This window comes from Streptomyces venezuelae (assembly GCF_008642275.1).
Classification (GTDB): domain Bacteria; phylum Actinomycetota; class Actinomycetes; order Streptomycetales; family Streptomycetaceae; genus Streptomyces; species Streptomyces venezuelae_E.
Window position 1 is genome coordinate 3,425,089 of the sequence record NZ_CP029189.1, and the last position, 52,775, is coordinate 3,477,863.

56 protein-coding genes (2 of these 56 only partly in view) are annotated in these 52,775 nt (G+C 72.0%); 24 read left to right on the top strand and 32 right to left on the bottom strand.

All coding sequences use genetic code 11. From position 1 onward, the window contains the following. On the bottom strand, positions 1 to 26 hold the beginning of the coding sequence (locus DEJ51_RS14925; RefSeq protein ID WP_030009598.1) for a response regulator transcription factor. The gene continues 655 nt to the left of window position 1, outside the view; the window shows 26 of its 681 coding nt (coding positions 1-26); the start codon lies at positions 24 to 26; the stop codon falls past the left edge of the window. Positions 27 to 67: 41 nt separating this feature from the next. After that, positions 68 to 1,267 carry a sensor histidine kinase gene (locus DEJ51_RS14930; RefSeq protein WP_150258027.1) on the bottom strand — a complete coding sequence of 400 codons (1,200 nt, stop codon included), beginning with the start codon at positions 1,265 to 1,267 and terminating at the stop codon, positions 68 to 70. 216 nt (positions 1,268 to 1,483) lie between these two features. On the opposite strand from DEJ51_RS14930, the gene phoU reads away from it, so the two are divergent. Then, positions 1,484 to 2,161, top strand: coding sequence for a phosphate signaling complex protein PhoU (gene phoU, locus DEJ51_RS14935; RefSeq protein WP_030009600.1), 678 nt, complete (start codon positions 1,484 to 1,486; stop codon positions 2,159 to 2,161). A 170-nt stretch (positions 2,162 to 2,331) separates the two neighbouring features. Then, positions 2,332 to 2,481 (top strand): hypothetical protein, encoded by a 150-nt coding sequence (locus DEJ51_RS34515; RefSeq protein ID WP_167344738.1) that lies wholly within the window; start codon positions 2,332 to 2,334, stop codon positions 2,479 to 2,481. A gap of 76 nt (positions 2,482 to 2,557) precedes the next feature. On the opposite strand, the gene DEJ51_RS14940 is transcribed toward DEJ51_RS34515, so the two are convergent. Next, positions 2,558 to 3,115 (bottom strand): TetR/AcrR family transcriptional regulator, encoded by a 558-nt coding sequence (locus tag DEJ51_RS14940; protein WP_150258028.1) that lies wholly within the window; start codon positions 3,113 to 3,115, stop codon positions 2,558 to 2,560. Between the two features lie 96 nt (positions 3,116 to 3,211). Between DEJ51_RS14940 and DEJ51_RS14945 the strand changes: the two genes are divergently transcribed. Both DEJ51_RS14945 and DEJ51_RS14950 read left to right on the top strand, forming a co-directional pair. After that, entirely contained in the window at positions 3,212 to 3,805 is a 594-nt protein-coding gene (locus tag DEJ51_RS14945; RefSeq protein ID WP_150258029.1) for a DUF2867 domain-containing protein, read from the top strand. 190 nt (positions 3,806 to 3,995) lie between these two features. Further along, positions 3,996 to 4,448, top strand: coding sequence for a hypothetical protein (locus tag DEJ51_RS14950; protein ID WP_150258030.1), 453 nt, complete (start codon positions 3,996 to 3,998; stop codon positions 4,446 to 4,448). A 70-nt stretch (positions 4,449 to 4,518) separates the two neighbouring features. Here DEJ51_RS14950 and DEJ51_RS14955 read toward each other — a convergent pair whose 3' ends face one another. Further along, complete coding sequence (locus tag DEJ51_RS14955) at positions 4,519 to 5,280, bottom strand: phosphoglyceromutase (RefSeq protein ID WP_150258031.1); 762 nt, start codon at positions 5,278 to 5,280, stop codon at positions 4,519 to 4,521. 154 nt (positions 5,281 to 5,434) lie between these two features. Between DEJ51_RS14955 and DEJ51_RS14960 the strand changes: the two genes are divergently transcribed. Next, positions 5,435 to 6,778, top strand: a complete 1,344-nt coding sequence (locus DEJ51_RS14960; RefSeq protein ID WP_150258032.1) for an MDR family MFS transporter — start codon at positions 5,435 to 5,437, stop codon at positions 6,776 to 6,778. Between the two features lie 27 nt (positions 6,779 to 6,805). Here the strand turns inward: DEJ51_RS14960 and DEJ51_RS14965 are convergent, their stop codons facing one another. The 3 genes from DEJ51_RS14965 to mshA form a co-directional block, all read right to left on the bottom strand. Next, on the bottom strand, positions 6,806 to 7,654 hold the full coding sequence (locus DEJ51_RS14965; RefSeq protein ID WP_150258033.1) for a DUF4396 domain-containing protein: 849 nt from the start codon (positions 7,652 to 7,654) through the stop codon (positions 6,806 to 6,808). A 73-nt stretch (positions 7,655 to 7,727) separates the two neighbouring features. Beyond that, entirely contained in the window at positions 7,728 to 8,246 is a 519-nt protein-coding gene (locus tag DEJ51_RS14970; RefSeq protein WP_150258034.1) for a YbjN domain-containing protein, read from the bottom strand. Next, positions 8,239 to 9,609: a D-inositol-3-phosphate glycosyltransferase gene (gene mshA / locus DEJ51_RS14975; RefSeq protein WP_190620395.1), complete on the bottom strand. Its 1,371-nt coding sequence runs from the start codon at positions 9,607 to 9,609 to the stop codon at positions 8,239 to 8,241. Before mshA ends, DEJ51_RS14970 begins: the two co-directional genes overlap by 8 nt. 230 nt (positions 9,610 to 9,839) lie before the next feature. Between mshA and DEJ51_RS14980 the strand changes: the two genes are divergently transcribed. The 3 genes from DEJ51_RS14980 to DEJ51_RS14990 all read left to right on the top strand — a co-directional run bounded on the left by DEJ51_RS14980 (position 9,840) and on the right by DEJ51_RS14990 (position 14,360). Continuing rightward, positions 9,840 to 10,661, top strand: a complete 822-nt coding sequence (locus DEJ51_RS14980) for a class I SAM-dependent methyltransferase (protein ID WP_190620396.1) — start codon at positions 9,840 to 9,842, stop codon at positions 10,659 to 10,661. A 263-nt stretch (positions 10,662 to 10,924) separates the two neighbouring features. Continuing rightward, positions 10,925 to 11,983 (top strand): C40 family peptidase, encoded by a 1,059-nt coding sequence (locus tag DEJ51_RS14985; RefSeq protein WP_223835814.1) that lies wholly within the window; start codon positions 10,925 to 10,927, stop codon positions 11,981 to 11,983. A gap of 1,000 nt (positions 11,984 to 12,983) precedes the next feature. Next, the gene (locus tag DEJ51_RS14990) at positions 12,984 to 14,360 is read left to right on the top strand and encodes a PP2C family protein-serine/threonine phosphatase (protein WP_150258036.1); all 1,377 of its coding nucleotides are present in this window, start codon (positions 12,984 to 12,986) and stop codon (positions 14,358 to 14,360) included. Positions 14,361 to 14,386: 26 nt separating this feature from the next. On the opposite strand, the gene DEJ51_RS14995 is transcribed toward DEJ51_RS14990, so the two are convergent. The 3 genes from DEJ51_RS14995 to DEJ51_RS15005 form a co-directional block, all read right to left on the bottom strand. Next, positions 14,387 to 14,728 (bottom strand): DUF2516 family protein, encoded by a 342-nt coding sequence (locus DEJ51_RS14995; protein WP_150258037.1) that lies wholly within the window; start codon positions 14,726 to 14,728, stop codon positions 14,387 to 14,389. 141 nt (positions 14,729 to 14,869) lie between these two features. Continuing rightward, the gene (locus DEJ51_RS15000; RefSeq protein WP_150258038.1) at positions 14,870 to 15,424 is read right to left on the bottom strand and encodes a hypothetical protein; all 555 of its coding nucleotides are present in this window, start codon (positions 15,422 to 15,424) and stop codon (positions 14,870 to 14,872) included. Positions 15,425 to 15,447: 23 nt separating this feature from the next. Further along, positions 15,448 to 15,831 carry a helix-turn-helix domain-containing protein gene (locus tag DEJ51_RS15005; RefSeq protein WP_150258039.1) on the bottom strand — a complete coding sequence of 128 codons (384 nt, stop codon included), beginning with the start codon at positions 15,829 to 15,831 and terminating at the stop codon, positions 15,448 to 15,450. A 219-nt stretch (positions 15,832 to 16,050) separates the two neighbouring features. Here DEJ51_RS15005 and DEJ51_RS15010 point away from each other — a divergent pair, with 219 nt between their 5' ends. Then, entirely contained in the window at positions 16,051 to 16,572 is a 522-nt protein-coding gene (locus DEJ51_RS15010; protein WP_150258040.1) for a hypothetical protein, read from the top strand. A gap of 97 nt (positions 16,573 to 16,669) precedes the next feature. On the opposite strand, the gene DEJ51_RS15015 is transcribed toward DEJ51_RS15010, so the two are convergent. After that, positions 16,670 to 17,263: a hypothetical protein gene (locus DEJ51_RS15015; protein ID WP_150258041.1), complete on the bottom strand. Its 594-nt coding sequence runs from the start codon at positions 17,261 to 17,263 to the stop codon at positions 16,670 to 16,672. 242 nt (positions 17,264 to 17,505) lie between these two features. Between DEJ51_RS15015 and DEJ51_RS15020 the strand changes: the two genes are divergently transcribed. Further along, positions 17,506 to 18,099, top strand: a complete 594-nt coding sequence (locus DEJ51_RS15020; protein WP_223835815.1) for a hypothetical protein — start codon at positions 17,506 to 17,508, stop codon at positions 18,097 to 18,099. A gap of 23 nt (positions 18,100 to 18,122) precedes the next feature. Here DEJ51_RS15020 and DEJ51_RS15025 read toward each other — a convergent pair whose 3' ends face one another. The 3 genes from DEJ51_RS15025 to DEJ51_RS15035 are packed head-to-tail and all read right to left on the bottom strand — an operon-like array spanning position 18,123 to position 20,775. Further along, positions 18,123 to 18,887: a putative protein N(5)-glutamine methyltransferase gene (locus tag DEJ51_RS15025; RefSeq protein WP_150258042.1), complete on the bottom strand. Its 765-nt coding sequence runs from the start codon at positions 18,885 to 18,887 to the stop codon at positions 18,123 to 18,125. A gap of 22 nt (positions 18,888 to 18,909) precedes the next feature. After that, positions 18,910 to 20,154 (bottom strand): GNAT family N-acetyltransferase, encoded by a 1,245-nt coding sequence (locus tag DEJ51_RS15030; RefSeq protein ID WP_150258043.1) that lies wholly within the window; start codon positions 20,152 to 20,154, stop codon positions 18,910 to 18,912. Positions 20,155 to 20,199: 45 nt separating this feature from the next. Continuing rightward, positions 20,200 to 20,775 (bottom strand): AmfC protein, encoded by a 576-nt coding sequence (locus DEJ51_RS15035; protein WP_150258044.1) that lies wholly within the window; start codon positions 20,773 to 20,775, stop codon positions 20,200 to 20,202. A gap of 136 nt (positions 20,776 to 20,911) precedes the next feature. On the opposite strand from DEJ51_RS15035, the gene dtd reads away from it, so the two are divergent. Continuing rightward, a complete protein-coding gene (gene dtd / locus DEJ51_RS15040) occupies positions 20,912 to 21,337 on the top strand; it encodes a D-aminoacyl-tRNA deacylase (RefSeq protein WP_150258045.1) in 426 nt (141 codons plus the stop codon). Between the two features lie 18 nt (positions 21,338 to 21,355). On the opposite strand, the gene DEJ51_RS15045 is transcribed toward dtd, so the two are convergent. From DEJ51_RS15045 to DEJ51_RS15100, 13 genes are all read right to left on the bottom strand, one after another. Continuing rightward, a complete protein-coding gene (locus DEJ51_RS15045; RefSeq protein ID WP_150258046.1) occupies positions 21,356 to 22,330 on the bottom strand; it encodes a YgfZ/GcvT domain-containing protein in 975 nt (324 codons plus the stop codon). Between the two features lie 21 nt (positions 22,331 to 22,351). Continuing rightward, positions 22,352 to 22,807, bottom strand: coding sequence for a Fur family transcriptional regulator (locus tag DEJ51_RS15050; protein ID WP_223835816.1), 456 nt, complete (start codon positions 22,805 to 22,807; stop codon positions 22,352 to 22,354). A gap of 104 nt (positions 22,808 to 22,911) precedes the next feature. Then, positions 22,912 to 23,484, bottom strand: coding sequence for an FABP family protein (locus DEJ51_RS15055; protein ID WP_150258047.1), 573 nt, complete (start codon positions 23,482 to 23,484; stop codon positions 22,912 to 22,914). A 282-nt stretch (positions 23,485 to 23,766) separates the two neighbouring features. After that, positions 23,767 to 24,861, bottom strand: coding sequence for a hypothetical protein (locus DEJ51_RS15060; RefSeq protein WP_223835817.1), 1,095 nt, complete (start codon positions 24,859 to 24,861; stop codon positions 23,767 to 23,769). Further along, a complete protein-coding gene (locus DEJ51_RS15065) occupies positions 24,858 to 25,769 on the bottom strand; it encodes a hypothetical protein (RefSeq protein WP_223835818.1) in 912 nt (303 codons plus the stop codon). The genes DEJ51_RS15060 and DEJ51_RS15065 overlap by 4 nt, the downstream gene beginning before the upstream one ends. Next, entirely contained in the window at positions 25,766 to 26,557 is a 792-nt protein-coding gene (locus DEJ51_RS15070) for a hypothetical protein (RefSeq protein WP_223835819.1), read from the bottom strand. Before DEJ51_RS15070 ends, DEJ51_RS15065 begins: the two co-directional genes overlap by 4 nt. Positions 26,558 to 26,670: 113 nt before the next feature. Next, the gene (locus DEJ51_RS15075) at positions 26,671 to 26,934 is read right to left on the bottom strand and encodes a DUF3099 domain-containing protein (protein ID WP_052875676.1); all 264 of its coding nucleotides are present in this window, start codon (positions 26,932 to 26,934) and stop codon (positions 26,671 to 26,673) included. Between the two features lie 135 nt (positions 26,935 to 27,069). Further along, entirely contained in the window at positions 27,070 to 27,360 is a 291-nt protein-coding gene (locus tag DEJ51_RS15080) for a DUF1416 domain-containing protein (RefSeq protein ID WP_030030422.1), read from the bottom strand. A 61-nt stretch (positions 27,361 to 27,421) separates the two neighbouring features. Further along, the gene (locus DEJ51_RS15085) at positions 27,422 to 28,267 is read right to left on the bottom strand and encodes a sulfurtransferase (protein WP_150258049.1); all 846 of its coding nucleotides are present in this window, start codon (positions 28,265 to 28,267) and stop codon (positions 27,422 to 27,424) included. Between the two features lie 177 nt (positions 28,268 to 28,444). After that, positions 28,445 to 28,534 (bottom strand): Ms5788A family Cys-rich leader peptide, encoded by a 90-nt coding sequence (locus DEJ51_RS35835; RefSeq protein ID WP_350875872.1) that lies wholly within the window; start codon positions 28,532 to 28,534, stop codon positions 28,445 to 28,447. Positions 28,535 to 28,689: 155 nt separating this feature from the next. Beyond that, a complete protein-coding gene (locus DEJ51_RS15090; protein ID WP_150258050.1) occupies positions 28,690 to 29,406 on the bottom strand; it encodes a DUF2993 domain-containing protein in 717 nt (238 codons plus the stop codon). A gap of 63 nt (positions 29,407 to 29,469) precedes the next feature. Next, positions 29,470 to 30,981, bottom strand: a complete 1,512-nt coding sequence (locus tag DEJ51_RS35045; RefSeq protein WP_223835820.1) for a hypothetical protein — start codon at positions 30,979 to 30,981, stop codon at positions 29,470 to 29,472. 10 nt (positions 30,982 to 30,991) lie between these two features. After that, entirely contained in the window at positions 30,992 to 31,246 is a 255-nt protein-coding gene (locus DEJ51_RS15100) for a MoaD/ThiS family protein (RefSeq protein ID WP_030011762.1), read from the bottom strand. Between the two features lie 461 nt (positions 31,247 to 31,707). On the opposite strand from DEJ51_RS15100, the gene DEJ51_RS15105 reads away from it, so the two are divergent. Both DEJ51_RS15105 and DEJ51_RS15110 read left to right on the top strand, forming a co-directional pair. Then, a complete protein-coding gene (locus DEJ51_RS15105; protein WP_150258051.1) occupies positions 31,708 to 32,481 on the top strand; it encodes a response regulator transcription factor in 774 nt (257 codons plus the stop codon). Between the two features lie 78 nt (positions 32,482 to 32,559). Continuing rightward, positions 32,560 to 33,582, top strand: a complete 1,023-nt coding sequence (locus DEJ51_RS15110) for a LacI family DNA-binding transcriptional regulator (protein WP_150258052.1) — start codon at positions 32,560 to 32,562, stop codon at positions 33,580 to 33,582. 7 nt (positions 33,583 to 33,589) lie between these two features. Here DEJ51_RS15110 and DEJ51_RS15115 read toward each other — a convergent pair whose 3' ends face one another. After that, complete coding sequence (locus DEJ51_RS15115) at positions 33,590 to 34,651, bottom strand: MerR family transcriptional regulator (RefSeq protein ID WP_223835821.1); 1,062 nt, start codon at positions 34,649 to 34,651, stop codon at positions 33,590 to 33,592. Positions 34,652 to 34,792: 141 nt separating this feature from the next. On the opposite strand from DEJ51_RS15115, the gene DEJ51_RS15120 reads away from it, so the two are divergent. The 3 genes from DEJ51_RS15120 (at position 34,793) to DEJ51_RS15130 (ending at position 38,265) form a co-directional block, all read left to right on the top strand. Further along, complete coding sequence (locus DEJ51_RS15120; RefSeq protein WP_150258053.1) at positions 34,793 to 36,019, top strand: S1C family serine protease; 1,227 nt, start codon at positions 34,793 to 34,795, stop codon at positions 36,017 to 36,019. Between the two features lie 75 nt (positions 36,020 to 36,094). Next, a complete protein-coding gene (locus DEJ51_RS15125) occupies positions 36,095 to 36,826 on the top strand; it encodes a response regulator transcription factor (RefSeq protein WP_150258054.1) in 732 nt (243 codons plus the stop codon). Then, a complete protein-coding gene (locus tag DEJ51_RS15130; protein WP_150258055.1) occupies positions 36,823 to 38,265 on the top strand; it encodes a sensor histidine kinase in 1,443 nt (480 codons plus the stop codon). The genes DEJ51_RS15125 and DEJ51_RS15130 overlap by 4 nt, the downstream gene beginning before the upstream one ends. Here DEJ51_RS15130 and DEJ51_RS15135 read toward each other — a convergent pair. Both DEJ51_RS15135 and DEJ51_RS15140 read right to left on the bottom strand, forming a co-directional pair. Further along, positions 38,245 to 39,111 carry a phosphatidylinositol-specific phospholipase C gene (locus DEJ51_RS15135; protein ID WP_150261940.1) on the bottom strand — a complete coding sequence of 289 codons (867 nt, stop codon included), beginning with the start codon at positions 39,109 to 39,111 and terminating at the stop codon, positions 38,245 to 38,247. The genes DEJ51_RS15130 and DEJ51_RS15135 overlap by 21 nt on opposite strands. A 183-nt stretch (positions 39,112 to 39,294) precedes the next feature. Continuing rightward, positions 39,295 to 39,864: a TetR/AcrR family transcriptional regulator gene (locus DEJ51_RS15140; protein WP_150258056.1), complete on the bottom strand. Its 570-nt coding sequence runs from the start codon at positions 39,862 to 39,864 to the stop codon at positions 39,295 to 39,297. 121 nt (positions 39,865 to 39,985) lie between these two features. Between DEJ51_RS15140 and DEJ51_RS15145 the strand changes: the two genes are divergently transcribed. Further along, positions 39,986 to 40,768, top strand: coding sequence for an alpha/beta fold hydrolase (locus tag DEJ51_RS15145; protein ID WP_150258057.1), 783 nt, complete (start codon positions 39,986 to 39,988; stop codon positions 40,766 to 40,768). 100 nt (positions 40,769 to 40,868) lie between these two features. On the opposite strand, the gene DEJ51_RS15150 is transcribed toward DEJ51_RS15145, so the two are convergent. Beyond that, positions 40,869 to 42,686 carry a bifunctional metallophosphatase/5'-nucleotidase gene (locus DEJ51_RS15150; RefSeq protein ID WP_150258058.1) on the bottom strand — a complete coding sequence of 606 codons (1,818 nt, stop codon included), beginning with the start codon at positions 42,684 to 42,686 and terminating at the stop codon, positions 40,869 to 40,871. Positions 42,687 to 42,855: 169 nt separating this feature from the next. Here DEJ51_RS15150 and mshD point away from each other — a divergent pair, with 169 nt between their 5' ends. From mshD to pstB, 7 genes are all read left to right on the top strand, one after another. After that, positions 42,856 to 43,782, top strand: coding sequence for a mycothiol synthase (gene mshD / locus DEJ51_RS15155; RefSeq protein ID WP_150258059.1), 927 nt, complete (start codon positions 42,856 to 42,858; stop codon positions 43,780 to 43,782). Between the two features lie 432 nt (positions 43,783 to 44,214). Beyond that, positions 44,215 to 46,524 carry an RNA degradosome polyphosphate kinase gene (locus DEJ51_RS15160; RefSeq protein ID WP_190620398.1) on the top strand — a complete coding sequence of 770 codons (2,310 nt, stop codon included), beginning with the start codon at positions 44,215 to 44,217 and terminating at the stop codon, positions 46,522 to 46,524. Then, positions 46,505 to 47,461, top strand: coding sequence for a CHAD domain-containing protein (locus DEJ51_RS15165; protein WP_150258060.1), 957 nt, complete (start codon positions 46,505 to 46,507; stop codon positions 47,459 to 47,461). Before DEJ51_RS15160 ends, DEJ51_RS15165 begins: the two co-directional genes overlap by 20 nt. 247 nt (positions 47,462 to 47,708) lie before the next feature. Beyond that, positions 47,709 to 48,845, top strand: a complete 1,137-nt coding sequence (gene pstS, locus DEJ51_RS15170; RefSeq protein ID WP_150258061.1) for a phosphate ABC transporter substrate-binding protein PstS — start codon at positions 47,709 to 47,711, stop codon at positions 48,843 to 48,845. Positions 48,846 to 48,975: 130 nt separating this feature from the next. Continuing rightward, a complete protein-coding gene (pstC, locus tag DEJ51_RS15175; protein WP_150258062.1) occupies positions 48,976 to 49,968 on the top strand; it encodes a phosphate ABC transporter permease subunit PstC in 993 nt (330 codons plus the stop codon). Next, on the top strand, positions 49,968 to 51,050 hold the full coding sequence (gene pstA / locus DEJ51_RS15180) for a phosphate ABC transporter permease PstA (protein WP_150258063.1): 1,083 nt from the start codon (positions 49,968 to 49,970) through the stop codon (positions 51,048 to 51,050). Before pstC ends, pstA begins: the two co-directional genes overlap by 1 nt. Before the next feature lie 28 nt (positions 51,051 to 51,078). Further along, positions 51,079 to 51,855: a phosphate ABC transporter ATP-binding protein PstB gene (pstB, locus tag DEJ51_RS15185; RefSeq protein ID WP_150258064.1), complete on the top strand. Its 777-nt coding sequence runs from the start codon at positions 51,079 to 51,081 to the stop codon at positions 51,853 to 51,855. 135 nt (positions 51,856 to 51,990) lie between these two features. Here pstB and DEJ51_RS15190 read toward each other — a convergent pair whose 3' ends face one another. Further along, on the bottom strand, positions 51,991 to 52,775 hold the 3' portion of the coding sequence (locus tag DEJ51_RS15190) for an inorganic phosphate transporter (RefSeq protein ID WP_150258065.1). Its footprint extends 214 nt past the window's final position; the window shows 785 of its 999 coding nt (coding positions 215-999); its start codon lies beyond the right edge, outside the window; it ends in the stop codon at positions 51,991 to 51,993.

Consider the following 52,775-nt stretch of genomic DNA (forward strand, 5'->3'; position numbering starts at 1 on the left):
TCCTCGACGACGAGCACTCGGGTCACGGAAGGACCTCCGGGGCAGGAATGGCTGGGGCGGTTCTGGGTCAGGCAGGGGTCGGGTGGGTGGCGTGGGCCGCCGCCGGGGCCGGGGCGGCTGCTTCAGGGAGTCGCAGGGTGAACGTGGAACCCTGGCCCTCCGAGCTCCATACCGACACCTCCCCGCCGTGCGAGGCAGCCACGTGCTTCACGATCGCAAGGCCGAGGCCGGTTCCTCCCGTGGCTCGGGAGCGGGCCGGGTCCACGCGGTAGAAGCGCTCGAAGATGCGCTCGCGGTCCTTTTCCGGGATGCCGATGCCCTGGTCGGTCACGGCGATCTCGATCAAGTCTCCCCCAGGAGCCGACACCCTGCGTCCGGCGATGCCGACGCGGGTGCGGGCGGGGCTGTAGTTGACGGCGTTCTCGACGAGGTTCCCGAGGGCGGCCGCGAGCTGTCCGCGGTTGCCCCACACCCGCAGGTCGGCGGTGCCGCCAGCGGCCATGGTGATCTGCTTCGAGGACGCGGTGTGGCGGCAGCGGTCGATGGCCTCGGCGACCAGCGTGTCCACCCGTACGGGCTCGGCGTCCTCCAGCGGGTCGTCGTTCTGTACCCGGGAGAGGTCGATGAGCTCCTGCACGAGGTTGATCAGCCGGGTGGACTCGATCTGCATGCGGCCCGCGAAGCGGCTGACCGCCTCGGGGTCGTCCGCGGCGTCCATGACGGCCTCGGACAGCAGGGAGATCGCTCCGACCGGGGTCTTCAGCTCGTGGGACACGTTGGCCACGAAGTCGCGGCGTACGGCCTCGATGCGGCGGGCCTCGGTGAGGTCCTCGACCAGGAGGAGCACCAGCCGGGAGCCGAGCGGGGCGACGCGCGCCGAGACGGCGAGGGCCTCTCCCCGGCCGGTACCGCGCCGGGGCAGGTCCAGCTCCACCTGGCGTATCTCCCCGTCGCGGCGGGTGTCGCGGGCCATGTGGAGCATGGGCTCCACGGCGAGCTTGCCGCCGCGGACCAGGCCGAGGGCGTAGGCGGCCGAGCTGGCCTTGACCACGGCGTCGCCCTCGTCCAGTACGACCGCCGAGGAGCGCAGCACGGAGAGGACGGTGTCCACGCCGGGCGGCAGCACCGCGTTGAGGTCGGGGCGCATGGAGCTCCGGGTGGGGCGGGCCTGGTCGCGCTCGCTCCAGCGGAACGCCAGCATCGCGATCACACCGGTGCAAAGACCGGCGATCGCTGCAGCTGCGGCGACCGCCGCGTTCACGTCCATGGATCCAGGTTAAGCAGGCACGACGACACTTCCACAGCCGTTCGGGTGGCACCTCGAACAGTCGTCGCCCAGAGTTCACCCTGGGGACGGGGTTGATTCACTTGTGGTGCCGGAGTCGGACGCGTTTGCGGCTCACCGTGTCAACGTGGGGCCGCTGGCCGCCCCGGCCCGCCCACGGGCAGTACCGCAGTAGTAGGCGAGAGAGGGACACGAGACATGCGCGACGCGTACCACGAGGAACTGGACTCGATCGGAGAAGGCCTGGTCGAGATGGCCCGGCTCGTCGGCTCCGCGATCGGGCGGGCCACGACGTCCATGCTCGACGCCGACCTGAAGCTCGCCGAGAGCGTCATCGCCGCCGACCAGAAGGTCGACGACCTCCAGCACGACCTGGAGGCCCGCGCCATCGCCCTGCTGGCCCGCCAGCAGCCGGTCGCCACCGACCTGCGCATCGTCGTGACCTCCCTGCGGATGAGCGCCGACCTGGAGCGCAGCGGCGACCTCGCCCAGCACGTGGCGAAGCTCGCCCGGCTGCGCTTCCCGGACCGGGCGGTGCCGCGGGACCTGCACGCCACCATCCTGGAGATGGGGCAGCTGGCGCAGCGCCTGATGGCGAAGGCCGCCGAAGTCATCATCACGAAGGACGTCGACCTCGCCCTCCAGCTGGAGCAGGACGACGACGAGATGGACCAGCTGCACCGCACGCTGTTCCAGCACCTGATGGACGACCGCTGGAAGCACGGCATCGAGACGGCCGTGGACGTGACCCTTCTGGGCCGCTACTACGAGCGCTTCGCGGACCACGCGGTGTCGGTGGCCAAGCGCGTGGTCTACCTGGTGACGGGTGAGCACGCGGACGACCTCCAGCAGCCGACGCAGGTCGAGGGCGTCTGACCCGCCGGCATCGGAAGCGGGGAGTCCGGACGAGGGTGCCGGACCGGGGGGCGGGGCCGAGCCCCAATGCGCCGTTGACGCGCCGGTACCGCTGGGCATGAATGAGGGCGAGGGCGGTCGTCGTACGAAGTCCCGTATGCCGCGGGGCACCGCCCCTGCGAGGAGGAACCATGCCCGATTCCCCCGTCCCGATCACCCCGGAGCAGGAGCAGCCGCCGAGGCCGGAGCCGCTGCGGCTACCGCTGCTCGCGGCCTGCGGCTGCGGCTCGGGCTGCGGCTGCGGCTGCCAGTCCGGCGCCCCCTGCCAGTGCGGCGGCTGACCGCCTCCGCCGGCTGCACGCGCGACGGGCCCCGGCCGAGTTCCCTCGGCCGGGGCCCTTCGCGTGCGTCCGCCGGCTATCTCAGGAGCCAGTTCCGGGTGAGCTCCATGACCTCCGCGCGGGTGCGGCCGCCGTGGTCGACGTGGATGAAGTGCTCGCCGATGCGGAGCGAGTAGGCCAGCAGGCAGCGGACCTCGACGTCGTCCTCGTCGGTGCAGATGGCGCGGAACAGCGAGCGCAGGTACTCCATGCGCCGGTTGTCGGTACGCCGCACCCGCTGCGCGACGTCCTCGTCCCGCCGGGCCCAGTCGCGGATGGCGAGGTCGGCGGTGGTGCCCCTGACCGGCCCGTCGGCCGACGAGGCGATCGCGAACAGCCGCTCCAGCCTGGCCCGCGCGTCTCCGCCGCCGCTCTCGACCTGCTCGATGACGGCGTCGGCGACCTCGTGCTCCCAGGTGTCGAGCATCTCGGTCAGCAGTGCGCCCCGGCTGCCGAAGTAGCCGTAGAAGCCGCCCTTGCTGACCCCGAGCGCCTGCGCCAGGGCCTCGACGCGGACGGCGTCGGGGCCTCCGGCGGCGAGGGCCCGCAGCCCTTCCTCGATCCACTTTCCGCGCGGTGTGCGGGTCGCGCCCATGGTGTGCTCCTCCTCACGCGGCCCCTGTCTATACGGTGGCGTATAGATGAGTGCTAGCCTCGATCTATACGCCATCGTATAGACAGGGGTTGACCGATGAGACTCCCCAAGACCGCGTTCACCTCCCGCCCCTGGCGGATCCACGAGATCGCGGGCGACTTCCGGGTCGAGGACGTGTGGGCGCTGCCGACCCCGGGCGGGCCCGACGACCTCGACCGCCTGGTGCGCCAGTTCGCGGAGGGCACCGGGGATCCGGTCCCCTCCCCCGTGGCGCGCGTCCTCTTCGCGGTCCGCCGCGGGCTGGGCAGGCTGTTCGGCTGGGACAAGCCCGACGGCGGCCTCGGCACCCGGGTCCCCACCCTGCGCGACCGCCTGCCGGCCGACCTCCGCACGGGCGAGCGCGGCCCGGACCTGCGGTCGGCCCCGTTCACCTCGGTCTTCCAGACCCACGACGAGTGGGCGGCGGAATCCGCCAACCGGACCGTGCACGGGGTGCTCCACATCGGCTGGGTCCCGGACGGCAACGGCGGCCACCACGGCCAGATGACCGTCCTGGTGAAGCCGAACGGCCGCCTGGGAGCCCTCTACATGCTGGGCATCAAGCCGTTCCGGTACCTGGGGGTCTACCCGGCCCTGATCCGCTCGATCGGCCGCGAATGGCGCGAGAACACCCCGAACGCCACCTCCTGAGCCCCGCCACGAGCCGGCCCGGGGACCGAAAATGCCTCCCGCCCGCGCCGTACGCGCAGGCGGGAGGCATGATCACGAAGCCTACTCCTTCTCCACGCCCCCCGCCGAGCGGCGGGGGCGCGTGTGTGAGACTCCCCTCCTGACCGACCGGGGTGGGAGTCTTGCCTTGCACATACGCATCAAGCCGTCGATGACGTCCAGGATCACGACGAGATCCGTCGCGGCCGCCGCGATCCTGCTGGCATCCGTTCCGCTGGCCGGCTGCACGGCCGGCGACGCCCCGTCCCAAGCCAAGGCCGTCACCCGGGACACGGTGGACCGCGACGTGCGGGCGGCCGTCCGCAAGGCGGGCCTCGACCCTGCGAAGGGGAGGACCACCAGCACTCCGAACGGGAACGCGCATCCGAGCGCGGTCGACTGGTTCGCGGTCCTCGACACCCCACAGGCGGAGCAGGCCCTGCCGAAGATCGGGGCGGAGCTGGAGCGCCTGGGATGGCGCGCGGAGCCCGTCGACACCTTTCCCCTCAGCTACGAGAAGTCCGACTGGAGCCTCGTGGGCCGCAGCGTGACCGAAGCCGACGCGGTCACCCTCGCCCCGGGCGAAAGCCTCCTCACCTTGTCGGTCACGGACTTCGGTCCCTAGGAGGTGTCCAGGACGGACGAAAGCCCCTGACCCGCACCGTCGATGCGGGTCAGGGGCTCGATCGTGCTGCTTACTTCTTCTTGCCCTGGTTCTTGACGGCCTCGATGGCGGCCGCGGCCGCGTCCGGGTCGAGGTAGGTGCCGCCCGGCTTCAGGGGCTTGAAGTCGGCGTCCAGTTCGTAGACGAGCGGGATGCCGGTCGGGATGTTCAGGCCCGTGATGTCGGCGTCGGAGATGCCGTCCAGGTGCTTGACCAGGCCGCGCAGCGAGTTGCCGTGCGCGGCGACCAGGACCGTGCGGCCGGCCAGCAGGTCCGGGACGATGCCGTCGTACCAGTACGGCAGCATGCGCTCGACGACGTCCTTGAGGCACTCCGTACGCGGACGCAGCTCGTTCGGGATCGACGCGTAGCGCGGGTCCGCGGACTGCGAGAACTCCGTGCCGTCCTCCAGGACCGGCGGCGGGGTGTCGTACGAGCGGCGCCACAGCATGAACTGCTCCTCGCCGAACTCCGCGAGGGTCTGCGCCTTGTCCTTGCCCTGGAGCGCACCGTAGTGGCGCTCGTTCAGGCGCCAGGAGCGGTGCACCGGGATCCAGTGGCGGTCCGCGGCCTCCAGCGCGAGCTGCGCCGTGCGGATGGCGCGCTTCTGCAGCGAGGTGTGCAGCACGTCGGGCAGCAGGCCGGCGTCCTTGAGCAGCTCACCGCCCCGGACCGCCTCCTTCTCGCCCTTCTCGGTGAGGTTGACGTCCACCCAGCCGGTGAACAGGTTCTTCGCGTTCCAGTCGCTCTCGCCGTGGCGGAGGAGGATCAGCTTGTACGGTGCGTCGGCCATGCGTACGAGCCTAGTGGACGCCCGGGGGCGCTCGCGCGCGGTGCGGGGTCCCGTCCGATTGACGGTGCGCGTCAATCCGGTGGCGCCCGGAGGCCTGCCACTCGTAATGTGCACGCCGTACGAGTGATGCTTACACCTCCGGGGGGAATCCGTTATGTCCGCTGCCCGTTTCGGACAGGCCGCCCGGGAGAGCGTCGCCGGGCTGCCCCGGGCCTTCTGGTGGCTCTGGACGAGCACCCTGGTGAACCGGCTCGGAGCCTTCGTCGCCACCTTCATGACCCTCTACCTGACCCTGGAGCGGGGCTACTCGGCCTCCTTCGCCGGGCTCGTCGTCGCCCTCCACGGGCTCGGCGGCGTCGTCTCCTCGCTCGTCGCGGGAGTGATGACCGACCGGCTCGGGCGGCGCCCCACCCTGCTGGCGGCCCAGGCCTCGACCGCGTTCTCGGTGGCGCTGCTCGGCTTCATGGAGCACCCGGCGGCGATCGCGGCCGTGGCCCTCCTGGTCGGCGTGACCTCGAACGCCTCCCGGCCGGCGGTCGCCGCGATGATGGCGGACATCGTCCGCCCCGAGGACCGGGTACGGGCCTTCGCCCTCAACTACTGGGCCATCAACCTCGGCTTCGCCGTCAGCGCGACGGCGGCGGGCGTGATCGCGGAGTACAGCTACCTGGCCGGTTTCCTGGGCGAGGCCGCCCTGACACTGGCCTGCGCGGTGCTGGTCTTCGTCAAGCTGCCCGAGTCCCGGCCGGAGCGGCCTACGAGCGGGTCGGACGCCGCCGGCGAGGAGCCCGCGATCGGGCTCGGGACGGTGCTGCGGGACGGCCGGTTCATGGGTGTGGTCGGGCTGTCCTTCCTGATCTCGCTGATCTTCACGCAGGGCTCGGTCGGCCTGCCGGTCGCGATGGGCGCCGCCGGGTTCTCCCCCGGGGACTACGGGCTGGTCGTCGCCGTCAACGGCGTGCTGATCGTGCTGCTCCAGATCCCGGTCACCTCGTTCATCGAGCGGCGCGACCCGCAGAAGCTGCTGGTGATCTCGGCGCTGCTGGCCGGGTACGGGTTCGCGCTGACGGCCTTCGCCGGACCGGTGTGGGCGTACGCGCTGACGGTGTGCGTGTGGACGCTGGCCGAGATCGTGAACTCGCCGACCCAGATGGGCCTGGTCGTACGGCTCTCGCCGGTGCACGGGCGCGGGCGCTACCAGGGGGTCTACAACCTGTCCTGGGCGGTGGCCTCGCTGGTCGCGCCGCTGATGGCGGGCCTGCTGATCGACCGGTACGGGGCCGACTGGCTCTGGGCGGCCACGGGCGTGCTGGGCACGGTGGCGGCGGCCGGCTACTGGCTGCTGATGCGCGGGCTCTCCGAGGGCGACGCGGGTGTCGCCGTCGTCGCCGGGTCCCCGGGCACGGAAGCGACCGAGGCCGAATCCGGGTCCGTGGCCGAGGTGGCGGGTGAGGCCCAGGGGGATGCGAAGCCCGCGGCGGCGGCCGGGGTGGCGTAGTACCCGGCCGGGGACACGACGGTCACGTCAGGCCAGGTGGCCGAAGATCGCGGCCAGCAGGACCCCGGCCGCGAGGAAGAGGACCGTCAGCACGGCCATGGCCGTCTTCTGCTCCGCCGTCACCTCCGCCTCCGGCATCGCCATGCCGGAGGCGCCTGCGTGGGTGGCGGCCGCGTGGGTGGCGGCCGGGAGCGGCTCGCCGCCCTCGCCCAGCGCCCGTACCGTCCCCATCCCGTGCTTGAGGTGGTTGGCGACCAGCCACACGTTGACCGGGTACGCGAAGGCCAGTCCGGCCAGCACGGCCAGCGAGAACGTCGCCCAGAAGCGCACGTCGCCGACGTCCCGCGCCCCCGGCACCTGGCTGCGCACGATCACGTTCACCGCGACCATGGCGCCCATCACGCAGTTCATCGAGAGCCACTCCGCGTACACCGTCGACCGGACGGCCCGCACGTAGCTGCCGCCGAGCATGTCGCGCATGAACAGGGCCTGGAAGACCAGCAGCCCGAAGCCGAAGCCCACCGCGTACTCGAACAGGGCGTCGGCCCACGGCGGGAGTCCGAGCAGCGAGGCGACGACGGCCGCGACCATGATGCCGGTCGCGTCGCCGGCCACGCAGTGGATGGTCGAGCCGAGCGCCTGCTTCCACAGCGGCGCCACGAACCGCTCGTGGGTCCCGGGCCGCGGCTCCTTGCAGGACAGGACGTAGAGCGCGGCGCCCACCGGGCCGATGTAGAGGGTCACCAGCACCCAGCCCCACTTCATCACCGTGAGTTCCGGGTTCTCGGTGAACGCGTCGTGGGCGACGTAGCCGGTGGACAGGAGGGCCAGGGCGAACCAGGCGTACATGAGTGCTTCGGCTGTGGTCCCGCTCATCCCGTCACGGTGCGGTCGTACGGGCCCGGCCGGGCGGGCCGACACGCCTTCGCGTGCCGTTCGGTGCCGCGTGTCAGCCGATCGGAGTGCCGGGGCCGGCCGGTTCGCCCTGCGGGCGCGTCAGGTGCTTGAACGCGTCGAGGTTGAAGGTCGGCTCGCCGCGCGAGACCCGCCACTCGTACTCGCGCCGGATCGCGCTCGCGAAGCCCAGCTCCAGCAGCGTGTTGAAGGAACCGTCCGCCGCCTCCAGGACCGTGCCGAGCAGCCGGTCCAGCTCCTCCGGGTCGACGACCGACAGCGGGAGCCGGGCCGTCAGGTAGATGTCGCCGAGGCGGTCCACCGCGTACGCCATGCCGTACAGCTTGAGGTTGCGCTCCAGCAGCCAGCGGTGGACGCCCGCCTCGTTCTCGTCGGGGTGCCGGATCACGAAGGCGTTGACCGACAGCGAGTGCCGGCCGACCTTGATCGAGCAGGTGGTGCTCAGCTTGCGGGTGCCGGGGAGCTGGACGACGTAGGTGCCCGGCTCGGGGCTCTCCCAGCTCAGCTCCGCGCCGGTGAGTGCGCTCTCGATGATCTCGGCGGTGTCAGCCATGGTGGGAGCGTACGCGACGGCGATGATCATGCATGGCCGCGGTGTAGACGTCGGCCGTGCCGCCGGCCGCGGTGTCCCAGCCGAAGAACTGCGCGTGCCGCGCCGCCTCGGCGCCCATCCGGTCCGCGAGCGCCGGTTCGTCCACGAAGCGCTGCAGCTCCCGCGCGTAGTCCACCGGGTCGTGCCCGGGTACGAGGATCCCCGTGACCCCGTCGTTGACGGCGACGGGCAGCCCGCCGACCTCGGCGGCGAGCACCGGCGTGCCGGCGGCCTGCGCCTCTATGGCGACCAGCCCGAAGGACTCGCTGTAGGAGGGCATGACCAGCACGGACGCCGCCCGGAACCAGTCCGCGAGGCCGTCCTGCGCGACCGGCGGGTGGAAGTGCACGAGGTCGGCGATGCCGAGCTTCGCGGCCAGCTTGTGCAGGCCTTCCGGCTTGGCCAGACCGCTGCCGCTGGGCCCGCCGACGACGGGTACGAACAGGCGGCGGCGCAGCGAGGGGTCCCGGTCGACCATCACGGCGACGGCGCGCAGCAGGATGTCGGGGGCCTTCAGGGGCTGGATCCGCCCGGCGAAGAGGGGGATGACGGCGTCCTGCGGGAGGCCGAGGCGGGCGCGGGCGGCGGCCCGGCCGTCGCCGACGGTGAACCGGTCGAGATTCACCCCGGGGTGGACGACGGCCACCTTGCCGGGGTCGGCCTCGTAGTGCCGGACGAGCTCGCCGGCCTCCTCGGCGGTGTTCGCGATGAGCCGGTCGGCGGCGGCCACGATCTGGGTCTCGCCTATGACCCGGGCGGCGGGCTCGGGCGTGTCCCCCGCGGCCAGCGCCGCGTTCTTGACCTTCGCCATGGTGTGCATGGCGTGCACGAGCGGGACGCCCCAGCGTTCGGCGGCGAGCCAGCCCACATGGCCGGAAAGCCAGTAGTGGGAGTGGACGAGGTCGTAGTAGCCGGGACGGTGTCCGGCCCAGGCCTGCATGACGCCGTGGGTGAAGGCGCACAGCTGGGCCGGGAGCTCCTCCTTGGCGAGGCCCTCGTAGGGGCCCGCGTCCACGTGCCGTACGAGGACGCCGGGGGCCAGCTCGACGACGGGCGGCAGCCCTCCGGTGGTGGCCCGGGTGAAGATCTCGACCTCGATGTTGATCGCGGCGAGCCGCTTGGCCAGCTCGACGATGTAGACGTTCATGCCGCCGGCGTCGCCGGTGCCGGGCTGGTGCAGCGGAGACGTGTGCACGCTGAGCATGGCCACGCGGCGCGGCCTGCGGTGGTGGCCGACGGCCGGAAGGCGCAGGCGGGGAGGCTCGTGGCGGGTGGCACGGGCGGCGGCGAGGCGGCCACTGAGGCGGGACACGTACTGGCTCAAAGAAGCAGTCCTCTCGGCTCGGACGGCGCCCGCACGACGCTCGGACGGCATGACGGACCGCATGCCGGACGGCATGACGGCGAGGGCGCGGAGGACGCCCTGCAAGGAGTGCAACCCGGATGGTCGTCCCGCGCATTCCGGGGTGCCCGGTTTTCCTGGAGGTTTCCTCGTGCCCGGTGCCCCGTCGGGGGGTTTTCATGCTGTGCGGGCCCTCCGCTTACCCTCGGCCCATGGCCTCCCGCAGTACCCCGCCCTCCAGCCGCGCGCCCGGCCGCCCCGTGGGCTCGGTGACGCGCGGGACGACCAATCCGAACCGGTTGCGCCGGATGGACCGCTGGATCGCGGCCACGCACGGGGCGGCGCTGCGGCGCGCGGAGGATCCCGTCGCGGTGGACCTGGGCTACGGGGCCGCGCCCTGGACGGCCGTCGAGCTGCTGTCCCGGCTGCGGGAGGCGGCACCGCGGGTGCGGGTGGTCGGCATCGAGATCGAGCCGGCGCGGGTGGCGGGGGCGAAGCCGTACGAACGGGACGGGCTGAGCTTCCGGCACGGCGGTTTCGAGGTGCCGCTGGACGGCGGGGCCCGCCCGGCGCTGATCCGCGCGGCGAACGTTCTGCGCCAGTACGACGAGGAGCAGGTCGCCGAGGTCTGGGCGCGGCTGTGCGGGCGGCTGGCGCCGGACGGGCTGCTGGTGGAGGGGACCTGCGACGAGATCGGGCGGCGGCACGTGTGGGTGGCGCTGGGTCCGGAGGGGGCGCGCACGGTGACGTTCGCGACCCGGCTGGGCTCCCTGGAGCGCCCGTCGGACCTGGCGGAACGGCTGCCGAAGGCACTGATCCACCGGAACGTTCCGGGCGAACCGGTGCACGCGTTCCTGCGCGACTTCGACCGGGCCTGGGCGGCCGCGGCCCCGTACGCCGCGTACGGGGCCCGGCAGCGCTGGATCCGGACGGCACGGGCGCTGGCCGGCGACTGGCCGCTGGCGGACGGGCCGCGGCGGTGGCGGCAGGGGGAACTGACGCTGCCCTGGGAGGCGTTGCGCCCGGTGGGGTGAATGCGGGGGTGCGGGGGAACCGGGGGTGGGGGTGCCCCGTTGAACCGCGCGGGGCCGGTTATGGCGTCCGTTGGGTGGGACAAGATCGCATCGCCATCCACAAGGGTGTTGCAATTCATCTACTCGTGGCACCATCCCGATGACGGTGCCAAGTTACTGATGAATAGTCAGATCTGATACGGGGTCTGGCTGGGGTGTCTGGGGGGACCATGGGAGCCGCAAGGCAACGGCGAGGCGCAAGCTCTCTCGTGCTGGTGTGCACGATGGCGATACTGGCGGCGCCGGGCTTCGCCACGGGCGTCGCGCACGCCGCTCCGGTGGCGCCGGCGGCCCCTGCGGCACCCGCGGCACCTGCGGCTCCGGCGGCGCCCCTCCCCGAACCGGGCGGCAAGTCCCTGGAACAGGTCCGCAAGGAGATCGAGGAGCTGTACCGGCAGGCGGCCACCGCCACCGAGGCCTACAACCTCGCCGAGGCCGAGACGAAGGCCCAGTCGGACAAGATCGTCCAGATCGCCAATCTCGTCGTCGCCGGCAAGGAGCGGATCACCGCCCTGAAGAACCGGGCGGGCGCCGCCGCCCGCGCCCAGTACCGCTCGGGCGGGATGCCGCCGGGCGCGCAGCTGGCGTTGAGCGACGACCCGAACCACTACCTCGACGGCGCGGGCCGGCTGCGCCAGGGCGAGAAGGCCACCTCGGGCCTGCTCTCCGAACTGGACCGGACCCAGGCCGACTTGCAGCGCTACGCCCAGGAGGCGAACGAGCGCTGGAGCATCCTGGAGACGAACCGGGTCAAGTCGGAGGAGTCCAAGAAGCAGATCGAGGAGAAGATCAAGGCCGCCGAGGAGCTGGAGAGCAAGCTGGAGGCCGAGGAGAAGGCCCGGCTGATCCAGCTGGAGCAGGAGGCCCAGTACAAGGCACAGACGGCGTGGCTGTCGACGGGCGCGATGAAGGACGTCAACGGCGCGGCCACGGAAGCGGGCAAGCGGGCCGTGCAGTTCGCCACCGCGCAGATCGGCAAGCCGTACAAATGGGGTGCCGTGGGCCCCGGGTCCTTCGACTGCTCCGGGCTGACCTCGCAGGCCTGGCTGGCGGCGGGCCGGGGTATCCCGCGCACCTCGCAGGAGCAGCTGCGGCTGCTGCCGAAGATCGCGCTGAAGGACATGCGCCCCGGCGACCTGATCATCTACTTCGACGACGCCACCCACGTCGGCATGTACGTCGGCGACGGCGCGATGGTCCACGCCCCGCGCCCGGGGCGGAACATCACGCTGGCGGGAGCGGGCTCGATGCCGATCAAGGCAGTGGTCCGCCCCGACGCGTAGCCCCTGCGGGGTTGCTCGGCAGGGTGCTCCGGGCCGGAGCCCGGGCCCGGGGTACCGGCCCGGACCCCAGCCTCGGAGCCGGCCCTGGCCCCGGCCTGGCTGCCGGGTGCGCCGAGACCCGGGCCCGGCCCCGGCCTGGCTGCCGCGCGCGCCGAAACCCCCGGCCCGGGGCCCGGGTGCCGCGGGAAACCGGCGCCCGGGCGCTCATGGGCCCGGGGCCGCATGGCTCGGGAATCCGCCACCGACCCGGGGGGCGCGCACGGCGGCAGGGGGCGGGAGGTACCCCGGAGCCCGGCCTGGTTGCCGGGTGCGCCGAGACCCAGGCCCGGAGAGCCCGAGTGCCGCAGGAAGCCCGGCGCCCCGGCGTTCAGGGACCCGGGGATACAGGGCTCGGGAATCCGACACCGGGCGGCGACCTGAGCCGGAGTGCTCGGCGCCCCGGCCTGGGTGCCGGGTGCGCCGAGACCCGGGCCCGCAGTCCGGATGCCCCGGGAAACCCGGCGCCCAGGCGTTCAGGGACCCGGGGATACAGGGCTCCGGAACCCGACACCGGGCGGCGACCTGAGCCGGAGTGCTCGGCGCCCCGGCCTGGGTGCCGGGTGCGCCGAGACCCGGGCCCGGGGACCGGAAGCCCGGGTGCCGCGGAGAACCCGGCGCTCGGGCCGAGTGGCTCGGGGACCGGAGCTGGAGTGCTCGGCCCCGGGGCGCTCGGCTCGGGAATCCGGTATCGGGGTTCGGGGGTCCGAGGGGCGGAGGGTTCGCTGGGGTGGGGGCTCGGGCGGGGTGACGTAGGCAACCCGGCGGGGGTCGGACACGTCTCGCTGGACGGGACGGAACGCGGCCCCGCCGTGACCTTTGTCATCCAGTGGGCCGATTTTCCCCCGCGATAGCCGCATATGCCGGAGGCCCTCACCAAGAACGGCATTCCGTTCGTCGGGCCGGGACCGCTAGGGTCTGCCGGACGAGCGCACCCTCGGGGGGAGGGAAGGAACCGGAGACGATGCCCGTACCCGTACCGCGGCAGAGGGACACCTCGGCCACGGAGAGCGGTCAGGCCGTTCTGCAGACCGCCGCCCCGGCCATGGCCGCCACGGGCGTCGCGCAAGCGACCCCTCAGGCGACCCCGCACACCACCCCGCTGACGCTCCTGGTCATCGAGGACGACCCGGCCGGCGGCCTCACCGTCCCCGAGATCCTCGACGCGGACGGCCACCGCATCCGGGTCCGCACCGCCCGCAACCTCACCGAGGCCGAGCGGCTGCTCACGCCCGACGTGCACTGCATCCTCCTCGACCTGTCCCTCCCGGACGCCAGCGCCCGTACCCCGGGAGCCGCGGCCACCGGCACGGCCACCGCCACCGGCACTGCCACCGCAACCGCAACCGCCACCGCGCCCGCCGTGGACCAGCTGGTCGCCCTCCGCCAGGTGCTGCGCATAGCCCCGCGCCACGCCGTCCTCGTCCTCACCGACGAGGACGACGCCGAGCGCGCCGCCGAGGCCGTCCGGGTCGGCGCCCAGGACTTCCTCTTCCGGGACGAGCTGGACGGCCGGCTGCTCAGCCGCGCCATCCGCTACGCCGTGGAGAGAAAACGGGCGGACATCGCCCAGTACAAGCTCGCAGAATCGAAACTGCGCGCCCAGGAGAACGCCCGGCTGGAACGCGGCCTGCTCCCCACACCCCTGCTGGAGGGCTCGGACCTCCGCTTCGCCGCCCGCTACCGGCCCGGCCGCAGCCGGGCCCTGCTCGGCGGTGACTTCTACGACACCGTCCGCACCCCCGACGGCACCGTCCACGCCATGATCGGCGACGTCTGCGGACACGGCCCGGACGAGGCCGCGCTCGGCGTCGAGCTCCGCATCGCCTGGCGCGCCCTGACACTCGCCGGCCTGTGCGGCGACGACCTGCTGGCCACCCTCCAGCAGGTCCTGGAGGTGGAGCGGCCGTGCGAGGAGATATTCGCGACGCTGTGCACGGTCGACATCGCCCCGGACGGGCGCCGCGCCGGCCTGTGCCTGGCCGGCCATCCGGCCCCGCTGATCTCCCGGCCGGGCCGCCGCGCGCGGCTGCTCCCGTACGAGAACAGCGGCCCGGCCCTCGGACTGCTGCCCCGGGCCCGCTGGCCGCGCCGCCAGGTGGAGCTCGGCGGCACCTGGAGCCTGATGCTCTACACGGACGGCCTGATCGAGGGCCACATCGGCGAGGGCAAGGAACGCCTGGGACAGGACGGCATGGTCGACATGATCAACCGGCACCTGGACCGCGGTCTGAGCGGTGAGGGCCTGCTGGAGGCCTCCGTCACCGAGGCCCGCCGGCTCAACGGCGGCGAGCTGACCGACGACGTGGCCGTGGTCCTGCTCTCCCGCGCCGAGGGCTGAGCCCCCGCCGCGCGCCGGTCACGGGACTAGCGTCCGCCGTTGTAGGGCCCGTACGGCCCGTCGCTGCTGCTGCCGCCGCCACGCCGGCCGCCACCGCCCGAGACCTGCTTGAGGGCCGGCCGCACGTCGACGAAGAACACGATGGTCGCGACGAGACCGGCGATCTGCAGGAACATCATCCCGGGGACGAAGCCCACGGCCACGGTGACGCCGAGCAGGACCAGCCAGAACGTCTTGCTCTGCTTCTCGGCCGCCCGGTACGCGTCCTCTCGTGCCACCAGGGCGAACACGAAGGCCACGAGGGCGAGCACCCGCATGGCGAGCAGGAGCAACGGGATCACGCCGAGATCGAACCCGTTCATCAACATCGCTTCGACCGCCTTCTCAGCTGCTGCTTCGCACTTCGGTTGCCGCCCGACTCCACGCTACCGGCACGGGCCCCTTCATGAACCACAACGGGCCGGGCCCCTGAAGGGTGCCCGGCCCGCCGTCGCTCATGCGGCCGTGCTTCAGCTCGCGTCGTCCGCCGTGACCACGGCCTTCTTGGCCGTGCTCTTGCGCGCGGTGGTCTTCTTCGCGACCGGCTTCTCCTCGCCGGCGGCCTCGGCGACCGGCTCCGACTCCGGCTCCGGCTCGGTCACCGGCTCCGCCCCGGGCTCGACGGCCACGGCGATGTCGACGATCTCGGCGGAGACGTCGCCGCGCCAGTTCCGCACGGCCTGCTCGCCGTGCACGGCGACCTTGTCGTACGTCTCCTTGGCGCGCACCGCGTACTCGGCGGCCACGCCGACTCCGCGCAGCGCGAGGTCCTGGGCGGTCTCCCCGAGCTTCTTCGGGTCGATCGCGCCGAGCACCTCGGCGAACTTGGCGGTGACGGCGTCCTGCACGGCCTTCGGGTCCGTGTTCTTCACGGCCTCGATGCGCGCGGGGGCCTCGGCGCGCAGCTGCTCGATCAGGTCGGGCACCTTCTTGGCCTGCTGCACGGCCAGGTCGGCGGTCCCGGCTGCGAAGTAGAGGGGAGTGGGGTCGGTGAGGGTCTTCTTCAGGTCATCGGCGATGGCCATGTGCTGGTCCTCCCGGATCAACTTCAGTTCGTCTTCGGCGGCATCTCGTCGGCGGGCGCGTCGAGCGCGTTCTCCTTGCGGAACGACTCGTAGATCTGGAGCAGCACCTGCTTCTGCCGCTCGTTGATCGACGGGTCGGCGAGTATGACGGCTCGCGTCTCCACCTCGTCCGGGTCCCGCTCGTCCAGGATCCCGGCCTGCACGTACAGCGTCTCCGCGGAGATCCGCAGCGCCTTGGCCAGCTGCTGCAGGATGTCCGCGCTCGGCTTGCGCAGCCCGCGCTCGATCTGGCTCAGGTACGGATTCGACACCCCCGCCTGCTCGGCCAGCTGCCGCAGCGAGAGCTGGGCCTGCCGGCGCTGCTCACGGAGGTACTCGCCGAGATTTCCGACGTTGAGCGATGCCATGCTCAGATCCTGCCCGACCTTGCTAACTATTGCAAGCGCCTCGCTTGCAGCATCTCCCACCCGGTGCCGGCGCCGGCACCGGGCCGTCGCGGATTTCGTGGCCGGGGGTGAATCCTTTCCGGCGCTGCCCGCCTCTTGTGTGCGTACCGGCCGAACGGGCCGGCAGAGGCTGGGAGCTCCGCCCACCGACCAGGGCGGAGCATCAGGAGGGGAAACAGCATGGGCACCTACGTGCGCAAGTTCGTCACGGCCGCCACCGCGTCGGCCGTGCTCACCGGCGGGCTGATCGGACTGTCGGCGGCGCCCGCGTCCGCGGCCGAGGTCTGTGACGACGTCTACAAGCGCAAGTACACGGAGATCTCGTCCACCTGGCACAAGGTGGTCGCGTCGGGAGTCATCGACAACCGCCGCGGCGACGCCTCCGTGCGCGAGAGCGTCTCCGCGGGCATCAGCGCCAGCCTGAAGGGCAGCGTCGAGGGCGAGATCGGAGGCAAGATCGATCTGGCGGCGGCGGAGATCAGCTCCAAGCTCGGGGTGAGCGTCGAGGGAAGCGTCACCATCACCAGGGGCAAGACCACGATGATCGTGGCGCCCGCCCGCAAGCGGATCAACTACAAGATCGGCATCAAGAAGCGCGTGTACCAGGTCTACGTCACGCATCAGTCCCGGAACTGCCGTGTCTCCAACCACTGGGCGAAGGTCACGGTGGCCGACTCGTACACCGAGACCTGGAACAGCTGAGGCCCCGGCCGAGCGCAGGCCCTGAACGCGCCCTGACCTGCCCGACACCTCCGCGCGGTCCGGCGGAGGTGTCGAGGTCGTCGTCCCGGCGCCCGGCTCAGTCGTCGAAGCGGAGCTCGGGCCGGGTCCACAGGGTGAGGTCGCTGCTGGTGGCGACCGCCAGGGTCAGTCCGGAGGGAGAGAACCCGACCGCGCGCAGTTCCGAGTAGCAGGAGTGGAAGACGTGCCACCACGTCCCTCCTGCCGGGCCCTGGTGGGACCCGCCGTCGGCGGAAAGGACGACGCGGTCACGCGGCCACTCCGGGCGGACGACGTCCAGGACCCAGCCGTCCGGTGTGGTGGTGTGCAGGCCGCCGCCGAAGAGCCCGGCGATCCGCACCGGCACGCCCTCGACCGGGCCGAGCCCGGGGCAGGTGAGCTCCGCAGACGCGTCCGGGGTGCTCGTTTCGGGGTCGGGATCCCGGTCGCGGGCGATCTTCTCGCCGGTCACCGCGTCGAAGAGCCCGTGGCCGTCCTGGGACACCACCATGACGAGGTCGTGCCCGCTGCCCGGATGGACGGCGAAGCCGATGCCGAGCAGACCCCCGATGGGGGTCCTGTTGTCCAGCACCTGCTGCCAGGGCTCCGGGGCCGGCATGACGGGGGCGGCGATGTAGCGCTCGCGCAGCTTCTGCTGGTACTCCGTGATCAACTCGTCTCCTCGGGGTGGCGGGGTCGTCCCCGCGGAACGGCGTACCAGCGGCGGTGCACCAGCGGTTCGACGCACACGGTGACCGCCTCCGGCAGGTCGAAGGCGTTCCCGTGACCGAACCGGCAGTCCAGGCCCTCGGCCCGGACCCTAACCGCTGCCGCTGCCGCTGCCGTCGCCGCCGTCGCCGGCGCCGTGGCGATATCCGTTGGATCCGGCCGGGCCGGGCCCACAGGATGGGGCGCATGAGTCTGCCGGCCATCCCGGAGGTCCACTCCGCTCCGTCCGTCCCGCATGCCCCGTCCCTCCCGTCCGCCCCGCACCGGGTGGAGTTCCTGCGCCTCCCCCACCCCGGCTTCCCGCACCTCACCGCCTGGGGCATCCGCGTCGACGGGACCGATCTGCGCGTCCTCGTCGCGGAGGCGACGCGCGCGCTCTGGAGCCGCGAGCTCGACGAGGACGACGACACCCCGCAGGAGCGCGACGCGTTCCTGCTGGGCCAGCACGCCCCGCTGCACCTCGACGACGACGCCGACGGCGCCCGGGCCCGGGCGCACTTCATGGGCGAGGCGCCACCGCACCTGCGCGACCGGAACACCGGTGCCCTGTGCCTGATGGGCTGCCCCTGCGGGATCGACGCCTGCTGGCCGCTGCTGGCCATGGTCCGCGCCACGGAGAGCGAGGTCACCTGGTCCGGCTTCTACCAGATCCACCGCCCGGAATGGGGCGAACTGCCCCTGGGCCCTTACGTCTTCCCGCGCCCCGCCTACGAGGCGGCCCTGGCCGTGCCGCTCGGACTCGACCAGGACCCGCTCGCCCCCCTGCTCGGGGAGGGATAGACCAGAGGGCCCGACGGGCCGCGTCAGGCCGTGCCGATGACCACCGTCGCGTACAGCTCCTCCGAGGTCACCGCCCGGACCGCGAGGCCCGCCGAGGCCAGGGCCGAGGCCGTCGACGGCGACTGGCGGGCGCTCGTCTCGATCAGCAGGTGGCCGCCCGGGGCCAGCCAGGGCAGGGCCCCCGCCGCCACCCGGCGGTGGATGTCCAGGCCGTCGGCCCCGCCGTCCAGGGAGACCAGCGGCTCGTGGTCGCGCGCCTCTGACGGCATCAGGACGATCTCCTCCGTCGGCACGTACGGGGCGTTGACCACGAGCACGTCCACCCGGCCGCGCAGCGAGGACGGGAGCGCCGCGTACAGGTCGCCCTCCCACACCCGGCCGCCGTACGGGGCCACGTTCCGCCGCGCGTACACCAGCGCCGCCGGGTCGATGTCCGCCGCGTGCAGCTCGGCGCCGCCCGGCAGCCCCGCGGCCACCGCCGCGCCCAGGGCGCCGACCCCGCAGCACAGGTCCAGCACCACCGCGCCGGGCCGGGCCAGTGCCAACGCCTCCCGCACCAGGAACTCGGTACGCCGGCGCGGCACGAAGGCCCCCGCGCCGACCTCCATGCGCAGCCCGCAGAACTCCGCCCAGCCGACGACGTGTTCCAGCGGTTCGCCGCCGACCCGGCGGGACAGCAGCTCCGCCAGATGGTCCGCGTCGGTGGCGGCCCCGGTCAGGAGCTCCGCCTCCTCCTCCGCGAAGACGCAGCCCGCCGCGCGCAGGGATTCCACAAGTGATGTCACGATCTCAGTTCCTCGTCAGAACGCGTCAGAAGATGTCCGGGCACCACGGGCTGCGCGCCGTGCGGAAGACCGCGTCGGCCAGCGCGGCCGCCCCGGGCCGCTCCTCGGTCACCCGGCCCAGCGCGGCCAGCCGCACCGCGGAGGTGCCGCCCAGGTACAGGGAGCCCAGCTCGGCCACGTCCAGCCGCAGGTCCGCCGCCTCCCCGGTCCGCTCGCACACGCCGGTGCCGGCGTCCAGCCGGTACCGGCCCGCCGCCGGCCCGTTCTCGTCGGTGACCTCCAGGACGAGCACCCCGGGCACCTCGTACGTCCGCGCGCCCAGCGCCCGTACGACGTCCAGCACCCGCACCCACAGGAAGTCCGCGGCGGTCACGACCCGCGCCGACCGCGGGTCGGGCAGCAGGTCCGGGACGAGGGCGTCGGAGGCACGGTAGCCGGTGCGGACCTTCAGCACCCAGTCGATCGAGCACAGGAACTGCCAGAGCGCCCGCTCCGCCTGCGGGCTGACCGCCAGCAGGTCCCTGACCTGCACACTGCTCTGCGGGATCTTCGCATCCGTCCAGTGGTCGTCCGCGCTGTACACGGCGAGGCCGGCCACCTCCCCCTCCGCGGTCCGGTACACGGCGTGGAACTTGTCCTGGTAGGGCCGGTACGACCACGTCTCCACGCCGGTCGCCGTGTTCCACCAGCGGTCGTCCCGGTTCACCGCACCGGGTGTGCGCGCCCGCAGCCGCTCGTGCAGCTCCGGCCCCACCCGTCGCAGCTCCTCGACGTCCACCAGGTCGATCCGGCCGCCGTCCGCCGGCGCCGACATCCTCCGGTCGAGCCCGGTGCGCGCGACGTCGATCTCCCACTCCACGAGGGAGGCGGCCGGCCCGAACCCGTACCGCCCGTAGATCTGGTACTCGGCGGCGATCAGCGTCATCAACGCGTCGCCGCGCGCCTCGGCCGCGGCGAACTCGGCAGCCATCATCCGGGTCAGCAGACCCTGGCGGCGGTGGGTGGGCAGCACGCCCACGTTGGAGATCGCGGCGGAGCGGACCCCCGCACCGCCGGGCACGGTCAACTCCTGCGGGAAGGAGCGCAGGGTGGCCACGCAGCGGCCGCTGTCCGGGTCGAACGCCCCGTACGTCCGCGAGAAGTCGGTGTACTTGGCGCGCAGGGCTATGTCGGCCTCGGTCACCCGGGAGGCGGTCAGGAAACCGGTGTGCACGGTGCGCACCCAGTCGGGGAGTTCGGATTCGGCGATCGGCCGGACGTCAGCACTCATAACCGCCCACGCTAATCCGCCGACGGCGGCCGGTCGCCCGAATTTCTACGCGAGCAGGTCGTCCACCTGCGCCTCCCCCTCCCGGTACCGGCGGGTGATCTCCGCAGTGCACTCGTCCACCGTGCGCTGGAGCTGCTGCCGGCGCCGCGAGACCTGCTGCTCGTAGCGCACCAGCCTCCCCATCCCGTCGTGCAGTTCGCCGTCCGTACGGGCGCCCAGGTCCGAGAGCTCCACGTCGGACAGCATCTCCGCGGCCAGCACCCGGTACTCCTCGCTGTGCGGGGTGCCGAGCGTGACGTGCCGGGCCGAGGCGCTGCGGCTGGAGGGGGCGTCGGCGAGGATCACCGAGAGCCGGTCCACCACCGGCGCCTCGGGGTCCGTCCGCCGGGCCAGCTCCGCCCGCAGGATGTCGATGCGGCCCTGGAGCAGTCTGCGCACATAGCTCAGATCGGCCTCGTCGCGCTGCGCGTCACGGCGCAGCGCCCGCAGCTCCGGCAGCCCGAGCCCGGTGGTCGGGGCCGACGGCCCCTGCGTCTCGGCCGTGCGCTGCGCGGGCGGTCGTACCGCGGCAGCTGCGACGGAGGCGGGTGATGCAGGTACGGAGGTACCAGAAGTATTCATGCGTTCGGGTCCGTCCCCTCGACCGGTGCGGCGCACCCGCACCGCCTGCTTGCATCGTGCCACTCCCCGTGGCCCCCACGCAGTCCCAGTGCACCCGATCGGCCCCGGACGGGTGCAAGCCTGATACACAGGTGGTATGCGAGCAGTGGTGCAGAGGGTGGACGGCGCGAGCGTCGTCGTCGGCGGCGAGACCGTGGGCGAGATCGTCGGCGAGGGGTTGTGCGTGCTGGTGGGCGTGACCCACGACGACACCCCGGAGAAGGCGGAACTGCTGGCCCGCAAGCTGTGGTCCGTGCGGATCCTGGAGGGCGAGAAGTCCTGCAGCGACAACGGCGCACCGCTGCTGGTGATCTCCCAGTTCACGCTCTACGGCGACGCCCGCAAGGGCCGTCGGCCCACCTGGAACGCGGCCGCTCCCGGCCCGGTCGCCGAGCCGCTGGTCGACGAGGTCGTGGCACGGCTGCGCGCGCTGGGCGCGACGGTGGAGACGGGCCGGTTCGGCGCGGACATGCGGGTCTCGCTGACCAACCACGGCCCGTTCACCCTCGTCATCGACGTCTGAGACGCCTGACTGCCGAGGTCAGGGCGCTACGACGACCTCCTGCGCGGCGGCCGTCTTCCCGGCCAGCAGCGGCGCGTCGACCGGCACGTTGCGCTTGACCAGCGCGAGCGCGATCGGGCCCAGCTCGTGGTGGCGGACGGCCGTGGTCACGAAGCCCAGCTGACGGCCCTCCTCCCCGTCCGACGCGAGCCGCACCGGCGTGCCGTGCGCCGGGAGCAGCACCTCCGAGCCGTCCAGGTGCAGGAAGACCAGGCGGCGCGGGGGCTTCCCCAGGTTGTGGACACGGGCGACCGTCTCCTGGCCGCGGTAGCAGCCCTTCTGCAGGTGCACGGCCGTGCCGATCCAGCCCAGCTCGTGCGGGATGGTGCGGTGGTCGGTCTCCTGGCCGAGCCGCGGCCGGTGCGCCTCGACGCGCAGGGCCTCGTACGCGAGCAGGCCGGCCGCCGGACCGTGCGCGGCGGCGAACGACTCCAGCTCGCCGCGGGGCAGGAACACGTCCCGGCCGTACGCGGTCTCCCGGACGACGTGCTCCTTGTCCTGCGTGACCTCGGCGATCGAGCCGGCCGGCAGGTGCACGACCGCGAACTCCTCGGTGCGGTCGGCGACTTCGACGCGGTAGAAGAACTTCATGGACTCCAGGTAGGCGATCAGCTCGGCCTGGGTGCCCGGCTCCACGTGCGCCCACGTGGTCTCACCGTCGTCGACGAGGTAGAGCGCGTGCTCGATGTGCCCGTTGGCGGAGAGGATCAGCGCCTCGGTGGCCTGCCCGGCCGGCAGTTCGGTGAGGTGCTGGGTGAGCAGCAGGTGCAGCCAGCTCAGGCGCTCCGGCCCGCTGACGGTGACGACCCCGCGGTGCGAGAGGTCGACGAAGCCGCGCCCCTCCGCGAGGGCGCGCTGTTCGCCGTACAGCTCGCCGTAGTGGGCGGCGACGCCCTCGTCACGGCCTTCGGCCGGTACGGCGCCGGGGAGATGGAGCAAGGGGCTGCTGGTCATGGGACCAAGCGTACGACCCTGCTACGGCTGAGCGGCACGCTGCTGGGCGGCGCACTTGCGGCACAGGCCGAAGATCGCGAAGTGCTTCATGTCGGTCTCGAAGCCGAAGGTGTCCCGGAGCTTCGCCGTGAACTCGGCGGCGATGTCCACGTCCGCCTCGATGACCTCGGCGCAGTCGCGGCAGACCAGGTGGATGTGGTGGTGCCGGTCGGCGAGGTGGTAGGTGGGCGCCCCGTGCCCGAGGTGGGCGTGCGAGACCAGCTTGAGCTCTTCCAGGAGCTCCAGGGTGCGGTAGACGGTGGAGATGTTGACCCCGGAGGCGGTCTTGCGCACCTCGGCGAGGATCTCGTCCGGAGTGGCGTGCTCCAGGGCGTCGACCGCCTCCAGCACGAGCTGGCGCTGCGGTGTCAGCCGGTATCCGCGCTGCCGCAGGTCGCTCTTCCAGTCAGAGCTTTCGGTGTCCACGCTGCTCCCCACCCGGCCAGTGTATGCGCGCGAAGGGGGCCGCGGGCGATCCCGCGGCCCCCTTTCGCACAGCCGTGCGTAGGCCGGACCCACGGCCGGGCGTCCGGCCGGTGGGCTCAGCGGAAGAAGGCGATGCCGTCGTCCGGCATGTCCGGGAGGTTGCGCGCCATCTCGGCGACCTCCTCGGGCGTGACGACCTTCTTCAGCTGGGCCGACATGTACGGACGCAGCTCGACGTCCGGGGTGGCCTTCTCACCGACCCACATGAGGTCGCTCTTCACGTAGCCGTAGAGCCGCTTGCCGCCGCTGTACGGGCCGGAAGCCGCGGTACGGGCGACCGCGTCGGTGGCCAGGTCGATCTGGGGCTTCTGGTCGGCGAGCTCGCCGTACCAGACCTCGACGACGCCCTGGTCGCGGACCATGACGATCTCGACCTTGCGGTCCTTGTCGATGCGCCAGTAGCCCGACTCGGACTCCAGCGGCCGCACCTTGTTGCCCTCGGCGTCGAGGACCCAGGTGTGGGAGGTGTACTCCAGGAAGTCCCGGCCGTCGTGGCTGAAGACGACTTCCTGGCCGAAGTTGCACTTCTCCTCACCGGGGAAGTCGAAGACTCCCGCACCCTCCCAGTTGCCGAGGAGGAAGGCGAGGGGGACGAGGCCCGGGTTCAGGTCGGACGGGATCTGGATCATGAATGGCTGCTCAGGCGATCTGTCGGAGGGGTTCCGGGGCGGTCTGCTGGGCGGATGCTCAGCGCTGACCCTGGTACAGCTTCTTGACGGCCAGGCCGGTGAAGGCCATGACGCCGACGCAGACCAGGACCAGCAGGGAGGTGAAGACTGCCTCAAGCACGGGGTGCTCCTCGGAATTCGTTCGGGGGGTACGGGCCGGTTCCCAAGCCTACTGGGCCGGGGCCGGGCGCACCGTGCGAGGTGGCCCGTACCCCGGCCGACGGCCCGGTTCCGGCCCGGCGGTCAGCTGAGCAGCTGGCTCTGCAGGATCACCGACTGGTGGAAGGTGACGGGGGCCACCTCGCCCTTGCGGGTCTGGATGACCATGCCCAGGACATCACCCGTCCGGAGGCACCCGACCTTGGTCTGCTCCTCGCCGAGGAAGGGCTTCACCTCCTGGTACACGCTGAGTTCGGTGCCGTCGAAGTTGGCCGCACCGGGGAAGTCCAGCGTGGTGCTGTTCATCTGCGTGTTCTTGGCCTTGTTCCAGACGTCGTCCAGGTCCAGGGCCGAGACGCCGGTCAGCCGCGCGTTGCTGTCGCAGCCCTTGAAGGCGTCCACGAAGCCGGACGAGTGGAAGCGCAGCAGGTACACGTGCGTACGCGTGCCGTCCGCGGTCGTCCAGCCCCGGCCGGCGATCTGCCGCAGCCCGTCCCATTCGAGGGACTGCTTCAGCTTCTCGCGCGCCTCGGGCGTGTACTCCTCCAGGAAGGTGTCGACCGACACGTTCCCGTCCTTGTCCGCCTTGACCGCGTCGTCGGCCTTGGCGCCCTCGGGAGCGGGCAGGAGCAGGCCGGTGAGCGGTGCGTAGTGCGTCCCGTCCTTGTTGTCCGGGCCCTGGGGCACCGGGGCGCCTGCGGGCAGCGCGGGCCGGGACAGCGCCGGGAACGTCCAGCGGCCGTCGTCCTCGGTGGACAGCCCGGGGACGTCGGTGCGCTCGGGCAGGGTGATCCCGTACGCGACCCCCGTGCCGACGGCGGCGAAGACGGCGACGGCGGCGGTCCAGCGCAGGGCGGCGAACAGCTTCCGCCGGTCCTTGGGCGGGGCGGGCGGGGCGGCCCACGGACCGGCCTCGGGCCCGGCCGGGGGTGCCCAGGGACCCGCCTCGGACGCGGCCTCGGGCGCGGCCGGGACTGCGGCCTCGGGCGCGGCCGGCGCGGCGGCTTCGGGCGCGGCCGGGGCTGCGGCCTCGGGGGTCACGGCTTCCGGGGTCACCGCGGCGGGTTCCGCGGCCTCGGTGGTCGCCTCGGCGGCTTCCGGGGATACCTCCGGGGATGCCTCGGGCGCGGGTACGGGCGCGGGCGCGGTTACGCCGGCGGTGTCGGTCTGCTCGCTCACGCGGACTCTCCGGGGGACTTGAGGTGGTCGAGTTGCTGCTTGAAGAGGCCCACGGCGTCCTTCGCCGCGAATCCCTCGGTCCCGTACATCCGGAAACTGACCATGACGTCTCCCTCGACGGCCAGGCAGTCGAGGGCGTCGATCTTCTCCTTCTTCTTGCCCTCCTTCTCGATCTCGATGGGGGCGACCACGCATTTCGCCTGGGGGTAGCCGTCCACCTTCGGCGCTTCGGCGCCCTTGCCGAGGAGTGCGAAGAGCTTGCCGGTGAACTCGGCGAACTGGGCGAGCTGCGCGGGGTCGGCCTGGAGCAGCTCGATCTCGGCGGCGGCGTTTCCGTCGCCGTCGCGGCGAGAGTAGCTGCGTCCGGCCAGGCCCTTGACCTTCAGGTCGGCGAGGGCCTTGTCCCGCTCGCCGCGCTCGCTGCCGGACAGGCCCGTGCGGGCTTCCTTGAAGCTCTCCAGCGCCCGCTCGCCCGACAGGAAGTAGTCGTTGCCCTCCTTGTCGATGTCGGGGCCGGGCCAGTACCTGTCGGGCAGCGGCAGCAGCTTGCCCGTGAGCGCGTTCGGGGGCACCGACGGCACCGGGGCCTGGGTGCCGCCCGTCGTGTGGTCCTCCGCCATCCAGTACCGCGTCGGCGAGGTCCGGTCCGCGTCCGCGAGCGCGGCAGCGGCGCCGATGCCGGCGCCCGCGAGGACGACGACACCCACGGCCGCCGCCACCAGCTTGACCACCTTGCGGTTCGCCTTGCGCGCGGGCCCGGCGGCGACCTGCTCCTGCTCCTGCTCGGGCCGGGCCGGGGCGTCGGTCACGGCCCCGGTCTCGGCCACCCCGGCCCCGGTCTCGGTCTTGGTCTCGTTCTTCGTCTCGGTCACGGCCTCGGCCCCGGCCACGTCCTGCTGCTCGCTCACAGCCGCTCCATCTGTCGCTTGACCAGGTCGACCAGGGTGCTCTCGTCGATCTCGCCGCGGTTGTTCGTGTACTCGACGCTCATCACGATGTCGCCGCGCCGGACGACGGCACGGGACCCCCGGAGCGGGTGGTACCCGGGTTCCTCGTGCGCCTTCGAGTCGATCCACAGGTGCCCGAAGTCCTCGGGAACACCCGGGACCTCCTTGCCCGCGTTGCCCGCGTACTTCTGGGTGGGCATGTAGTCCTCGATGCCCTTCTGGAAGTCCTCGGCCCCGTCGCGGTCGTGGAACCGGAGGAGGTTGATCTCGACGAAGTTCCGGTCGGACTCGGACCACTCCACGCTCGCGATGCTCTGGACCCGGCTGGAGAGGAGGCCGCCGAGACCACCGGAGGCGTCCTCGAAGTACGCCGCGGAGAACATGTCGACGGGAGAGGCGCCCGAGAACTCGGTCTTCGCCCCGCCCGGAACCTCCAGCAGCTTCTTGGCCAGTTCCTCGTCCGCCTTGTGCCAGCGGTTGGCGTTGATCGAACGCCGGGTCGTGGCGTCGCCCATCGCCTGGGGCTTCGCCTCGGCCATCTTCTGCTGGGCCAGCGGCGGCAGCGCGGTGGGCTCGCGGTGGTACTGGACCGCGTAGCCGGTGACCGTCCCCGCGAGCACGCCGAGCGCCGCCGCGCCCGCGATCAGGAGAGCCGTGCGCCCCGCCCGGCGGCGCGGGACCGAAGTGTCCGCCTCCGGTGCGCTCTCCCCCTCTTTCGGCTGCTCCGGGATGGTCTGTTCGTGTTCCAAAGGGGTCCCCCACAGGCCTGCAGGCGCGGGTTGATTACCCGCGCGTACGCGATGACCCACACCCAGGGGGAGCAGTTGTACGAACCTAGATCACATTCTCGTCTCGCCGGGTTTCAATCCTCGTGACGCCGTTTTCCGTCCAGTTCGTCCCACCACTCGTCGGACTTCGGATCACCCGAGGGGTCGTCCCACCAGCGGTCGTCCGGGCCGCGCCGGTTGGCGATCATCGCGGCGACCGGCGGGATGACCATGGCGACCACGCACATGGCCACCGCGGCCTCGACCGACCACAGGCGCACGACGGCCCAGGCGGAGACGAAGAGGACCAGGCATCCGCCCATGAGCAGGAAGTAGGCGCGCCGGCGCCGGGCGTACATGCCTCCAGCGTAGATCCGGCGACCCCGCGCGCAAGGGCGCGGACGGCACGAAGGGCCGCACCCCGTTCCAGTGGCGTCCAACCCCCGGGGGTGCGGCCCTTCGGCCGTTCGATCAGGCGATCACATGTGCGGTGCTCAGACCGCGATCGCCACGTCCGTCACGCCGCCGGCCTCGGCGACGACCACGGCGCGGTCGGCCTGGGCGCCCGGGACCAGCGCCCGCAGCGTCCAGGAGCCGGTGGCGGCGTAGAAGCGGAACTGGCCGGTCGCCGAGGTCGGGACCTCGGCGGTGAACTCGCCGGTCGAGTCCAGCAGGCGGACGTAGCCGGACACCGGCTCGCCGTCCTTGGTGACCTGGCCCTGGATGGCGGTCTCACCGGGCTTCAGCGTGGCGAGGTCGGGCCCGCCGATCTGTGCTCCACACATGTTCTCTGTCCTGTCCTGGAGAGGTCGTACTACGAGGGCGTCGCGTGCCCCGGTGGTCTGGTTACTTGTTGGGGCCGAGCTCGATCGGCACGCCGACGAGCGAGCCGTACTCGGTCCACGAACCGTCGTAGTTCTTGACGTTCTCCTGGCCCAGGAGCTCGTGCAGCACGAACCACGTGAGCGCGGAGCGCTCACCGATGCGGCAGTAGGCGATGGTGTCCTTCGCCAGATCGACCTGCTCCGCCTCGTAGAGGGCGGTCAGCTCGTCGTCCGACTTGAAGGTGCCGTCGTCGTTGGCGTTCTTCGACCACGGGATGTTGCGGGCGCTCGGCACGTGGCCGGGGCGCTGCGACTGCTCCTGCGGGAGGTGCGCCGGGGCGAGCAGCTTGCCCGAGAACTCGTCGGGCGAACGGACGTCGACCAGGTTCAGGGAGCCGATCGCGGCCACGACGTCGTCGCGGAAGGCGCGGATGGAGGTGTCCTGGGCCTTGGCCTTGTACGTGGTGGCCGGGCGGTTCGGGACGTCCTTGCCGTCGACCAGGTCGCGGGAGTCGAGCTCCCACTTCTTGCGGCCGCCGTCGAGGAGCTTGACGTCCTGGTGGCCGTAGAGCTTGAAGTACCAGTAGGCGTAGGACGCGAACCAGTTGTTGTTGCCGCCGTAGAGGACGACGGTGTCGTCGTTGGAGATGCCCTTGGCGGAGAGGAGCTTCTCGAAGCCCTCCTGGTCCACGAAGTCGCGGCGGACCGGGTCCTGGAGGTCGCTCTTCCAGTCGATCCGGACCGCGTTGGTGATGTGGTTCTTGTCGTACGCGGACGTGTCCTCGTCCACCTCGACGATGACGACGTTGGCGTCGTTCAGGTGGGCCTCGACCCAGTCGGCGTCTACGAGGACGTCGCTGCGGCTCATGGTGTTCTCCTCCGGGGCAGTGTGCGGCGGGGCGGTGCGGGTGACGCGGTGCTGCGTGCCTGCGGGTGCGCTCAAGGTCCTGCGCGGGGAGGCGTCAGGGAGTCAGGAGGCTGGTGCGGTCACGCGGGAAGGGCCGTGGGGCCGTCGTCCGGTCGATGGAGCGGATGCGCTCACAGGTCACATGGATCGACAGAGCATGGCGGCGACGCGACACAGGTCTACTGCCCGTCGCTTCGTGAGGTCCGCCTGCTGATGCTTCATAGCCATGGATCGTAGGGACGAATCAGCCGCCCTGTCACCGGCGTGTCATATGGCGAGACAGGATCGTCCGAATATTGGGATACGAGGTCCCCGGGCGGCCGTCCGGCCGGGCCGGGGAGCCACCGTACGGTCCGTCCTTCTGCGGATCGGACCGCTCCGTCTCACGATCCGGCCACCACCACGTTCGCACCGCCGAGCACGAGGTGCACACCGGCCTCGTCCGAGGTCAGGGACGAGAGCTGGAGCCCGGCCGGCAGGCCGCTGCCGAGGTCGCGGTCGAAGTCGGTCTTCTTGCGGATCAGCTTCTCGACCAGCGGAACGCTCCCGCCGGGCACCTGGTCGGCACGCACTCGGACGATCTTGCCGCCCTTGGCCCCGGGAGCATCCTCAAGGGTGACGGTCGACACGACGCTGTGCGTCAGGGTCTTGCCGGCGACCTCGACCGCCGCGGTGACCTTGACCTTGCCCGGCGCCCCGCCGTAGGAGAGGGTCGCGCCGGTCTGCGAGGCCGCCGTCAGGTCGGCGTACGTGATGAGCGCGCTGCCCTCGGCCCGGGCGGCCGTGCCGCCGCCGTAGTCCGCGTCCAGCTTCACGCCGTGGAAGCTCGCGTCCAGCTCCGACAGGCGCGTCTTGCGGCCCTCGGCGGTGATCTCGACGCCCCGCAGCCTCAGGTCGACCTGGTCGAGATCGCGGCTGAGCAGCTGGGTCAGGAAGGGGAAGCCGTGGACCTCCACCTCCGAGGACCCGGCCAGGCCCTGCCGCGCCTGTATTCGGTCGGCCAGCCGGTCCTCGACGTAACTCGCGGCCCAGCGGTCCGCCCCCACGAACAGGGCCCCCAGAACCACTCCGACGATCACGACGACACGCAGGAAACGCACGTTCCCTCCCCCTACTAATCGGTACGTGCGTTCTAGTTGACCATGCCCGTCGTCGGGTGGGGATCAGCCCACCACCCGGCCGATCAGGTACACGGCGGGGGCGGCCGCCGCGAGCGGCAGGGCCACACCGGCCGTCATGTGCACGAACTTCGACGGGTAGTCGTACGCCGCCACGCGCAGGCCGACCAGCGCGCACACCCCGGCCGCGAGGCCGATCAGCGCCCCGCCCGCTCCGACCGAGGTCAGCCCGCCGACCGCGATGCCGGCGCCCGCGGCGGCGGCCAGCGAAACCCCGGCGGAGGGGACGGCGGGCAGCGGCAGCGCACGGGCGAAGACGGCGACCGCGACGGCCGCGGCGCCGACCGTGGCGGCCGCGGAGTCGGCCGCGAGATATCCGGCGCAGACGATGGCGAGGGCGGCCGAGGCCACCGAGGCCATGAGCCCGTACATCCGCTCGTCGGGATCGGCGTGGCTGCGCAGCTGCAGGACGAGCGTGAGCAGCACCCAGGCGCCGAGGGTCCCGACGATCGCGCCGGGCCCGTACGAGGGCTCGACGGCGAGCACGGCCACGTCCGCGACGACGGCTCCGGCGAAGGCGAGGGCGATGCCCTGGCGGGCGGGCCACATGCCGTTGAGGCGGAACCAGCCGGCCGCCGTGAGGCCCTGCAGGGCGATCAGCGGCAGGAGCAGGGCGTACTGCCCGAGGGCGGCGGCCACGGCGAGCAGCAGCCCGAGGACGGCGGTCAGTATGGCGGACTGCGGACCGGGGTCGATGATCGGCGACCGGCCCTCGGCGCGTGCCTGGGCGGGGTCGACGGCGCGCAGGGTGTTGCCGGCGAGGGTGGGCGGGGACCAGGAGGTGATCTCCTGCGGCTCACCGGGAGCCTCGGCCGTGTCCATGTCCGTGTCCGTGTCCGGGGTGGCTGCCGCCTGGGGCGGCAGGTAGGCGGTCTGCTCGGCGGCGGCCACGTCCGCGACCGGCGGCAGGTAGGCGGTCTCCTCGGCCGGCTGCTGCCGGGACTGGTACTGCTGGTCGTGCTCCGGGCCCGGGTAGGGCGGCAAGTAGGCCGTCTCTGCACCCTGCGGCCATCCCTGGACCGGATCCGCGGCGGGCGCCTGGGCCGCGGCCTCGTCCCGGAACCAGCTCTCCGGGGCCACCTGCTGCTGGTACGGCTCGGGGGCCGGGGCGTAGCCGTCCTGCCAGAGGCCCGGGGCCGCCGGGGAGGCCGGGGAGGCCGGGGTCGCCGCGGCCTCGTCCCGGAACCAGCCCTCCGGGGCCACCTGCTGCTGGTACGGCTCGGGGGCCGGGGCGTAGCCGTCCTGCCAGGGGCCCGGGGCGGCCGGGGCCGCCGGGGCCGCCGCGGGCTCGTCCCGGAACCAGCCCTCGGGCGCCACCGGCTGCCCGGGCACCGCGCCCAGCGGCGGATGCACCGGCTGGTGGCTGGTGTCCCAGGTGTCGGACTGCCAGGTCTGGGTCCCGTACGGGTCGTACGGGTCGCCCTGCTGGTGCTGCTGCTGGTGCTGGTCCTGCTGCTGCGCGTACTGCCGGCGCTGCTGTTCCTCAGGCGTACTCATCGGCTCCCGCTCACCCGCCCGCGAACGGCGGGAGCACCTCGACGGTGCCCCCCTCGGTCAGCGGAACGGAATCATGCGGGCGCTTGCCCACAGGCTCGTCGTTCACGAGGAAGGAGCAGCGCAGCAGGACCCTGGTCAGCTCCCCGGGGTGGCGTTCCCGCACGGCGTCGAGCGCCTCGGCCAGTGTGCGCGCCGAGTACGGCTCCTCCGCCGTCTTGGCCGCGGCTTTGGCCGCCGCCCAGTAGCGGATGGTTCCGGTTGCCACTGCTGCTCCCATCGTCGGCTCTCTACCGTCGGCCTCCATGATGGCCCCTCCCACCGCCGGCCCCGGCGTGCCCCGACGCGCCGGGTGTGCGCCCGGCCCGGCCCGGGGCACCGCTCGGCGGGCCCCCGAACCGGTGAAACCCGGGCATACGCTGGGCGGGAGCGTGGCATGAACCACAGAAGCGGAAGCCGGTGAAGCCTCGGCCGCCCGTCGGCGGGTGGGCTATTCTGCTTGGCGAGAGGATCCGGGCAACGTAGCCCCCGGGTCCTTTTGTGCTTTCAGCACGTTGAACGAACCGGGAACAGTGGTATCCATGCGGACCCCAGGGCGCGGGGACCGCAGGGACGCCGGGCAAGACGTACGAAGCAGAACCACGCATGTCCTCGACGGGACCGAGGAGGAACCGACGTGATGGACCAGCGAACCGTGCACCACCGTCCGACCCGGGCAGGTGGTCGGTCGTGAGCTCACTCCTGCTGCTCACCAACGCCCTGCAGCCGTCCACCGAGGTGCTGCCCGCCCTCGGCCTGCTGCTGCACAACGTCCGGGTCGCCCCGGCCGAGGGCCCCGCCCTGGTGGACACCCCGGGAGCCGATGTCATCCTCGTGGACGGCCGCCGCGACCTGCCGCAGGTGCGCTCCCTGTGCCAGCTGCTCCGCTCCACCGGTCCCGGCTGTCCGCTGATCCTCGTCGTCACCGAGGGCGGCCTGGCGGCCGTCACCGCCGACTGGGGCATCGACGACGTCCTCCTGGACACGGCGGGTCCGGCCGAGGTCGAAGCGCGGCTGCGCCTGGCGACCGGCCGCCAGCAGCTGGGCTCGGACGACTCCCCCATGGAGATCCGCAACGGCGACCTGTCGGTGGACGAGGCCACGTACTCCGCCAAGCTCAAGGGGCGCGTGCTCGACCTCACCTTCAAGGAGTTCGAGCTGCTCAAGTACCTCGCCCAGCACCCGGGCCGGGTCTTCACCCGCGCCCAGCTGCTGCAGGAGGTGTGGGGCTACGACTACTTCGGCGGCACCCGGACCGTCGACGTGCACGTACGGCGGCTGCGCGCCAAGCTCGGCCCCGAGCACGAGTCCCTGATCGGCACGGTCCGCAACGTCGGCTACCGCTTCGTCACGCCGGAGAAGGTCGAGCGGGCGGCGGCGGAAGCCGCGGCCCAGGCGGCCGCCAAGGCCGCTGCCCAGGCGGCCGCCCAGCCCACCGCCCAGCAGGCCCCGTCCGTCACCTGATCGGCCGAACACGCTGTGAGCATCCACTCGGCAGGACGCCCTGCCCAGAGGTAGGTCACCCCGCGTAGACTGCCGCGCGTGGCCAAGGTGACGCGGGATGACGTTGCACGACTTGCGGGTACGTCGACCGCCGTCGTGAGCTACGTCATCAACAACGGACCCCGGCCGGTTGCCCCGGCCACGCGCGAGCGTGTCCTCGCCGCGATCAAGGAGCTGGGCTACCGCCCGGACCGGGTCGCCCAGGCGATGGCCTCGCGGCGCACCGACCTCATAGGCATGATCGTCCCGGACGCCCGGCAGCCGTTCTTCGCGGAGATGGCGCACGCGGTCGAACAGGCCGCCGCCGAGCGCGGAAAGATGGTGCTGGTCGGCAACTCCGACTACCGCACCGAGCGCGAGGTCCACTACCTGCGGGCCTTCCTCGGCATGCGGGTGTCGGGCCTGATCCTGGTCAGCCAGGGCATGAGCGAGCAGGCCGCCAGCGAGATCGAGGCCTGGGACGCGCGGGTCGTGCTGCTGCACGAGCGGCCGGAGGCGATCGACGACGTCGCCGTCGTCACGGACGACATCGGCGGCGCCCAGCTCGCCACCCGCCACCTGCTGGAGCACGGGCACGAGTACGTGGCCTGCATCGGCGGCGTCGAGAACACCCCGTCCGTCGGCGACCCCGTCGCCGACCACGTCGAGGGCTGGCGCCGGGCCATGCAGGAGTCCGGCCGCTCGATCGAGGGCCGGCTCATCGAGGCCCCGTACAACCGCTACGACGCGTACCGGGTCGCCCTGGAGGTCCTGGCGCGGCCCGACCGGCCGACGGCCATCTTCTGCGCCACGGACGACCAGGCGATCGGTGTGCTGCGCGCGGCACGCGAACTGCGCATCGACGTGCCCGGGGAACTGGCCGTCGCGGGCTTCGACGACGTCAAGGAAGCCGCCCTCACCGACCCGCCGCTGACCACGATCGCCTCGGACCGCCCGGCGATGGCCCGTGCGGCCGTGGACCTGGTCCTGGACGACGGCCTGCGCGTGGCCGGATCCCGGCGGGAGCGGCTGAAGCAGTTCCCTTCGGCGCTGGTGGTCCGCCGCTCCTGCGGCTGCCACTGAGCGCGGGTCACGCGTCCAGCGTGCACGGCATCAGCAGGGAGAAGGCGTCCTCGGTGCCGGGCCGCCGGAGTACCAGCGGGGCCCTGGGGCCGACGTACTCCAGCGTCATGTCGTCCCCCACGGCGAGCGCGTCGAGGAGGAAGGCCGGGTTGACCCCGACCAGCTCCCCGGCGGAGCCGGAGCCGGAGCCCGGCCCGCTGCCGGGCTCGTGGGCCTCGTCGGCGACGGTCACCGTGTCCGTCAGGACGAGGGCGCACCTCTCGCCTTCCTGCCCGGCCAGGCCCTGCCGCAGCGCCGGCACGTCCAGCGGGATACGGCGGCCCTCGGGCAGCCGCGTCAGGCGGCGGTAGTCGGGGAACTCCTCGCCCAGGCCCTGCCCGGCGACCCGGCGGCCCTGTGTCTCCAGTTCGATCCCGTCCCCGTCCACGGTGAGCAGGGCCGGGGAGTCGCCGGCCAGCAGGGCCCGCATGGCGTCCACGAGGGGGGTCGGCACGGTCAGCCGGACCCGCTCGCCGCCGTGGCCGGTGGTGGAGGTCCGGGCCACGGCCATCCGGTAGCGGTCGGTGGCCACGACGTGCAGGTCCGTCCCCTCCGCGTCGAAGAGGATTCCGCCGAGCACCGGCAGCTCGGGGTCGGTGCCGGCGGCGAAGCGTACGGAGTCCAGCGCGGCCGCGAGCTCCGCGGCGGGCACGGTCAGCCGGGCGGTCAGGGCGGTGGTGGGCATGGTGCTCTCCTTGTGTCCGAGTCGGGCGCGTACCGCGGAGAGCGCGCCGCGCGCATCGGCGAGCTCGCGTTCGAGCCGCCGCAGGTGCCCGTCCAGCAGCAGGGGCACCAGGCCGGTGTCCCCGCCGGACCAGGCCGCCAGGACCAGCCGGACGTCGGCGAGCGGCATCCCCGCCTGGCGGAGCCGGGCCAGCAGCCGGGCCTCGTCGAGCTGTTCGGGCGCGTACCAGCGGTACCCGGTCGCCGGATCGACCCGGGCGGGAGGCAGGACGCCCGCGCGGTCGTAGAAGCGCAGCGCGCTCACGCCCAGCCCGCTGTCGCGGCCCATCTCGCCAATGCTGTGCATCTCGCTCTCCACACCCGTGACTCTGGGACCTCCACCAGGTCGAGGGTCAAGGCCGGTTCTCGTATCGGTCGCGGACGGTTCTGTCGGGCTTCTCAGGCCTGACTCAGGAAGCTCTCATGATCTCCGGTCAGAGTCGGTGACATGACCGACAGCTTCCGCCGCGAAGGCGAGTACCCGCAGGAGAACAGCCCGGCCCAGCACGCGCCGTTCGGCGCGTACCCCGCGGCCGGCGCAGGGGCGGCGGCCTACCCGCCGCCGCCCTCGTACCCGCCCGCCGCCCCCGGGTGGCACGAGGCGCACCAGCCGCAGCCGCAGGTCATCCGGGGCGAGACGGTCCCGGCGGGCGAGGGCGGCGCGGGCGGGAACGGCGGGTACGAGGGCGGCGGCCCTCACGGTCCCGCCCACGCCGCGGCACCCGCACCCGCACCCCGTGCCAAGCGGCCCGTCGCGCTGCTGGCCGCCGTGGCGCTGGCCGCGGCCCTGGTCGGCGGCGGCACCGCGGCCGCCGTCGGACAGCTGATGGACCGGCAGGCGGGCAGCACCGGCGGGGTCGACGGCACCACCGTCTCGCAGTCCAGCTCGGGCACCGTCGCCGGAGTCGCCGAGCAGGTCAGCCCCTCGGTCGTCCGGATCGACGTCCGCACCGGCTCCGGCCAGGGCACCGGCTCCGGGATCGTCCTCACCGCCGACGGCGAGATCGTCACCAACAACCACGTGGTGAGCGGCGCCGCCGAGATCCAGGTGACGATGAGCGACGGCAAGAAGTACGCCGCCAAGACCGTGGGCACCGACCCCGACAAGGACCTGGCCCTGATCAAGCTCCAGGGCGCCTCCGGGCTGAAGCCCGCCGTGCTCGGCGGGTCCGGCGGCGTGAAGGTCGGCGACCAGGTCGTCGCCATCGGCTCGCCCGACGGCCTCACCGGCACCGTCACCAGCGGCATCGTCTCCGCGCTGAACCGCGAGGTGAAGGTGCCGAAGTCGGAGCAGCAGGCCCCGCGGAGCCGGCAGCAGGGCGAGGACGGCTGGCCGTTCTCCTTCGGCGGCCGCCAGTTCAACGGGGACACCGGCTCCGACACCACCTCGTACAAGGCCCTCCAGACGGACGCCTCCCTCAACCCCGGCAACTCCGGCGGTGCCCTCGTCGACATGAACGGCCGGATCGTGGGCATGCCCTCGGCGATCTACTCCCCCGCCTCCGGCAACTCCGCCGCCGGCAGCGTCGGCCTCGGCTTCGCCATCCCGGTCGACACGATCAAGGCCGACCTGGACTCCCTGCGCAAGGGCGGCCCCGGCGGCACCGGCTCCTCCGACACGGGACCGGGATCCGGCTCCGGATCCGCCGCAAACGGCTTCGGCACCAGCTTCTGACCCGCCCGTGCGAGGCTGGAGGCGCCGTCACGTGCCGCACCCCACGGCCGACCACCACCCCTGGGAGATCCATCCATGAACCCCGCCGAAGGCGAAGCGCGGATCCTCGTCGTCGACGACGAACCGGCCGTACGCGAGGCCCTGCGCCGCAGTCTCGCCTTCGAGGGGTACGCCGTGCAGACCGCCGTCGACGGGCTCGACGCCCTCGACAAGGCGGCCTCCTACTCCCCCGACCTGATCGTCCTGGACATCCAGATGCCCCGGATGGACGGACTGACGGCCGCCCGGCGGCTGCGGGCCTCCGGCAGCGTCACCCCGATCCTGATGCTCACCGCCCGCGACACCGTCGGCGACCGCGTCACCGGCCTCGACGCGGGCGCCGACGACTACCTCGTCAAGCCCTTCGAGCTCGACGAGCTCTTCGCCCGCGTCCGCGCCCTGCTGCGCCGCAGCTCCTACGCCGCCCCGCAGAGCCCCGGCGAGAGCCACGAGGAGGCGCTGACCTTCGGCGACCTCCGCATGGACCTCGTGACCCGCGAGGTCACCCGGGCCGGGCGGCCGGTGGAGCTGACCCGGACCGAGTTCACGCTGCTGGAGATGTTCCTCGCGCACCCGCGCCAGGTCCTGACCCGCGAGCAGATCCTCAAGACCGTCTGGGGCTTCGACTTCGAGCCCAGCTCCAACTCCCTGGACGTGTACGTGATGTACCTGCGCCGCAAGACCGAGGCCGGCGGCGAGCCGCGCCTGGTCCACACCGTGCGCGGGGTCGGCTACGCCCTGCGCGCCGGCGAGAGCGGGCCCGAGTGAGCCCGACGGCCAGATTCCGCGCGCTGCCGCTGCGCTCCCGCCTCGCCCTGCTGGTCACGGTGGCGGTGGCGCTCGCGGTGGCCACGGTGTCGGGGGTGTCCTGGGTGATGGTGCGCGCCGAACTCGGCAACCAGCTGAACCAGTCCCTGATGTCCACCAACCCGACCACGCAGGTCCTGGACCGGCTCAGCCAGGGCTGTCCGCCGCGTCCCGCGGCACAGGTCCAGCAGGACATCGCCGAGAAACTGAACGCGACCGTCCAGATCGTCACCGCGGACGGCAGCCACTGCTGGGTGAGCGGGCAGACCGATCTGCCGGTCACCGCTGCGGACAAGGAGGTCGCGGCGGGCAGGAAGCCCAAGGTCCTGCACGACGCGACGACCGACAACGGCGTCGCGATGCGCGTCTACACCTTCGCGGCACAGACCCGGCCCGGCGGGCCGATCTTCGCGGTCTCGGTGGCCCGGCCGCTGGCCGACGTCGACAAGCCGCTGTCCACCCTGGCCTGGGTGCTGCTGCTGGTTTCCGCCCTCGGGATCGCCGGCGCGGGCGCGGCCGGCCTGTGGGTGGCCCGTACGGGGCTGCAGCCGGTCGACGAACTGACCGACGCCGTCGAGCACATCGCCCGGACCGAGGACCTGACCGTCCGGATCCCCGACGAGGGCGACGACGAGATCGCCCGCCTTTCGCGGTCCTTCAACTCGATGACGGCGGCCCTCGCCTCCTCCCAGGAGCGGCAGGCCCAGCTGATCGCGGACGCCGGGCACGAGCTGCGCACCCCGCTGACCTCGCTGCGCACCAACATCGAGCTGCTCGCCCGCAGTGAGGAGACCGGCCGGGCCATCCCGCCCGACGACCGGCGGGAGCTGCTGGCCTCGGTCAAGGCGCAGATGACGGAGCTGGCCTCGCTGATCGGCGACCTGCAGGAGCTGTCCCGGCCGGACGCGGCCTCGCCCGGCCCGCTCGGGGTGGTCGCCCTGCACGAGATCGCCGGGACCGCGCTGTCCCGGGTCCGGCTGCGCGGACCGGAGCTCCGCTTCGACTCGGACCTGGGGCCCTGGTACGTACGCGGTGAGGCGGCGGCGCTGGAGCGGGCCGTGGTCAACGTGCTGGACAACGCGGTGAAGTTCAGCCCGCCCGGCGGCACGGTCTCGGTGACGCTGCGGGCGGGCGAGCTGACCGTACGGGACCACGGCCCGGGCATCCCGGCCGAGGACCTGCCGTACGTCTTCGAGCGGTTCTGGCGGTCCGAGTCGGCCCGCGCCCTGCCCGGCAGCGGGCTGGGCCTGTCGATCGTGGCCCGTACGGCGGCGCGGTCGGGCGGCAGCGCCGAGCTGCGGGCGGCGGCGGACGGCGGGCCGGGCACGGAGGCGGTGCTCCGGATCCCGGGGGCGCCTACCCCGCCGCCGTCCGATCCGTCAGTTGTGCCGGATCAGTGAGGCGACCAGGCCGGAGCGGGTGTTCGGGAAGTCCATCGGGACGATGCCGAGCCCGGTCCGGCCCGACATCTCCCCGCCGTCGACGAAGCCGTGGACCTGCGGGTTGAGCCGGTCGGAGTTCCAGCGCGGCGGCATGTACGCCGCGGTGCTGACGTAGTTGACGAAGAGCTTGCCGGGCTGGGCGACGGCCTTGCGGAAGTGGTTCTCGATCCGGCCGCGCTTGGCGAAGGGCTCGGTGTTGTAGTCGTCCTGGATGTCGAAGACGTTGCCGTCGCCGTAGCGCAGGCCCGGCAGGCCGCCGTTGTCGGCGAGCAGGACGACCTTGCCGCGGGCCTGTCCGAGGGAGGGCAGGGTGTCGGCGATCCGGAACAGGGGCCGCCAGCCGCGGTGGTCCAGGTAGTCGTCGAAGACGGCGCGGAAGGTGGCGTCGCTCTCGCCCGAGTACTCCTGCTTGACGCGCATCAGGACGGTCTCGGAGGGGTGTGCGGCGAGGAAGTTCCAGCAGGCGACGAGGACGTCCCCGAACATCAGGTCCTGGAAGAAGGCCGCGTGGTGGATGGCGAAGGAGCCGCCCGTGACCCGGCAGCGGACGTCGAGGAAGCGGATTCCGGAGTCGAGCTGCTGGGCGATCGAGGTGTTCTGGCAGGCGACGTAGAGGCCGCCCTTGGTGGCGCCGGAGTCGTGGGTGCCGGGGATGGTCATGCGCTGGAGGGCGGTGGAGTCGCCGAGGCCGGCCATCCAGTCCTGGGTGCCGAGGGCCGCCGCGGCGGCCGGGGCGGATGCGGCGGCGAGTCCGGCGACCGCTCCCGCGGCCAGCGCTCCGGCCAGGAAGGCGCGGCGGCCCATGCCCGTACCCGTGCTCGTGCCCGTGTCTGTGCCCGTGCTCGCGCCGGTGATCCCGGTCGTTCTCGTGCTCGTGCCGGTGACCCCGCCCGCGCTCGTGACCGTACCCATGCCCGCCCCTTCGCCGACCCGGTGATGGCCGGATTATGGCGTGGACACGTCACAGTTTCTACCCGTCGGTAGTGGTCAGTCTTCGAGCAGCCCGACCATCTCCCGCAGCCCCCGGAGCAGCTCCCCGCCGTCCGGCGCCTGCTCCGGATCGGTCAGGGTCTGCACCATCACCCCGCTCAGCAGCGCGATGTGCATCGAGCCGAGGGCGCGTACGTCGGCCTCCGACACCTCGGCCTCCGGCACCCCGCGCAGCGCCGCGGCCACCATCCGGCGGTTGCGGCGCTGCCCCTCGGCCAGGATCGCCAGCAGCTCGGGCGAGGACTGGGCGTGCACGAAGGCCTCCACGGAGGCCAGCCACAGCCACCGCGTCTCACCGAAGTCCCGGATCTTGCGGTCCCAGGTGTCGGCGTACCGCTCTCCCGCGGTCTCACCCTGCCCGGTCAGCCGGCCGGAGCCCGCGGCCCACTCCTCCATCGCGGCGAACAGCGCCTGGTTGAGCAGGGCCTCCCGCGATCCGAAGTGGTAGCCGATCGCGGCCATGCTCACGTCCGCGGCCGTGGCGACGTCGCGCACGGTCGTGCGCAGATAGCCCTTCTCCTCCAGGCAGCGCCGGGCTCCGGCCAGCAGGTCCTCGCGATTTCCCATGCCGGGATCGTATCCACCGACTTATTGGGCAAGCGCGCAAGACAAACGTATTGCGCGCTTGCCCAAATCCTGGCAGGCTGCGGTCAACGGATGATCCACAGGCCTACGGGAGGCACACGCCATGCGCCACGAGCTGAAGATCGACGACCGGACCCTCTCCTACCTGGACTTCGGCGGCCCCGGCCGCCCGCTCCTCGCCCTCCACGGCGGCATGTCCGAAGCCCTCGCCTTCACCGGCCTCGCCGAAGCCCTCGGCGACAGCCGGCGGGTCATCGCCCCCGACCAGCGCGGCCACGGGGACTCCGACCGCGCACCCGACTACCACCGCGAGGGCTACGTCTCCGACGCCGTCGCCCTCCTCGACCACCTGGGCCTGGACGCCCCCGTCGACCTCCTCGGCTACTCCCTCGGCGGACTCAACGCCTACCACCTGGCCGCCGCCCACCCCGACCGGATCTCGGCACTCGTCGGCGTCGACGCCACCGTCGAGATCCGCATTCCCGACGGGCCGAACTGGTTCGACTTCCTCGGCGGCCTCCCCTACACCGCCCCCACCCGCGAGGAACTCCTCGCCGCCGCCGGACCCGCCGCACCCTTCGTCGCCGACGGACTGCGCCCCCTGCCCGACGGCACCGGCTGGCGCCTGGCCCACCACCCGCAGGACATGCTCGACTCCATCCACGCCTGCGCCGGCGACCACTGGGACACCTGGCTCGCGAGCACCTGCCCCGCCCTGCTGATCCACGGCACCCGCAGCCAGGCACTCAGGCAGCCCGTCGCCGACGCGATGACCGCCCGGCGACCGAAGACCTCGTACACCCCCCTCGACGGCGACCACTTCGTGCCGTTCACGGACCCGGACGGGTTCCACACGGCCGTCAGGACCTTCCTCGCAAGCCTCTGACCCGCGACGGTCCCCGCGCCACGGGGGTGCACGGGGAAACGCCGAAGGGGCGGCGGGCCGACCGGCCCACCGCCCCTTCGGGCGCGCTGCGTGCGGGGGGTTACTTGACGACGGTGATGCGGTTCGCCGCCGGCGGGGCGATCGGAGCCGCCGCCGAGGAGTTCTTCGTCAGGTAGGCGTTGAAGCAGTCCAGGTCGGACGCGCCCACCAGCTTGTTCTTGTGCTCCTTCAGGACGGTGAAGCCGTCACCGCCGCCCGCGAGGAACTCGTTCATCGCGACCCGGTAGGTCTTGGCGGGGTCGAGCGGCACACCGTTCAGCTTCACCGAGTCCACGACGATGCGGTCCACGCCCGCCTTGGTCATGTCCAGGGTGTACGTGAAGCCCTTCGACACCTGCAGGATCTTCGGGTTCGGGCCGTTGACCGGACCGCTGACCTGCTGCTGCAGCGCGGTGATCAGCTGCGCGCCGGTCAGGTCCACGATGTTCATCATGTTGGTGAACGGCTGGACCGTGAAGGACTCGCCGTACGTCACCACACCGTCGCCCTCGTCACCCGAGGCCTTGTACGCGAGGTCCGAACGGATACCGCCCGGGTTCATGATCGCCAGCTGTGCACCGCCCTTGTCCGCCGGGGCGAGCGCCTCCAGCTGGGCGTCGGCGATCAGGTCGCCGAGCGGCTTCTCGGGCGCCTCGCTGCCGCGGCCGGGGATGTCGGCCGAGATGAAGCCCTGCGGACGGTTGGCGATCGGGGCCGCCAGCGCCTTCCAGCGGTCGATCAGCTCGGTCATGTCCGGAGCCTTCGGCTGCTCCCGGCCCACGATCTTGTTCACCGGCTTCGGCGAGGTGACCGGCGTACGGACGATGTCCTTGGTCTGCCGGTCGTAGGTGAGGGTGGTGTCGGTGAACAGGCGGCCGATGGAGGCGGCCGAGGTCACCGTGCGCGGGTTGCCCGCCGGGTCCGGGATGTTGCAGGCGTAGGCCTGGTGCGTGTGGCCGGTGACCAGCGCGTCGACCTTGGCGTCCACGTTCTTGGCGATGTCCACGATCGCGCCCGAGATGCCGGCTCCGGCACCCGGGACGTCGCAGTCGTAGTTGTACGCGCCGTTGGCGGGCAGACCGCCCTCGTGGATCAGCGCGACGATCGACTTCACGCCCTGCTTGTTCAGCTCGGCGGCGTACTTGTTGATCGTCTCGATCTCGTCGCCGAACTTGAGGCCCTTGACGCCCTCGGCGGTCACGACGTCCGGAGTGCCCTCCAGGGTGACGCCGATGAAGCCGATCTTCACGTCCCCCTTCTTCCAGATGTACGTGGGCGACATCAGCGGACGCTTGGTCTTCTCGTCCGTGACGTTGGCCGCGAGGTACTGGAATTCGGCGCCGGTGAACTCCTTGCCGTACTCGAAGCAGCCCTCGACCGGGTGGCAGCCGCCGTAACCCATGCGGCGCAGCTCGGTCTTGCCCTCGTCGAACTCGTGGTTGCCGACGCTGGAGACGTCCAGGCCGATCTTGTTCAGCGCCTCGATGCTCGGCTCGTCGTGGAAGAGCCCGGACAGCATCGGGCTGCCGCCGATCATGTCACCGGCCGCGGCCGTGACCGAGTACTCGTGGCCCTTGCGGGCCTCGCGCAGGCTGGTCGCGAGGTACTCGACACCGCCCGCCGGTATGGCCTTCGTGGTGCCGTCGGCCTGACGCTCGGTCACGGTGCCGGAGGAACCCTGCGGGGGCTCCAGGGTGCCGTGGAAGTCGTTGAACGACAGCATCTGCACATCGACGGTCCGGCTCTTGGCCGCACCGCCACCACTCGCGGCACCGGCCGGCAGTGCGGCGGCGACCATGGCCCCGGCCCCGGCCGTGACGGCGAGGGCGGTGAGGGTCAACCGGCGGGTTCGAAGGTGCCGTTGTGGCGTCGCTGACATTAAATCCCCTTATCTGACAGCGGAGGGACGTGGGAGGTCCGCCGAAGCCTATGGTCAACGCGCGTAGCTCTACCAGGGGGTAGGGGTATCGCGTTGGTTACGCGCAGAAGAAGGACCGACCTCGCGCCCGCACTCCGCCCGTCACCCGCGGCGGTCGTAGGCTCGTCCCATGACTGACGCAGCAGCGGCCCTGGAGCCGGGACGGCAGATTCAGACCCTCGACGAGCTGACGGAGGAACAGGCGATCGCCGTACTCGACCTGATCGAGGACGCGGCACGCACCGACGGCACCACCGCCGTGTCCGAACAGGGGCGGCTCCAGCTGCGCGGCGGTCCGCGCGAGGGCATCCGGCACTTCCTGCTCACCGAGAACGGCCGGCTCTCCGCCTACGGGCAACTGGAGGACACCGACCCGGTCGAGGCCCCGGCCGCCGAACTCGTCGTGCACCCGGCCCTGCGCGGCCGCGGGCACGGGCGGGCCATGGGCACGGCCCTGCTGGCCGCCTCCGGCAAACGGCTGCGGGTATGGGCGCACGGCGGCAAGTCGGCCGCCCGCCACCTCGCCCAGGTGCTCGGCCTGACCCTCTTCCGCGAGCTGCGCCAGCTGCGCCGGCCGCTGGCGGACGGTGACCCGCTGCCGGAGCCGGTGCTCCCGCCCGGGGTGACCGTACGGACCTTCGTACCCGGCGTCGACGACACGGCCTGGCTCACGGCGAACGCCGCCGCCTTCGCCCACCACCCCGAGCAGGGCTCGCTGACGCAGCGCGACCTGGACGACCGGATCGCGCAGCCGTGGTTCGACCCCAAGGGCTTCTTCCTCGCGGAGCGCGACGGCGAACTGGTCGGCTTCCACTGGACCAAGGTCCACGCGGCGGAGCAGCTGGGCGAGGTCTACGTGGTCGGCGTCCGCCCGGGCGCCCAGGGCGGCGGCCTCGGCAAGGCCCTCACCGCGATCGGCCTGCGCCACCTGGCGGCCCAGGGCCTGCCGACGGCCATGCTCTACGTGGACGCCGACAACCCGGCGGCCCTGGCCGTGTACGCGGGCCTCGGCTTCACCACCCACGAGGTCGACCTGATGTACCGCACGGAAAGCTGACCGCCCGCCCCGCCCCACGCCCGTCCCCCCAGGCCCCGCCGCCCCCTCAGCCCCGCCGCCCCCGTCAGCCCCGCCGCTCCCCTCAGCCCCGTCGGCGTTTGAGGCGCGGGGGCCCGGGGCGGAGCCCCGATCTTCCAGCCCCGCCGCCCCCTCAGCCCCGCCGGCGTTTGAGGCGCGGGTCCGGGCAGCGCCCGGCGGGGGCCCGGGGGCAGCGCCCCCGCCACGGCGCCGCACCCGCGCACGCCGGAGCGCACCGCCCCCCGCCACCCCCGCCGGGAGGCGACTCGTGCGCCATCCGGACCCGGGAAGCCACACGCCATTAACCAGGCATTCAGAAGCGCTTGCGACTCTCCCCCAATGCAGCCCCGACTCCGATTGACAGCCGACTCTTCCGACGTGCCTGTCCTCCCGCGTGCGCGGAAGAATGGAGTCATGAGCCACCAGCCCAGCGCAGGCCCCACCGAGGTCCCCGCCCAGCACCCGTCTCACACCCCCGGCAGCACCCCGGGCACCGCCCCCGGCACAGGAGCCGGCACGGGAGCCGCCGCCCCCGGCCGGGCCGTCACCGGAGCCCACGCCCGCATAGGTTCCATCTCCGCGCACCGCCCGCACGTCGACCTCGAACCCGATCTCGACGCGGATCTCGACGCCTACGACGACAAGGACGGCGACGAGCTCCCGCCCGGCCGCTTCCTCGACCGGGAACGCAGCTGGCTCGCCTTCAACGAGCGGGTGCTGGAGCTCGCCGAGGACCCGACGACGCCCCTGCTGGAGCGCGCCAACTTCCTGGCGATCTTCGCGAGCAACCTCGACGAGTTCTTCATGGTGCGCGTGGCCGGTCTCAAGCGGCGCATCGCGACGGGTGTCGCCACCCGTTCGGCCTCCGGCCTGCAGCCCCGCGAGGTGCTGGACCTCATCTGGACGCGCTCGCGCGAGCTCATGGCCCGGCACGCCGCCTGCTTCCAGCAGGACATCTCCCCGGCACTGGCCGAGGAGGGCGTCCACCTCATCCGCTGGCCCGACCTCACCGAGAAGGAGCAGGCCCGCCTCTTCACCCTGTTCCGCAACCAGATCTTCCCGGTGCTGACGCCGCTGGCCGTGGACCCCGCGCACCCGTTCCCGTACATCTCCGGCCTCTCCCTGAACCTGGCCGTCGTCGTGCGCAACCCCGTCAGCGGCCACCGCCACTTCGCCCGCGTCAAGGTCCCGCCGCTCCTCTCCCGCTTCCTGGAGGCCTCCCCGCAGCGCTACGTCCCGCTGGAGGACGTCATCGCCGCGCACCTGGAGGAGCTCTTCCCCGGCATGGAGGTGCTCGCGCACCACATGTTCCGCGTGACCCGCAACGAGGACCTGGAGGTCGAGGAGGACGACGCCGAGAACCTGCTCCAGGCCCTGGAGAAGGAGCTCATGCGGCGCCGCTTCGGCCCGCCCGTGCGCCTGGAGGTCGAGGAGTCCATCGACCCGGGCGTCCTGGACCTGCTGGTGCAGGAGCTGAAGGTCAACGCCTCCGAGGTCTACCCGCTGCCCGGCCCGCTGGACCTGACCGCCCTCTTCGGGATCGCCTCGCTGGACATCCCGGAGCTCAAGTACCCGAAGTTCGTCGCCGGCACCCACCGCGACCTGGCCGAGGTCGAGTCCGCGTCCGCGCCCGACATCTTCGCCGCCCTGCGCGAGCGGGACGTCCTGCTGCACCACCCGTACGACTCCTTCTCCACCTCGGTGCAGGCCTTCCTGGAGCAGGCCGCCGCCGACCCGGACGTCCTCGCCATCAAGCAGACGCTCTACCGCACCTCCGGCGACTCCCCGATCGTGGACGCCCTGATCGACGCCGCCGACTCCGGCAAGCAGGTCCTCGTACTCGTCGAGATCAAGGCCCGCTTCGACGAGCAGGCCAACATCAAGTGGGCGCGCAAGCTGGAGGAGTCCGGCTGCCACGTCGTCTACGGGCTCGTCGGCCTCAAGACCCACTGCAAGCTGTCGCTCGTCGTCCGCCAGGAGGGCGACACGCTGCGCCGCTACTCGCACGTCGGCACCGGCAACTACCACCCCAAGACCGCCCGGCTCTACGAGGACCTCGGCCTGCTCACCGCCGACCCGCAGGTCGGCGCGGACCTCTCCGACCTCTTCAACCGGCTGTCCGGCTACTCGCGCCGCGAGACCTACCGCCGGCTGATGGTGGCGCCCCGCTCGCTGCGGGACGGACTGATCGCGCGGATCGACAAGGAGGCCGCCCACCACAAGGCCGGCCGCCCCGCCTACGTCCGGCTCAAGATGAACTCGATCGTCGACGAGGCCCTCATCGACTCGCTCTACCGGGCCTCCCAGGCGGGAGTGCCCGTCGACATCTGGGTGCGCGGCATCTGCGCGGTGCGCCCCGGAGTCCCCGGGCTCTCGGACAACATCCGGGTCCGCTCGATCCTCGGCCGCTTCCTGGAACACTCCCGGGTCTTCGCCTTCGGCAACGGCGGCGAACCCGAGGTGTGGATCGGCAGCGCCGACATGATGCACCGCAACCTCGACCGCCGCATCGAGGCACTGGTCAGGGTCGCCGACCCGGCCCACCGCGCGGCACTGGACCGGATGCTGGAAACCGGGATGTCCGACGCCACCTCCTCCTGGCACCTGGGCCCGGACGGCGAGTGGACCCGGCACAGCACGGACGCGGACGGACAGCCGCTGCGGCACGTACAGGAGACGCTCATAGACGCCCGGAGGCGCCGGCGTGGCTCAGCCAAACCATGACCCGATTACGGCGACGGCGGACGCAGGTGCCGTGCTCGGCACGTACCTGCGCGCCCAGGCCACCGCTTTCCTGCGCGGACTGCGCCTGCACGAGGAGAGCGGGGCCGACGCCGCCGAAGGAAGCGACGCGGCGCGCAGCCTGCGGGGGGCTGCGCGCCGCATCAGCGGTTCCCTGGCCACGTTCCGGGTGGTGACCGAGTCCTCCTGGGCCGACGGGCTGCGCACCGAACTGGTGTGGCTCTCGTCGACCCTGGCCGACGAGCACGCGTACGCGGCCCGGCTGACCCGGCTGATGGACGCCCTGCACCGGCTGTCGGGGTCCCCGGAGCTCCCGGCGCCGCGCGGCTCGGCCGGCGCGCTGACGGTGGGCTCGGCGCGGGCCGGCGCGCTGCTGGAACGGCAGCTGACCCTGGCCCGTACGCGCGCCCACTCGGCCACCCTCCAGGCCCTCGGCTCCTCCCGCTTCCACGCGGTGGCGGACGCGGTGGCCGTGCTGGCCTCGGAGGTCCCGCTGGACGCCGTCGCGGCCCGGGGCCGGGTGTCGGAGGTACTCGTCCCGCTGGCCGCCGTGGCCGAAACCCGACTGTCGGCGGCGGTCACGTCCCTGCCCCCGGCCGACGGAGCCCAGCCGTACAACGCGGACCACGACGGGCCCTGGCACGAGGTACGCCGCCTGCTGCGGGTCCACCGCTACGCGCGCGAGGCGCTCGGCGAGGACGTGACCCGGCCGGCTGCCGCGGGGCAGGCCCTGGACCGCCACCGTGACGCGGCCGAGGCGGCGACCGCGTCGGCGACGGCGGCCCGTACCCCGCGCATCGCACCGGCGACGGCCTACGCCCTGGGCGTCCTGCACGCCGACCAGCGCCACGAGGTCGAGGCGGCCCGGCTGGAATTCCGGCATCTGTGGCTTCCGGAGCCCGTGGTCACGCCGCGATAACGCGTGGATAACGGATGATGACGGCTGTGTGCGACCCGCCAGGGACGCACCGGGTCGTCCGCCACGGTTCACCATCCGTTCACTCGGGCCGGTCGGCTGCTTCACCTGTTCTGCCTAATTTCGGTGATGCACGGAGCGAGCCGCCCGGAAGCCGGGCAGCTCAGCCGCGCACCACCGACGCAGTCCTCTTCGCACGCCGCCCCGATACAGAAAGCGGCCGGCGGCTTCTGGAAGGAACACCCGAAAAGTGAAGCTTCAGCGCAAGAACATGCTTCGTGCCTCCGCCCTCGGGGCGCTTGTCGTGTCCGGCGCCCTGGTCCTCACGGCGTGCGGCTCGGACGACAACACCAAGACCGCCGACGGTTCGGCGAAGCCCTCCGCGGCCGCCGCGGGCGACATCAAGTGCGACGACGCCAAGGGCAAGCTCCTGGCCTCCGGCTCCTCCGCGCAGAAGAACGCGATCGAGCTGTGGATCAAGAACTACATGGCCGCCTGCTCCGGCGTCGAGGTGAACTACAAGTCCTCCTCCTCCGGTGAGGGCATCGTCGCCTTCAACCAGGGCACGGTCGGTTTCGCCGGCTCCGACTCCGCGCTGAAGCCGGAGCAGGTCGAGGAGTCGAAGAAGATCTGCACCGGTGGCCAGGGCATCGACCTCCCGATGGTCGGCGGCCCCGTCGCCCTCGGCTTCAACGTCGCCGGCGTGGACAAGCTGAACCTCGACGCCGCCACGATCGCCAACATCTTCAACGACAAGATCAAGAAGTGGGACGACGAGGCGATCAAGAAGCTGAACCCCGGCGTCACGCTTCCCTCCACCGCCATCCAGGCCTTCCACCGCTCCGACGACTCGGGCACCACCGAGAACGTCACCAAGTACCTCAAGGCCGCCGCGCCCGACGCCTGGCCGCACGAGCCCGCGAAGAAGTGGGCCGCCCCGGGCGGCCAGGCCGCCTCCGGCTCCGCCGGTGTCGCCGCGCAGGTCAAGCAGGTCGACGGCGCGATCGGCTACTTCGAGCTTTCGTTCGCCAGCGCGCAGGGCATCAAGACGGTGGACCTGAACACGGGCGCCGCCGCCCCGGTCCCGGCCACCGGTGAGAACGCCTCCAAGGCCATCGCCGCCGCCAAGATCGCCGGCACCGGCTCCGACCTGGCCCTCAAGCTCGACTACACCACCAAGGCCGAGGGCGCCTACCCGCTCGTCCTGGTGACCTACGAGGTCGTCTGCGACAAGGGCAACAAGGCCGAGACGCTCCCGACCGTTAAGTCCTTCCTGAACTACGCCGCTTCGGACGCGGGCCAGAAGGTCCTCCTCGAGAACGGCTACGCGCCGATCCCGGCCGAGATCAACACCAAGGTCCGCGAGGTCATCAACACCCTCGGCTAGATCCTGACCCCCGATCCGGTCCGCTCCCCCGTCCGGGGGCGGACCGGATCCGGGACCCTTCCCCTCCCACCCGGGGGAATCCGGTGCACCGCCGCCAGGGGGCCTGCCCCCCACACAGACCGGAAAGACCATGGCTTCCACCACACCCACCCAGATAGACACGGCTCCGCCTGTCACCCGTAGCGGAGGATCGTCCACCGGCCGCGCCGGCGACAAGATCTTCGCCGGGCTCTCCAAGGGCTCCGGCATCCTGCTCCTGGTGATCATGGCGTCGATCGCCGTCTTCCTCACCTACCGCGCCTCGATCGCCCTGTCGAAGAACGAGGGGAACTTCCTCACCACCTTCGACTGGAACGCGTCGGCCAACCCGCCCGTCTTCGGCATCGCCGTCCTGCTCTTCGGCACCGTCGTCAGCTCGATCATCGCGATGGCCATCGCGGTTCCGATCGCCGTCGGCATCGCCCTGTTCATCTCGCACTACGCGCCGCGCAAGCTGGCCGCGCCCCTCGCGTACGTCGTCGACCTGCTGGCCGCCGTACCGTCGATCATCTACGGCATCTGGGGCGCCCTGTTCCTCGTGCCGCAGCTGAACGGCCTGAACCTCTGGCTCGACGAGTACCTCGGCTGGACCTACGTCTTCGACAAGACCCAGGTCGGCGTCGCCCGTTCGCTCTTCACCGTCGGCATCCTGCTCGCGATCATGATCCTGCCGATCGTGACCAGCGTCAGCCGTGAGGTCTTCCTCCAGGTCCCGCGCATGAACGAGGAGGCCGCCCTGGCCCTCGGCGCGACCCGCTGGGAGGTCATCCGCATGTCGGTCCTGCCGTTCGGCCGCTCCGGCGTCATCTCCGCCTCGATGCTCGGCCTCGGCCGCGCCCTCGGCGAGACCATGGCCGTCGCGACCGTCCTCTCCCCGAGCTTCCTGATCTCCGGCCACCTCCTGAACCCGGGTGGCGGCACCTTCGCGCAGAACATCGCCGCGAAGTTCGACGAGGCCAACGAGTTCGGCCGCGACGCGCTGATCGCCTCCGGTCTCGTCCTCTTCCTGCTCACCCTGCTGGTCAACGGTGCAGCCCGGCTGATCATCGCTCGCCGCAAGGACTTCTCGGGGGCGAACGCCTGATGAGCCACGCAATCCAGGACCAGCAGCCCACCCGGGCCCGCAGGTCCGCCGCCCCCGCCGGCCTCACCCGTGGCGGCCTGCCCCGCTGGGCCCCGGCCGGCATCGCGGCCCTCTCGATCGCCCTCGGCTGCGGCATCGGCCTCGCCTTCGGCCTGCAGAGCAAGGTCCAGTGGGGGCTCCTCGCGGCCCTGCTGTTCATCGGCATCACGTACGCCGCCAGCGCGGTGATCGAGAACCGCCGCCAGGCCAAGGACCGTGTCGCGACCTCCCTCGTGTGGGTCTGCTTCGTCCTCGCGGTCATCCCGCTGCTCTCCCTGATGTGGACCACGGTCAGCCGCGGTCTGGAGCTCCTGAGCGGAAACTTCCTCAGCCACTCCATGAACGGCGTGACCAGCTTCGACGAGGGCGGCGGCGTCTACCACGCCCTGCTCGGCACCATCGAGCAGGTCGCCCTCGCCACGCTGATCGCGGCCCCCATCGGCCTGCTGACCGCCGTCTACCTGGTCGAGTACGGCAAGGGCCGCCTCGCCAAGTCCGTCACCTTCTTCGTCGACGTCATGACCGGCATCCCCTCCATCGTCGCGGGCCTGTTCATCCTGACGACCTGGAACCTGATGCTCGGCTTCGGCCCGTCCGGCTTCGCCGGCGCCATGGCCCTGTCGATCCTGATGATGCCGGTCGTGGTCCGCTCCACCGAGGAGATGCTCAAGCTCGTCCCGAACGAGCTGCGCGAGGCCGCCCTCGCCCTCGGTGTGCCGAAGTGGCGCGTGATCCTCAAGGTCGTGCTCCCGACCGCCATCGGCGGTATCTCCACCGGCGTGATGCTGGCCGTCGCCCGCATCGCCGGCGAGACCGCCCCGATCATGCTGCTGGTCTTCGGCACCCAGCTGATCAACGGCAACCCCTTCGAAGGCGCCCAGTCCTCGCTCCCCCTCTACATTTGGGAGCAGTACAAGGTCGGCAGTGAACCCTCCTACGACCGGGCATGGGCAGCAGCGCTCGTCCTGATCGCCTTCGTCATGATCCTCAATCTGGTGGCCCGCGGCATCGCCCGCTGGAAGGCCCCGAAGACCGGTCGCTGACGCGACTCATGAAAGCGAAGTGACCCCCATGGCGAAGCGAATCGACGTCTCCGGACTGTCCGCCTTCTACGGCACCCACAAGGCCATCGACGACATCTCGATGACCGTGGAGCCCCGCTCCGTGACGGCCTTCATCGGCCCCTCCGGCTGCGGCAAGTCCACCTTCCTGCGCACCCTCAACCGCATGCACGAGGTCACCCCCGGCGGCCGCGTCGAGGGCAAGGTCCTGCTGGACGACGAGAACCTGTACGGCAGCGGCGTGGACCCCGTCGCGGTCCGCCGCACGGTCGGCATGGTCTTCCAGCGCCCGAACCCCTTCCCCACCATGTCGATCTTCGACAACGTGGCGGCGGGCCTGCGGCTCAACGGCAGCTTCAAGAAGTCCGAGCTCACGGACATCGTCGAGAAGTCGCTCCAGGGCGCCAACCTCTGGAACGAGGTGAAGGACCGCCTGAACAAGCCCGGCTCCGGCCTCTCCGGCGGCCAGCAGCAGCGCCTGTGCATCGCCCGCGCCATCGCGGTCGAGCCCGAGGTCCTGCTGATGGACGAGCCCTGCTCGGCCCTGGACCCGATCTCCACCCTCGCGATCGAGGACCTGATCGGCGAGCTCAAGGAGCGCTTCACGATCGTCATCGTGACGCACAACATGCAGCAGGCGGCCCGTGTCTCGGACCGCACCGCCTTCTTCAACCTCGCGGCCGTCGGCCAGCCCGGCAAGCTCATCGAGCTCGACGACACGGACCGGATCTTCTCCAACCCGTCCGTCCAGGCGACCGAGGACTACATCTCGGGTCGCTTCGGCTAGACCCGGGACACCGTGCGGCCCCGCCGCACGGCAAGACGTCCTGCGGTGCTGCATGGCGGTGCCACCGCAAGGCGAAAGAAAGAAAAGGGCCGGCTCCCCCTGGGTGGGGGGAGCCGGCCCGCTTTCGTACGGCGACTACACGAAGGCCAGGTCCACGAGCCAGAAGCACAACGCGGCGACCACGGCCGCAGCCGGCATCGTGATGAACCAGCCGAGGATGATGTTCTTGGCGACGCCCCAGCGGACCGCGTTCACACGCTTGGTCGCACCCACACCCATGATCGCCGAGGTGATCACGTGGGTGGTGGAGATCGGCGCGTGGAAGAGGTACGCCGAACCGAACATGATCGAGGCACCCGTGGTCTCCGCCGCGAAGCCCTGCGGCGGGTCCAGCTCGATGATCTTGCGGCCGAGCGTACGCATGATGCGCCAGCCACCCGCGTACGTACCCAGCGACAGCATCACCGCGCACACGACCTTGACCCAGACCGGGATCGGCGCGTCGGCGCTCTGCACGTCGGCGATGACCAGGGCCATCACGACGATGCCCATCGTCTTCTGCGCGTCCTGCAGACCGTGGCCGAGCGCCATCGCGGCCGCGGACACCGTCTGCGCGATACGGAAGCCGTGCTTCGCCTTGTGCGGGTTGGACCGGCGGAACATCCACAGGATGGCCACCATCACCAGGTAACCGGCGACCAGACCGACGACGGGCGAGACGAACATCGGGATGACGACCTTGTCGAGGACTCCCGACCAGATCACCTCCGTCCCGCCGGCCAGCGCCGCGCCGACCATGCCGCCGAACAGCGCGTGCGAGGACGACGAGGGCAGCCCGAAGTACCAGGTGATCAGGTTCCAGACGATCGCACCGACCAGCGCCGCGAAGAGGATCCACATGCCCGTGGAACCCGTGGGCG

What these genes read in the sequence shown, in the direction of transcription:
- DEJ51_RS14930 (WP_150258027.1), bottom strand. Translation starts at nt 1,267, where the DNA reads ATGGACGTGAACGCGGCGGTCGCCGCAGCTGCAGCGATCGCCGGTCTT.
- phoU (WP_030009600.1), top strand. Translation starts at nt 1,484, where the DNA reads ATGCGCGACGCGTACCACGAGGAACTGGACTCGATCGGAGAAGGCCTG.
- DEJ51_RS34515 (WP_167344738.1), top strand. Translation starts at nt 2,332, where the DNA reads ATGCCCGATTCCCCCGTCCCGATCACCCCGGAGCAGGAGCAGCCGCCG.
- DEJ51_RS14940 (WP_150258028.1), bottom strand. Translation starts at nt 3,115, where the DNA reads ATGGGCGCGACCCGCACACCGCGCGGAAAGTGGATCGAGGAAGGGCTG.
- DEJ51_RS14945 (WP_150258029.1), top strand. Translation starts at nt 3,212, where the DNA reads ATGAGACTCCCCAAGACCGCGTTCACCTCCCGCCCCTGGCGGATCCAC.
- DEJ51_RS14950 (WP_150258030.1), top strand. Translation starts at nt 3,996, where the DNA reads ATGACGTCCAGGATCACGACGAGATCCGTCGCGGCCGCCGCGATCCTG.
- DEJ51_RS14955 (WP_150258031.1), bottom strand. Translation starts at nt 5,280, where the DNA reads ATGGCCGACGCACCGTACAAGCTGATCCTCCTCCGCCACGGCGAGAGC.
- DEJ51_RS14960 (WP_150258032.1), top strand. Translation starts at nt 5,435, where the DNA reads ATGTCCGCTGCCCGTTTCGGACAGGCCGCCCGGGAGAGCGTCGCCGGG.
- DEJ51_RS14965 (WP_150258033.1), bottom strand. Translation starts at nt 7,654, where the DNA reads ATGAGCGGGACCACAGCCGAAGCACTCATGTACGCCTGGTTCGCCCTG.
- DEJ51_RS14970 (WP_150258034.1), bottom strand. Translation starts at nt 8,246, where the DNA reads ATGGCTGACACCGCCGAGATCATCGAGAGCGCACTCACCGGCGCGGAG.
- DEJ51_RS14980 (WP_190620396.1), top strand. Translation starts at nt 9,840, where the DNA reads ATGGCCTCCCGCAGTACCCCGCCCTCCAGCCGCGCGCCCGGCCGCCCC.
- DEJ51_RS14985 (WP_223835814.1), top strand. Translation starts at nt 10,925, where the DNA reads ATGGCGATACTGGCGGCGCCGGGCTTCGCCACGGGCGTCGCGCACGCC.
- DEJ51_RS14990 (WP_150258036.1), top strand. Translation starts at nt 12,984, where the DNA reads ATGCCCGTACCCGTACCGCGGCAGAGGGACACCTCGGCCACGGAGAGC.
- DEJ51_RS14995 (WP_150258037.1), bottom strand. Translation starts at nt 14,728, where the DNA reads ATGTTGATGAACGGGTTCGATCTCGGCGTGATCCCGTTGCTCCTGCTC.
- DEJ51_RS15000 (WP_150258038.1), bottom strand. Translation starts at nt 15,424, where the DNA reads ATGGCCATCGCCGATGACCTGAAGAAGACCCTCACCGACCCCACTCCC.
- DEJ51_RS15005 (WP_150258039.1), bottom strand. Translation starts at nt 15,831, where the DNA reads ATGGCATCGCTCAACGTCGGAAATCTCGGCGAGTACCTCCGTGAGCAG.
- DEJ51_RS15010 (WP_150258040.1), top strand. Translation starts at nt 16,051, where the DNA reads ATGGGCACCTACGTGCGCAAGTTCGTCACGGCCGCCACCGCGTCGGCC.
- DEJ51_RS15020 (WP_223835815.1), top strand. Translation starts at nt 17,506, where the DNA reads ATGAGTCTGCCGGCCATCCCGGAGGTCCACTCCGCTCCGTCCGTCCCG.
- DEJ51_RS15030 (WP_150258043.1), bottom strand. Translation starts at nt 20,154, where the DNA reads ATGAGTGCTGACGTCCGGCCGATCGCCGAATCCGAACTCCCCGACTGG.
- DEJ51_RS15035 (WP_150258044.1), bottom strand. Translation starts at nt 20,775, where the DNA reads ATGAATACTTCTGGTACCTCCGTACCTGCATCACCCGCCTCCGTCGCA.
- dtd (WP_150258045.1), top strand. Translation starts at nt 20,912, where the DNA reads ATGCGAGCAGTGGTGCAGAGGGTGGACGGCGCGAGCGTCGTCGTCGGC.
- DEJ51_RS15045 (WP_150258046.1), bottom strand. Translation starts at nt 22,330, where the DNA reads ATGACCAGCAGCCCCTTGCTCCATCTCCCCGGCGCCGTACCGGCCGAA.
- DEJ51_RS15055 (WP_150258047.1), bottom strand. Translation starts at nt 23,484, where the DNA reads ATGATCCAGATCCCGTCCGACCTGAACCCGGGCCTCGTCCCCCTCGCC.
- DEJ51_RS15075 (WP_052875676.1), bottom strand. Translation starts at nt 26,934, where the DNA reads ATGTACGCCCGGCGCCGGCGCGCCTACTTCCTGCTCATGGGCGGATGC.
- DEJ51_RS15080 (WP_030030422.1), bottom strand. Translation starts at nt 27,360, where the DNA reads ATGTGTGGAGCACAGATCGGCGGGCCCGACCTCGCCACGCTGAAGCCC.
- DEJ51_RS15085 (WP_150258049.1), bottom strand. Translation starts at nt 28,267, where the DNA reads ATGAGCCGCAGCGACGTCCTCGTAGACGCCGACTGGGTCGAGGCCCAC.
- DEJ51_RS35835 (WP_350875872.1), bottom strand. Translation starts at nt 28,534, where the DNA reads ATGGCTATGAAGCATCAGCAGGCGGACCTCACGAAGCGACGGGCAGTA.
- DEJ51_RS35045 (WP_223835820.1), bottom strand. Translation starts at nt 30,981, where the DNA reads ATGAGTACGCCTGAGGAACAGCAGCGCCGGCAGTACGCGCAGCAGCAG.
- DEJ51_RS15115 (WP_223835821.1), bottom strand. Translation starts at nt 34,651, where the DNA reads ATGCACAGCATTGGCGAGATGGGCCGCGACAGCGGGCTGGGCGTGAGC.
- DEJ51_RS15120 (WP_150258053.1), top strand. Translation starts at nt 34,793, where the DNA reads ATGACCGACAGCTTCCGCCGCGAAGGCGAGTACCCGCAGGAGAACAGC.
- DEJ51_RS15125 (WP_150258054.1), top strand. Translation starts at nt 36,095, where the DNA reads ATGAACCCCGCCGAAGGCGAAGCGCGGATCCTCGTCGTCGACGACGAA.
- DEJ51_RS15135 (WP_150261940.1), bottom strand. Translation starts at nt 39,111, where the DNA reads ATGGGCCGCCGCGCCTTCCTGGCCGGAGCGCTGGCCGCGGGAGCGGTC.
- DEJ51_RS15140 (WP_150258056.1), bottom strand. Translation starts at nt 39,864, where the DNA reads ATGGGAAATCGCGAGGACCTGCTGGCCGGAGCCCGGCGCTGCCTGGAG.
- DEJ51_RS15145 (WP_150258057.1), top strand. Translation starts at nt 39,986, where the DNA reads ATGCGCCACGAGCTGAAGATCGACGACCGGACCCTCTCCTACCTGGAC.
- DEJ51_RS15150 (WP_150258058.1), bottom strand. Translation starts at nt 42,686, where the DNA reads ATGTCAGCGACGCCACAACGGCACCTTCGAACCCGCCGGTTGACCCTC.
- mshD (WP_150258059.1), top strand. Translation starts at nt 42,856, where the DNA reads ATGACTGACGCAGCAGCGGCCCTGGAGCCGGGACGGCAGATTCAGACC.
- DEJ51_RS15160 (WP_190620398.1), top strand. Translation starts at nt 44,215, where the DNA reads ATGAGCCACCAGCCCAGCGCAGGCCCCACCGAGGTCCCCGCCCAGCAC.
- pstC (WP_150258062.1), top strand. Translation starts at nt 48,976, where the DNA reads ATGGCTTCCACCACACCCACCCAGATAGACACGGCTCCGCCTGTCACC.
- pstA (WP_150258063.1), top strand. Translation starts at nt 49,968, where the DNA reads ATGAGCCACGCAATCCAGGACCAGCAGCCCACCCGGGCCCGCAGGTCC.
- pstB (WP_150258064.1), top strand. Translation starts at nt 51,079, where the DNA reads ATGGCGAAGCGAATCGACGTCTCCGGACTGTCCGCCTTCTACGGCACC.